General features: G+C 48.7%; 54 protein-coding genes (1 of these 54 running past the window's edge). 25 read left to right on the top strand and 29 right to left on the bottom strand.

Going from position 1 to position 57671, the window contains the following annotated elements:
* Positions 1–310: the final stretch of an orotate phosphoribosyltransferase gene (pyrE, locus tag ACP7H9_RS07680; protein WP_110013477.1), read on the top strand. 335 nt of this gene lie to the left of the window's left edge; 310 of the gene's 645 nt are visible here — the last part of the coding sequence; its start codon lies off the left edge, out of view; it ends in the stop codon at positions 308–310.
* A gap of 274 nt (positions 311–584) precedes the next feature.
* On the opposite strand, the gene ACP7H9_RS07675 is transcribed toward pyrE, so the two are convergent.
* Complete coding sequence (locus ACP7H9_RS07675; RefSeq protein ID WP_439222508.1) at positions 585–2261, bottom strand: cyanophycinase; 1677 nt, start codon at positions 2259–2261, stop codon at positions 585–587.
* A gap of 298 nt (positions 2262–2559) precedes the next feature.
* Between ACP7H9_RS07675 and ACP7H9_RS07670 the strand changes: the two genes are divergently transcribed.
* The gene (locus ACP7H9_RS07670) at positions 2560–3900 is read left to right on the top strand and encodes a hypothetical protein (RefSeq protein ID WP_016341407.1); all 1341 of its coding nucleotides are present in this window, start codon (positions 2560–2562) and stop codon (positions 3898–3900) included.
* On the opposite strand, the gene trmL is transcribed toward ACP7H9_RS07670, so the two are convergent.
* Positions 3884–4348: a tRNA (uridine(34)/cytosine(34)/5-carboxymethylaminomethyluridine(34)-2'-O)-methyltransferase TrmL gene (gene trmL / locus ACP7H9_RS07665; RefSeq protein WP_011235655.1), complete on the bottom strand. Its 465-nt coding sequence runs from the start codon at positions 4346–4348 to the stop codon at positions 3884–3886. The two genes, ACP7H9_RS07670 and trmL, sit on opposite strands and share 17 nt — an antisense overlap.
* Positions 4349–4402: 54 nt before the next feature.
* On the opposite strand from trmL, the gene fieF reads away from it, so the two are divergent.
* The gene (gene fieF, locus ACP7H9_RS07660; protein WP_439222507.1) at positions 4403–5332 is read left to right on the top strand and encodes a cation efflux pump FieF; all 930 of its coding nucleotides are present in this window, start codon (positions 4403–4405) and stop codon (positions 5330–5332) included.
* Here the strand turns inward: fieF and ACP7H9_RS07655 are convergent.
* The 6 genes from ACP7H9_RS07655 to glnA form a co-directional block, all read right to left on the bottom strand.
* Positions 5322–6326, bottom strand: a complete 1005-nt coding sequence (locus tag ACP7H9_RS07655) for an alpha/beta hydrolase (RefSeq protein WP_439222506.1) — start codon at positions 6324–6326, stop codon at positions 5322–5324. The two genes, fieF and ACP7H9_RS07655, sit on opposite strands and share 11 nt — an antisense overlap.
* On the bottom strand, positions 6323–7585 hold the full coding sequence (locus ACP7H9_RS07650) for a sensor histidine kinase (RefSeq protein WP_228758014.1): 1263 nt from the start codon (positions 7583–7585) through the stop codon (positions 6323–6325). The genes ACP7H9_RS07655 and ACP7H9_RS07650 overlap by 4 nt, the downstream gene beginning before the upstream one ends.
* Positions 7586–7680: 95 nt before the next feature.
* Positions 7681–8361 carry a response regulator transcription factor gene (locus ACP7H9_RS07645; RefSeq protein WP_011235659.1) on the bottom strand — a complete coding sequence of 227 codons (681 nt, stop codon included), beginning with the start codon at positions 8359–8361 and terminating at the stop codon, positions 7681–7683.
* 75 nt (positions 8362–8436) lie between these two features.
* Positions 8437–9843, bottom strand: a complete 1407-nt coding sequence (gene ntrC / locus ACP7H9_RS07640) for a nitrogen regulation protein NR(I) (RefSeq protein ID WP_011235660.1) — start codon at positions 9841–9843, stop codon at positions 8437–8439.
* Complete coding sequence (gene glnL, locus ACP7H9_RS07635; RefSeq protein WP_011235661.1) at positions 9833–10954, bottom strand: nitrogen regulation protein NR(II); 1122 nt, start codon at positions 10952–10954, stop codon at positions 9833–9835. Before glnL ends, ntrC begins: the two co-directional genes overlap by 11 nt.
* A gap of 24 nt (positions 10955–10978) precedes the next feature.
* Positions 10979–12388 (bottom strand): glutamate--ammonia ligase, encoded by a 1410-nt coding sequence (gene glnA, locus ACP7H9_RS07630; RefSeq protein WP_011235662.1) that lies wholly within the window; start codon positions 12386–12388, stop codon positions 10979–10981.
* Positions 12389–12698: 310 nt separating this feature from the next.
* Between glnA and typA the strand changes: the two genes are divergently transcribed.
* Complete coding sequence (typA, locus tag ACP7H9_RS07625) at positions 12699–14540, top strand: translational GTPase TypA (protein ID WP_011235663.1); 1842 nt, start codon at positions 12699–12701, stop codon at positions 14538–14540.
* 75 nt (positions 14541–14615) lie between these two features.
* Here the strand turns inward: typA and trhA are convergent, their stop codons facing one another.
* The gene (gene trhA / locus ACP7H9_RS07620; RefSeq protein WP_011235664.1) at positions 14616–15284 is read right to left on the bottom strand and encodes a PAQR family membrane homeostasis protein TrhA; all 669 of its coding nucleotides are present in this window, start codon (positions 15282–15284) and stop codon (positions 14616–14618) included.
* Positions 15281–15562, bottom strand: coding sequence for a DUF3081 domain-containing protein (locus tag ACP7H9_RS07615; protein ID WP_011235665.1), 282 nt, complete (start codon positions 15560–15562; stop codon positions 15281–15283). Before ACP7H9_RS07615 ends, trhA begins: the two co-directional genes overlap by 4 nt.
* A gap of 180 nt (positions 15563–15742) precedes the next feature.
* Between ACP7H9_RS07615 and ACP7H9_RS07610 the strand changes: the two genes are divergently transcribed.
* Positions 15743–16357: a TetR family transcriptional regulator gene (locus tag ACP7H9_RS07610; protein WP_011235666.1), complete on the top strand. Its 615-nt coding sequence runs from the start codon at positions 15743–15745 to the stop codon at positions 16355–16357.
* Here ACP7H9_RS07610 and ACP7H9_RS07605 read toward each other — a convergent pair.
* From ACP7H9_RS07605 to ACP7H9_RS07585, 5 genes are all read right to left on the bottom strand, one after another.
* The gene (locus ACP7H9_RS07605; protein WP_011235667.1) at positions 16354–16854 is read right to left on the bottom strand and encodes an MgtC/SapB family protein; all 501 of its coding nucleotides are present in this window, start codon (positions 16852–16854) and stop codon (positions 16354–16356) included. The genes ACP7H9_RS07610 and ACP7H9_RS07605 overlap by 4 nt on opposite strands.
* Complete coding sequence (locus ACP7H9_RS07600) at positions 16854–17372, bottom strand: NADPH-dependent FMN reductase (RefSeq protein ID WP_011235668.1); 519 nt, start codon at positions 17370–17372, stop codon at positions 16854–16856. The genes ACP7H9_RS07605 and ACP7H9_RS07600 overlap by 1 nt, the downstream gene beginning before the upstream one ends.
* 18 nt (positions 17373–17390) lie before the next feature.
* Complete coding sequence (locus tag ACP7H9_RS07595) at positions 17391–18041, bottom strand: DUF2959 domain-containing protein (protein WP_011235669.1); 651 nt, start codon at positions 18039–18041, stop codon at positions 17391–17393.
* Complete coding sequence (locus ACP7H9_RS07590; RefSeq protein WP_011235670.1) at positions 18038–18277, bottom strand: hypothetical protein; 240 nt, start codon at positions 18275–18277, stop codon at positions 18038–18040. Before ACP7H9_RS07590 ends, ACP7H9_RS07595 begins: the two co-directional genes overlap by 4 nt.
* 69 nt (positions 18278–18346) lie before the next feature.
* The gene (locus ACP7H9_RS07585) at positions 18347–19069 is read right to left on the bottom strand and encodes an SDR family NAD(P)-dependent oxidoreductase (protein ID WP_011235671.1); all 723 of its coding nucleotides are present in this window, start codon (positions 19067–19069) and stop codon (positions 18347–18349) included.
* A gap of 69 nt (positions 19070–19138) precedes the next feature.
* Here ACP7H9_RS07585 and ACP7H9_RS07580 point away from each other — a divergent pair, with 69 nt between their 5' ends.
* From ACP7H9_RS07580 to ACP7H9_RS07570, 3 genes are read left to right on the top strand one after another with little or no spacing between them, the layout of a single operon-like run.
* Positions 19139–19993 (top strand): virulence factor BrkB family protein, encoded by an 855-nt coding sequence (locus ACP7H9_RS07580; protein ID WP_011235672.1) that lies wholly within the window; start codon positions 19139–19141, stop codon positions 19991–19993.
* Between the two features lie 55 nt (positions 19994–20048).
* Positions 20049–20486 carry a D-aminoacyl-tRNA deacylase gene (gene dtd / locus ACP7H9_RS07575; RefSeq protein WP_011235673.1) on the top strand — a complete coding sequence of 146 codons (438 nt, stop codon included), beginning with the start codon at positions 20049–20051 and terminating at the stop codon, positions 20484–20486.
* A 5-nt stretch (positions 20487–20491) separates the two neighbouring features.
* Positions 20492–21394 (top strand): bifunctional GNAT family N-acetyltransferase/hotdog fold thioesterase, encoded by a 903-nt coding sequence (locus tag ACP7H9_RS07570; protein ID WP_011235674.1) that lies wholly within the window; start codon positions 20492–20494, stop codon positions 21392–21394.
* A gap of 9 nt (positions 21395–21403) precedes the next feature.
* Here ACP7H9_RS07570 and hutH read toward each other — a convergent pair whose 3' ends face one another.
* The 3 genes from hutH to hutC are packed head-to-tail and all read right to left on the bottom strand — an operon-like array spanning position 21404 to position 25330.
* On the bottom strand, positions 21404–22939 hold the full coding sequence (gene hutH, locus ACP7H9_RS07565; RefSeq protein WP_011235675.1) for a histidine ammonia-lyase: 1536 nt from the start codon (positions 22937–22939) through the stop codon (positions 21404–21406).
* Between the two features lie 9 nt (positions 22940–22948).
* Positions 22949–24625 (bottom strand): urocanate hydratase, encoded by a 1677-nt coding sequence (gene hutU, locus ACP7H9_RS07560; RefSeq protein WP_034822753.1) that lies wholly within the window; start codon positions 24623–24625, stop codon positions 22949–22951.
* A 3-nt stretch (positions 24626–24628) separates the two neighbouring features.
* A complete protein-coding gene (hutC, locus tag ACP7H9_RS07555; protein WP_011235677.1) occupies positions 24629–25330 on the bottom strand; it encodes a histidine utilization repressor in 702 nt (233 codons plus the stop codon).
* Between the two features lie 123 nt (positions 25331–25453).
* On the opposite strand from hutC, the gene hutI reads away from it, so the two are divergent.
* The gene (gene hutI, locus ACP7H9_RS07550) at positions 25454–26680 is read left to right on the top strand and encodes an imidazolonepropionase (RefSeq protein WP_011235678.1); all 1227 of its coding nucleotides are present in this window, start codon (positions 25454–25456) and stop codon (positions 26678–26680) included.
* Here hutI and ACP7H9_RS07545 read toward each other — a convergent pair.
* Positions 26631–27680, bottom strand: coding sequence for a formimidoylglutamase (locus ACP7H9_RS07545; RefSeq protein WP_034822755.1), 1050 nt, complete (start codon positions 27678–27680; stop codon positions 26631–26633). The genes hutI and ACP7H9_RS07545 overlap by 50 nt on opposite strands.
* Positions 27677–28162, bottom strand: coding sequence for a ribonuclease E activity regulator RraA (gene rraA, locus ACP7H9_RS07540; protein ID WP_034822757.1), 486 nt, complete (start codon positions 28160–28162; stop codon positions 27677–27679). Before rraA ends, ACP7H9_RS07545 begins: the two co-directional genes overlap by 4 nt.
* A gap of 160 nt (positions 28163–28322) precedes the next feature.
* Here rraA and ACP7H9_RS07535 point away from each other — a divergent pair, with 160 nt between their 5' ends.
* Positions 28323–30395, top strand: a complete 2073-nt coding sequence (locus ACP7H9_RS07535; protein WP_034822759.1) for a putative bifunctional diguanylate cyclase/phosphodiesterase — start codon at positions 28323–28325, stop codon at positions 30393–30395.
* A 24-nt stretch (positions 30396–30419) separates the two neighbouring features.
* On the opposite strand, the gene hslU is transcribed toward ACP7H9_RS07535, so the two are convergent.
* The 5 genes from hslU to priA all read right to left on the bottom strand — a co-directional run bounded on the left by hslU (position 30420) and on the right by priA (position 37033).
* A complete protein-coding gene (gene hslU / locus ACP7H9_RS07530) occupies positions 30420–31772 on the bottom strand; it encodes an ATP-dependent protease ATPase subunit HslU (protein WP_034822761.1) in 1353 nt (450 codons plus the stop codon).
* A gap of 1 nt (position 31773) precedes the next feature.
* A complete protein-coding gene (hslV, locus tag ACP7H9_RS07525; RefSeq protein WP_011235683.1) occupies positions 31774–32331 on the bottom strand; it encodes an ATP-dependent protease subunit HslV in 558 nt (185 codons plus the stop codon).
* A gap of 83 nt (positions 32332–32414) precedes the next feature.
* Entirely contained in the window at positions 32415–32981 is a 567-nt protein-coding gene (locus ACP7H9_RS07520) for an SPOR domain-containing protein (protein WP_034822763.1), read from the bottom strand.
* A gap of 6 nt (positions 32982–32987) precedes the next feature.
* Positions 32988–34730, bottom strand: coding sequence for an arginine--tRNA ligase (argS, locus tag ACP7H9_RS07515; protein ID WP_034822765.1), 1743 nt, complete (start codon positions 34728–34730; stop codon positions 32988–32990).
* 92 nt (positions 34731–34822) lie between these two features.
* Entirely contained in the window at positions 34823–37033 is a 2211-nt protein-coding gene (gene priA, locus ACP7H9_RS07510; protein WP_034822767.1) for a primosomal protein N', read from the bottom strand.
* A gap of 167 nt (positions 37034–37200) precedes the next feature.
* On the opposite strand from priA, the gene rpmE reads away from it, so the two are divergent.
* Complete coding sequence (gene rpmE / locus ACP7H9_RS07505) at positions 37201–37419, top strand: 50S ribosomal protein L31 (protein ID WP_011235687.1); 219 nt, start codon at positions 37201–37203, stop codon at positions 37417–37419.
* 242 nt (positions 37420–37661) lie between these two features.
* Positions 37662–38906, top strand: coding sequence for a malic enzyme-like NAD(P)-binding protein (locus ACP7H9_RS07500; protein WP_034822770.1), 1245 nt, complete (start codon positions 37662–37664; stop codon positions 38904–38906).
* Here ACP7H9_RS07500 and metJ read toward each other — a convergent pair.
* Entirely contained in the window at positions 38903–39226 is a 324-nt protein-coding gene (metJ, locus tag ACP7H9_RS07495; protein WP_011235689.1) for a met regulon transcriptional regulator MetJ, read from the bottom strand. The genes ACP7H9_RS07500 and metJ overlap by 4 nt on opposite strands.
* Before the next feature lie 174 nt (positions 39227–39400).
* Between metJ and ACP7H9_RS07490 the strand changes: the two genes are divergently transcribed.
* Positions 39401–41842 carry a bifunctional aspartate kinase/homoserine dehydrogenase II gene (locus ACP7H9_RS07490; RefSeq protein WP_034822772.1) on the top strand — a complete coding sequence of 814 codons (2442 nt, stop codon included), beginning with the start codon at positions 39401–39403 and terminating at the stop codon, positions 41840–41842.
* A gap of 35 nt (positions 41843–41877) precedes the next feature.
* On the opposite strand, the gene ACP7H9_RS07485 is transcribed toward ACP7H9_RS07490, so the two are convergent.
* A complete protein-coding gene (locus tag ACP7H9_RS07485; RefSeq protein WP_439222505.1) occupies positions 41878–44340 on the bottom strand; it encodes a penicillin-binding protein 1A in 2463 nt (820 codons plus the stop codon).
* 178 nt (positions 44341–44518) lie between these two features.
* On the opposite strand from ACP7H9_RS07485, the gene ACP7H9_RS07480 reads away from it, so the two are divergent.
* From ACP7H9_RS07480 to ACP7H9_RS07425, 12 genes are all read left to right on the top strand, one after another.
* Positions 44519–45343 (top strand): hypothetical protein, encoded by an 825-nt coding sequence (locus ACP7H9_RS07480; RefSeq protein ID WP_439222504.1) that lies wholly within the window; start codon positions 44519–44521, stop codon positions 45341–45343.
* The gene (locus tag ACP7H9_RS07475; protein WP_439222503.1) at positions 45331–45867 is read left to right on the top strand and encodes a hypothetical protein; all 537 of its coding nucleotides are present in this window, start codon (positions 45331–45333) and stop codon (positions 45865–45867) included. The genes ACP7H9_RS07480 and ACP7H9_RS07475 overlap by 13 nt, the downstream gene beginning before the upstream one ends.
* Positions 45860–46687 carry a hypothetical protein gene (locus ACP7H9_RS07470; protein ID WP_439222502.1) on the top strand — a complete coding sequence of 276 codons (828 nt, stop codon included), beginning with the start codon at positions 45860–45862 and terminating at the stop codon, positions 46685–46687. The genes ACP7H9_RS07475 and ACP7H9_RS07470 overlap by 8 nt, the downstream gene beginning before the upstream one ends.
* Positions 46684–47967 carry a type IV pilus secretin PilQ gene (locus tag ACP7H9_RS07465; RefSeq protein WP_439222501.1) on the top strand — a complete coding sequence of 428 codons (1284 nt, stop codon included), beginning with the start codon at positions 46684–46686 and terminating at the stop codon, positions 47965–47967. The genes ACP7H9_RS07470 and ACP7H9_RS07465 overlap by 4 nt, the downstream gene beginning before the upstream one ends.
* Positions 47968–48104: 137 nt before the next feature.
* Positions 48105–48638 carry a shikimate kinase AroK gene (gene aroK, locus ACP7H9_RS07460; protein WP_011235696.1) on the top strand — a complete coding sequence of 178 codons (534 nt, stop codon included), beginning with the start codon at positions 48105–48107 and terminating at the stop codon, positions 48636–48638.
* Between the two features lie 18 nt (positions 48639–48656).
* A complete protein-coding gene (gene aroB / locus ACP7H9_RS07455) occupies positions 48657–49730 on the top strand; it encodes a 3-dehydroquinate synthase (protein WP_439222500.1) in 1074 nt (357 codons plus the stop codon).
* Between the two features lie 45 nt (positions 49731–49775).
* On the top strand, positions 49776–51350 hold the full coding sequence (locus ACP7H9_RS07450; RefSeq protein ID WP_439222499.1) for an AAA family ATPase: 1575 nt from the start codon (positions 49776–49778) through the stop codon (positions 51348–51350).
* Positions 51351–51431: 81 nt separating this feature from the next.
* On the top strand, positions 51432–52304 hold the full coding sequence (locus tag ACP7H9_RS07445; protein ID WP_439222498.1) for a Dam family site-specific DNA-(adenine-N6)-methyltransferase: 873 nt from the start codon (positions 51432–51434) through the stop codon (positions 52302–52304).
* Entirely contained in the window at positions 52301–52753 is a 453-nt protein-coding gene (locus ACP7H9_RS07440; protein ID WP_439222497.1) for a GNAT family N-acetyltransferase, read from the top strand. The genes ACP7H9_RS07445 and ACP7H9_RS07440 overlap by 4 nt, the downstream gene beginning before the upstream one ends.
* Positions 52750–53541: a class I SAM-dependent methyltransferase gene (locus tag ACP7H9_RS07435; RefSeq protein ID WP_439222496.1), complete on the top strand. Its 792-nt coding sequence runs from the start codon at positions 52750–52752 to the stop codon at positions 53539–53541. The genes ACP7H9_RS07440 and ACP7H9_RS07435 overlap by 4 nt, the downstream gene beginning before the upstream one ends.
* Positions 53525–54016 carry a peroxiredoxin gene (locus ACP7H9_RS07430; protein WP_439222495.1) on the top strand — a complete coding sequence of 164 codons (492 nt, stop codon included), beginning with the start codon at positions 53525–53527 and terminating at the stop codon, positions 54014–54016. Before ACP7H9_RS07435 ends, ACP7H9_RS07430 begins: the two co-directional genes overlap by 17 nt.
* Positions 54016–55197, top strand: a complete 1182-nt coding sequence (locus tag ACP7H9_RS07425) for an NAD(P)/FAD-dependent oxidoreductase (RefSeq protein WP_439222494.1) — start codon at positions 54016–54018, stop codon at positions 55195–55197. The genes ACP7H9_RS07430 and ACP7H9_RS07425 overlap by 1 nt, the downstream gene beginning before the upstream one ends.
* A gap of 248 nt (positions 55198–55445) precedes the next feature.
* Here the strand turns inward: ACP7H9_RS07425 and ACP7H9_RS07420 are convergent, their stop codons facing one another.
* Positions 55446–56654 (bottom strand): hypothetical protein, encoded by a 1209-nt coding sequence (locus ACP7H9_RS07420; RefSeq protein WP_439222493.1) that lies wholly within the window; start codon positions 56652–56654, stop codon positions 55446–55448.
* A 146-nt stretch (positions 56655–56800) separates the two neighbouring features.
* Complete coding sequence (locus ACP7H9_RS07415) at positions 56801–57085, bottom strand: hypothetical protein (protein WP_439222492.1); 285 nt, start codon at positions 57083–57085, stop codon at positions 56801–56803.
* Between the last annotated feature and the right edge of the window lie 586 nt (positions 57086–57671).

The raw sequence follows: 57671 nt of genomic DNA, 5'->3' as shown, positions 1-57671 counted from the left end.
GGGCTCAGCGCTGGAAGGCAAAGTGATGCTGGTGGATGACGTGATCACCGCCGGCACAGCGATTCGCGAAGCCATGGAGATTGTCGAAGCCAACGGCGCCGAATTATCCGGTGTTCTGATTGCTCTAGACCGTCAGGAAAAAGGCAAAGGCGAGTTATCGGCGATTCAGGAAGTTGAGCGTGATTTTAATGCCCAGGTGGTTAGCATTGTAAGCTTGAATGATGTCATCAACTTTTTGAAAGATGACGACACTTTTAACGAATATCTTCCCAAAGTTGAAGCGTATCGCGCCGAGTTCGGCGTCGCCTGATACGAATGTGCGTAGCCTGACGTTTACGTCAGGTCCAATATCTCACCTGACATGAATGTCAGGCTACCAGGAAAACGGCAATAAGTGATTGCCGTTTTCATTCACGCCAGGTGGAATATCGGGGAATAAGAGTGCGCCTGACGGTTGCGAGGGGTCTTGTGGAGGTGTGCAGCGCCATGGATGGCGCTGCTCAAGCCCTACAAGGATGTATTCACGGGCGTCCTCCAAAAGACCCCTCGTAACCTCAGCACTCGTTTTCCCGGTTTCCCAGCCGCTACAGCTTTTCCTGTGGCTGCCAGGCAATACCAATGCTGCCGTTTACAATCTGGCATTCGCCACCTGAAGACTGCACGCGACTGGATTCCCCGCGCTGCGCAATTAGGCGGAAGTCTTTATTTAGCAAGCTAACCTGCTTACGCTCGCCACACAAAATACGCAAGGAATCGATTAAACCACGATCACTGAGAAAGTTTGTTGTTGGCTCTTCCTGAACAACATCATCGCCTTCCGCAAACTCGGCGGTTTGTAATCCATACGGAGAGATAACCCCCGATGCTCCGGCGACCAGATAATGAAACGTAGCAGCTACGGCATTATCGGTTCCTTGTGCATCTTCCACCATAAACGCACCACGCTCACCAATAATGTTGAAAGCACCACTCTCTAAATTCACTTCCATTGCGGTATTTTCGTCAATACCAATAGATAATGGTGTGGAACTCGCAGCTGCCAGACGCATTAAGCGCCCCTGCCGCCCGCGCTCAGAAAACTCAGTATCCAATGTGGCATAGTGAAACAAACTTAAGCCGCCCAGCGGATGGTAAGTCAGGCTATCAGGTCCAACATTCGGCGGACAGGTGGTGTCTAAATTGCAACCAAATGGAGGAGGATCGGAAGCAATCGCTCCCTCTTTTATGGCCTCAGCGGTTGTGCCATTAGAAATCATAGGCTTAGAAGTCATAACCGCAGTGCCGGCACCCGTTCCGCCAATAACCACTTCCTTTTGTTGCACAGCTGCAATAATCGTCTTCAGCACATCGCCGGGTTCATTATTCGCCTTAATAAAGGTTGAACGAGTCAGGTTCTGATCACCATCATTAAAAAACAGTCCATCGGCATCGGCCAGCATCTCTGCGGCCGCATCAGAATCTTTGCAAAAAGCGACTTGCTCCTGATACCAGTCTTTATGCACCCGGTCACGTTCATAAGCACCTAATTGCTTTTGCTGAATTTTTGCCAGTTCATCGCAACGACCTTCCCGCTGAGCTTTTACTACAGCAGAATCCAGTGGCAGCCAATGCACTTCTGCTCCCAGCTGTTCAAATACACTATTGTAAAAATCTATCTTATCGTACGGATTACGTGATGCAGAGGTCAGGAAATACACCTTTGGCTTCCGTTCATCTCCGGCAACTGACTGCGCCATTTCAACAAAGCGCTGAAAAATTGCTTTTGACTCACCTTTGAGGTTTTCATCCAGATTAACCACTTCACGTGCGGAATCCGGAACCGGTAGCTCAATTAAGTCAATAATCCGGTTCCACTCAGCATCTGACAACGAGTTATAAAGCTGTTGTGTCGCCCGCCGGGTAAACTCACGCAGAAAAACGCGCTCAGGAACAATGTCTTCTTTTAAACGCTCGTGAATTAATTCCAGCGCATCAGCAACTTTTTTGCGAGTTTCTTCACGGTAACTAGGCCAAACCGACTCTGCCGTTGCTCTCGAACGAAATTTTTTCGACAGGTTTAAATACCTGTCGGTGCGCATCGTTTCCTTATCAATCCAGTCAACGTCATCACAGTTATCCGACGCGAAACTGGAACAGGCCGTCAGACCGCCACCAGCCAACAATAAATGTCGGTATGTATCGTCATCGGCAGCATTTGACGGCGCCGCAAAAGCTGATGACAATGCCGCCAAAGAGAGCAAGGAAAACAACGACTTAACCATAAATAAAACCCCTAGTTACCGACGGCTTTCACCGCTAGAATATTTCAACTAACAAAATCAACAGGCTGCAACGCTAGAGCGTTAACAACCCAACTGTCAAATATAGGACAATAGATTAACGCATTTATTATAGACAGACCTAAAATTCTCGCAGAATTAACTTATGTGATACGGCATAGTAAACTCACTGTTAATAAGCGTAAACCTATGAAAATAAATAATTTTCAGGGCTCGTGACGAGCATCCGAACACTGCTATACTAATCTCTCTTTTATGAAATAAGATCACACGTGTTGTTATGAAGTCACCGTTACGTTTTTGCGTTCTGTTACTGCTCGCGGGCCTGCTCCCGATGACCAGTTTTGCCTTCTCAGAGCAGAAACTGACTTTCCGTGCTCCCGAGGAAGGTCCCTTTACGCAATATGTAACAGCGGTGCTTGAAGAGGCATACGAAAAACTCGGTATTGAACTCGAGTACATCGAACTTCCCCGCTTACGAGGTGAGCAGTTGGCTGCTGAAGGTACCATCGCCGGGGAGCTGGGAAGAACAGCGCTACTTGAAGACAAGCGCCGGCACCTGCGCCGGGTGCCTTTTCCACTATTCACTTTCGATATTATCGCGGTAGCCGATCGTCGTAACTGTGGTTACTGCCCATTGTCAGAAATGAAAAGTCTGGCCTATGTTAACGGTATGGACTCAATTACCAAATTGGTCGAAAACCTGCCTTACGAACCGTCTATTGTCACCCCTATTGATATTGAGCAAGTGGTAAAATTACTCGATTCGGGGCGCATTCAAATGGCATTTATGGGGGATTTTCAATTTGAAAATTCAGATCTGAAAGATAACCCTCATTTAATTACTCATAAGTTATCGACAGAGGTTGGTTTTCATTATCTGAATGAAGAGCATGCGAGACTGATACCTCAACTGACTTATCACCTGCAAACTATGCGCGACAACGGCCGGATGAAGGCACTGCGCGAGCAGTATGGTGTCACCCTGGAAACACCAATACAGCCCATAAAGCGTCCTGAGCAACTGACGGTTGTAGGAGCCATACACCAGGGCTTACTGAATGCCGACGGCACGGGCAAATTATGGAATTTGGCTAAATCCGTATTTCCGACTTTTACCTCCCGGCTCAATACGGTTGTCAGCAGTTGGCAGCGAAGTATTCAATTACTACAGGAAGGCCGTGCAGATGCGTTAATCGGTGTTCGTCCTGATCAGAAAATAAAAAATATCATTCTGTCTAAATATCATATTGGCTACGACGACAGCATTTTTCTTTTCACCCTTGAACAACCGAATGATGGTCCTATTTGTGTATCCGGCCCTCGCTTCATGCAAACCTTAGTGGATACCGACCGACCCTTTTACCGGGCCTCGAATTCACTGGACTGCTTTGCACTGCTGGATATGGAAAGGGTCAGTGCGGTAATAGACTACAAGGACAACCTGCCTGACTGGACCGAAAAGCCCTACAAGAAACAGAAGCTGTCGGGACCACAACCTTTATTCATGGCCTTTCTCGACAACAACAGAGGCCGTGCACTTCGTCAACTATTTGATAACACGCTGTTCGAACAGACAATTGAAAAAAGGGCTAAACAGCAAATTAACGAGCGCCTGTAAAATCGTTCTGGCGCCAGGCTTCATAAGCAAAAATAGCCACTGAATTGGATAAATTCAGGCTTCGGCTGGTGTCCGCCATTGGCAACCGCAACCAGTTCTCTTGTGGAAAAGTTTCCAGGACCTCCATTGGCAGCCCGCGAGTTTCAGGGCCAAACAACAAAACATCGCCGGCCTCATAAGCCACTGCAGAGTAATTTGTCTTACCTTTGGTTGTGCACGCAAAAATGCGGTTAAACGAGGTACTATTCAGAAAGCTCTGCCAGTCTTTATGGATATTTACAGAAGCTAAATCGTGATAATCAAGACCCGCCCGACGTACTTTTTTTTCATCCAGCTCAAACCCTAAGGGCTCAATTAAATGCAAGGACATGCCCGTGTTCGCCGCCAAACGAATAACGTTGCCGGTATTAGGGGGAATTTCAGGCTCAAACAGTACAAGGTGCAACATGGTCGTTTTCATCACTTGGGTAAAAGCGGTAGAATAGCAGAATATCTTTTATAAATGTGTACCGGTACTGTGGCAAATCAGAAAAACTACCAACAGAATTATGCTTTTTGGGTACGACTGGCTAGTACAGCGTCGGTTATCGTTGCCATAATCCTAATTACCATTAAGCTTTTTGCCTGGTTCCAGACAGAATCCGCCAGTATGCTGGCATCTCTCACCGATTCAATTTTAGACAGCGGCGCTTCCATATTCAGCTTTTTTGCGATTCGCTACGCTTTGCAACCAGCAGATGAAGAGCATCGATTCGGTCACGGTAAAGCCGAGTCCCTGGCGGCGTTAGCGCAAAGCGCTTTTATTTCAGGTTCCAGCATGCTGCTTATTTTTCACAGCGTTCAACAGTTTATGCAGGGCGGCAGTGTTCCAAAAGTGGGTTACGGTATCGCGGTTTCTGCCATTGCTATTGTCATTACCTTTGTTTTAATTGTTATACAGCGTATGGCTATTCGTCATACCAACTCTCAGGCCGTGCAGGCCGATAATCTTCACTATCAGTCGGACATACTGCTGAACTTAGCCGTTATTGTGGCGTTAATTTTAAGTAGCTATGGCTGGCTCTGGGCTGACAGTATTTTTGCCATGGGCATTGCGGTTTATCTAATTATTGGCGCAATTCGTATTGGCTGGAACGCATTTCAGGCGCTGATGGATCGTGAGTTGTCAGAAGAACTACAAGAGCAGATTGGTAATATCACAATGGCGGTAAACGGCGTTAGAGGCTTTCACGGTCTACGCACACGGGAGGCAGGGCCGGTGCGCTTTATTCAGTTACACATTGAACTGGCCAACGAGTTGTCTTTATTACGGGCTCACGCTATTGCCGATGATGTTGAAGCACAGCTGATGAAAGCTTTTCCGGGAGCCGATATTATTGTCCACATGGATCCTGAAATTGTCGCCGTGGTTGAAGGCTCACTTAAACGTTAACGAGTTCCCGGGTTTCTTCAATAAGAGCGTCCAGCACAGGTTGACGAAACTTGTCAGCTTCCATCATAAGCTCGTGCGATGCACCTTTAATGGTCTCAAACCTAAAGTGGTTTCGGGTAACCGCAGCAGCTACTTTCTTTTGTCCTGACGCGGAAACCACTTTATCATTCCCTGCCTGAAACAGAATGACCGGAATGGTAATGTCATTTGCCAGTTTCTGCGCCTTGATAGCGGCACTGATGGCCTCATACAACCAATTAAATGTGGGTCCGCCTAGCTGAACATCCGAAACATTATCGTAAACGTCCCGAAACGCCTTATATCGCTGTCGGCTATGTGTCAGAACGTTATCTTCAAAAGGCACAGGCTTATAATTTCCCATACCAAGAAAGTACCAGGGTTTTGCTACCCAGTGGTTTAGCCAGGCTCCCGCAAAAACTATCCAACGCGCGAACCAATAAGGCACTATTCCTGTTTTTATAGAAAACATAGGAGCAGAGAGTATGAGTTTTTTATAAGGATGCTGGTAAGTGGCACAGTAAATGGTCGCTATTGTTCCGCCCATCGAGTGAGAAAACAGTGTTTTGGGTACATCGCCAAATTGTGCCATCAACTGGTCAGTAAAGTCTGAAAAGTCACGTACAAAGTCATTAAAGTTTTCGACATGTCCCTGATGAGGGTTCGCCGTCAGGCGCCCCGACAACCCCTGCCCACGGTGATCCAGTGCTGCAACGGAAAAGCCTTGCTGCGCCAGCTCCCAAAACAGTTCCTGATACTTAAGCGCCGATTCTATTCGCCCCGGAGCAATAACCACTAAGGGTGCGGAGTCACTATGTCGGTAATAGGCAAAATGTAATTTGATACCATCAAACGCAGTAAAATACTCAGAGGTAACTTGCTGCTCCCAAAAGGCTTCGACTTGAGCCTTAAAAAACTCCAGCCATTCGGGCGTGTCGTCTGCAGGGCGTTGTTGTGTAGTAGGCGGTTGCTTCATTCTTTCTGTTCGGGCTGACTTTTGGGTAAGTCTAACACGACTTCAAGTCCTCCTTCAGAGTGATTATGAGCTTTTAATTCACCACCCAGAACAGCCGCCGCGCGATGACTCAAGGCTAAACCAAGACCAACGCCGGCTTTATGGTGTCGCGCCGGATCGCCGCGATAAAAAGGCACAAACAGTTTACTTATGGTGCTCTCATCAACCCCCGGGCCGTGATCCCGAATGCGAATATGACAGCCTTTGCCGTAATCGTCACAAGAAAGCTCTACGTTATCTTCGGTGTAGTGCAGCGCGTTACGAACAATATTCTCAAGAACCAGCCGCAGCAATTCAGGGTCGGTATCAATAACCGGCCAGTTGCTACCATGCCGCAGCAAGCGTTCGCGTACTTCTGGATGCTGATAACACATATCATTAATAAGCTGCTGCACCAGTTCACCGCTATCCAGGCTTTCATGGTTCAGATCAACCAGCCCATTCTCCAGTCTCGACAGTGAAAGAATTCGCTCAATAATCACACTGAGACGTTCCGTATCGCGGCGCAATTGTTGCCAATTAGGGTCGTCCTCATTGCAATCGGCTAAATCCAGAGCCACCTGCATACGTGCCATAGGTGAACGTAATTCGTGCGATACATCGCTGAGTAATCGCCGTTGCGCATCACGCGAAGTTGCTAAGTCTACCGCCCCTTGAGATAAAGCCCGTGCCAGTTCGCCAATTTCATCACCACGTTTAGGTAAACGTTTAAGTTCAGGCGTTGCACTACCATCAGCCACTTCGCGCATTGCCAGAATCATTCGCCGTATAGGTCGAATAAGCCAAATACCCAGTAATACTGCGAGTAAACCGCTACCAACCATTAAGGTCAGTATGCGCGCGCGGGTCGATTCTGCTTCCAACCGCTCACGGTCAACCTGCTCTTCAATGCCTAAGGGCTTAGTCACCAGAATTTTATTGCCGTCGAGCTCGAACGGACCCATTAACAAACGCTCGTCCAGAGGAATCTGCTGCGGAGAGTCTTGACCCAGCATACGCAATAGCGTGGAGCCGTGACTTACGCGCAGCATCTCGTCCATTAATAGCTTTTCGCTTCCCTGCACCGACAACTGTGCGGCAACGCGGTAGTCGCCAGCAATAAGTCGGCCGGGTTGTAGCGAGTGAAAGGTTAACGCATCGCTCAATAAAGGCTGTAACGTCTGATAAATCTCCGGCTCCAGTGGTTTAAGTTCAGCTTTAGGTTTGTTCCAAACCGCCAACAAATAACCACTGGCCGCTGTGACCGAAAGCAGCGCCCAAAAAATGAAAAGTAATCTCAGAGCAAGCGATCGGTACCACCGCGTACGCCGGTTCTTCATAAGCTTGCAATCAGTCGGTAGCCGCGACCTCGTATAGTTTGAATACGATCAGGTTTTGCCGGGAATTTCTTCCGGATGTTACTAATATGCACGTCAAGACTGCGGTCAAAAGGCTCCATTTTTCGTCCCAGTGCCGCAACAGAAAGCTGATCTTTACTGACCATTTGACCGGCTTGCTGCATCAGACAACGCAAAATATCAAACTCAGTTGGTGTCAGAATCAGTTCAGCATCATCGCATTTTACTTCCGTAGTAGCCGGATCCAGCACTATGCCACAAACGTTCAGGCTTTCATTCTGCATGGTTGTGTTTGGCGTGCGACGCAGCAAAGCTCTTACACGGGCAATCAGCTCACGTGGATTAAAAGGCTTTGGCAGATAATCATCTGCGCCAAGCTCCAGCCCCATGACTCTGTCATCATCGTCACCACGAGCCGTCAGCATCAGCACCGCGGTATCACGATGTTGTTGGCGTAACCGCTGCAAAAGCTGCATACCATCAATGCCGGGTAGCATAACGTCCAGCAAAATAAGTTCGTAGTCACCGTTAAGTGCTTTATCAAGACCAGTGACACCATCTTCGGCGACACTTAAATCCACAGATTCACGTTTAAACAATTCTGTCAGCATGACAGACATTTCAGTATCATCGTCAATGAGTAGTACGGAATGTCTCATAACTTGTTGTTCTCTCCAGAAATAAATCCATGATCCAAAATGCCGGGGATGGATACGACCCTCTTTACATAACTTTTACTTTAGCAGAGTTTTCAACTTTCGGGTTAAGGTATTCCTTCCCCAGCCCAGCCATGCGGCTGCTTTTTGTTTATGTCCGGAAAAACGTTTTAAAGCAGTCTGTAACGCAACCTGCTCCAGCTGCTGCTGATAACTTTGCAGAACATCCTGCGAGTTTAACGGCTGCTGTTCCAGCTCAGTTTGCAAAAAGTGTAACCAGGTAAGCTCACCGCCTGGCTCTGTCGAACCTGGCTCTGAAGTCACCAGAATGTCTTCAGGCAAGTCCCGGGGACTTATTTGCTGCCCGGGCGCCATAACGGTTAGCCAGCGACAGGTATTTTCCAGTTGTCGGACGTTACCTGGCCAATTGTAACTCTTTAATGTGCTAAGCGTTTCATTTAACAATGTTTTTGGTGTGACATTCAACTCTTCGGCCGACTTTTTAAGAAAGTGTCTTGCCAGAGTATCGATATCTTCCGCCCGCTCACGCAGAGGCGGCAGCCGCAAACGGATAACGTTAAGACGATGATAAAGGTCATCCCTGAATGTGCCCTGGTTAACCAAGTGTTCTAGTTCCCGGTGGGTGGCGGCAATAACGCGCACATCCACTTTTACCGGTTGCAACGCTCCCACCGGGTAAAACTGTCCTTCGGCCAGAACTCTCAACAGCCGTGTCTGAACTGGTAAAGGCATATCGCCAATTTCATCCAGAAACAAAGTACCACCGTCAGCTTGCTGAAAACGCCCGACGCGTTTACGGTCGGCTCCGGTAAAGGCCCCGCGTTCGTGCCCGAACAGCTCCGACTCAATTAAATCGGCGGGTATTGCTGCCATGTTAAGCGCAATAAAAGGTTTATCCGCCCGTGGGCTGTGTTTATGCAGAGCTCGCGCGACAACTTCTTTGCCAGTACCGGTTTCTCCGGTAAGCAGCACACTAACGCTTGAGCCCGACAAGCGACCGATAGCACGAAACACATCCTGCATAGGCGTGGCTTCACCAATAAGCTCGGGAACTGAATTTGCGTCTATTTGCGCGGGCGCATTTTCACTTTGTCTGGCATGCTGCAGAGCACGGTCAACGGCGGTAATAGCTTCATCAATGTCAAAGGGCTTTGCCAGATACTCAAATGCGCCGCCCTGAAACGCTTTTACCGTTGTCTCGAGATCGGAATGCGCGGTCATAACCACAACAGGCAAATGCGCCTCGGTCTGATGCAGCCGCTCCAGTACAGCCAGGCCGTTTTCTCCCGGCATACGGATATCGGTGAGCACAACGGTTGGTTTATCGCTCTTTAGAGCCATGAAAAAGTCTTCGCCATTGGCAAAACTGCGCACGTGATAACGGCTATCAGCAAAGGCTTTTTCCAGTACCCAGCGAATAGAGTCGTCATCATCAATTATCCATAACTGAGCATTAGTGGTCATCCGTCACCTCATTACCATTTTCTGCTGAAAGATAAGGCAAATACACTGAAAATCGGGTTTTTCCGGGACTGGAATCAAAATCAATTTTCCCTTTATGCTGATGCACTAAATTTTGTGCCAGCGACAAGCCGAGTCCGGTTCCTTCAGCACGGCCGCTTATCAACGGATAAAACAGGGTTTCGCGCAACTCGGCCGGAATACCGGGCCCATTATCGGTCAAAGTAACCACCGCACATTGTCGATAGCGCTGTCCAAACAGAGTCAATTGGTGTTCTACCCGCGTTTTAATTGTAATAGTGCCTTCGCCTGACATAGCTTGTGCTGCATTTTGGGCAATATTCAAAAACACCTGTTCACAAGCTTCCGCAACCACCTGAATATCCGGCAGCGACGGGTCGTAATCCCGAACTAAATTCAGCGAGTCTCCATATTCGTACACCAAAGTTCTGGCAACTCTTTCCAACACTTCATGAATATTGGTTTCCTTCGACTCGCCCCTTTTTACCGGCCCTAATAACCTGTCGACCAAATACCTTAACCGGTCCGACTGGGTGATGATCAAGTCCGTATACTCTGTCAGGCTCTCGTCCGGAAGTTGCCGTGCCAGTAACTGCGCAGCGCCGCGTAAACCTCCCAGAGGGTTCTTTATTTCATGCGCCATACCGCGCAATAAGTGCTGGGTAGCGAATAGCTGATTACGCTGTTGATCTTCCTGATTTATTCGCCGCAACTGGTCTACTTGTTTTAATTCCAGTAGCAAAGCACGTCCAAAAGGTTGCTCTACTGTTTGAATACTGGTTTCCACCCGAATATTGTGCCCGGAATGCAGCGCGAACTGAGCTTCCGCATTCAGCACCGTTTGCTCGCTATTCAGGCACTCCATCAGCGTTTCTGACGCCAGCGAACACTGATAAAAAGCCGCAGTGAAAGGTTCGCCCAACAGGCGTTTTGCACTGTGATCGAGTAAGGATTCAGCAGACGAATTGACGTAACGGATGGTCAGGCGATCATCGAGGATGAGTATGCCTGTGAGTAGTTGGTTAAGTAGCGCGCTATCGTTCACGAAGGCAGGATAAATTACGCACCAAGTTGGTGCAACCGGGTAAGGCAAGACACCTTACCCGGCCAGTAACCATTAAACGCTGTAGTACATATCGAATTCTACCGGGTGGGTAGTCTTCTTCAATGTCTCTACTTCGTTGTACTTAAGATCGATGTAGGCATCAATCATGTCGTCGTCCATAACGCCGCCTTGCTTAAGGAAGTCGCGGTCTTTATCCAGCGCGTCCAGAGCCATTTCCAGTGAGTGACAAACGGTCGGAATGTCTTTCGCTTCTTCAGGAGGCAGATTGTATAAATCTTTGTCCATGGCATCGCCAGGGTGGATCTTGTTACGGATACCGTCAAGGCCAGCCATTAACAGCGCAGTAAAGGCCAGGTACGGGTTCGCACTTGGGTCAGGGAAGCGCACTTCAATACGGCGACCTTTCGCGCTGGAAACCAATGGAATACGGATAGAAGCCGAACGGTTACGGGCGGAATAAGCCAGCATCACCGGTGCTTCAAAACCAGGAACCAGACGCTTGTACGAGTTAGTAGAGGCGTTCGCAAAAGCGTTAATGGCACGTGCGTGCTTAATAATACCGCCAATATAGAACAGCGCGGTTTCGCTCAAGCCTGCGTACTGGTCGCCGGCAAATAAGTTTTCGCCGCCTTTGTTCAGTGACATATGCACGTGCATGCCAGAGCCGTTATCGCCAACCAGTGGCTTCGGCATAAAGGTTGCGGTCATGCCGTAAGAGTGCGCGACGTTATGCACCACATACTTATAAACCTGCAGTTCATCAGCTTTCTTAGTCAGAGTATTGAAGCGTGTAGCCACTTCGTTCTGACCTGCTGTTGCTACTTCGTGGTGATGGGCTTCAACAACCATACCCATGTCTTCCATTACTAAGCTCATGGTGCCACGAATGTCGTGCGCTGAGTCTACCGGAGGTACCGGGAAGTAGCCGCCTTTTACTCCAGGACGGTGAGCCAGGTTACCTTCTGAATATTCACGGCCTGAGTTCCACTTCGCTTCTTCCGCGTCAATCTTGTAGAACGAACCACTCATGTCTGTGTGGAAACGTACGTCGTTGAACAGGAAGAACTCAGGTTCCGGACCGAAGTAAGCGTCGTCTGCAATGCCTGATGAGCGCAGGAAATCTTCCGCACGCTTTGCAATTGAACGAGGGTCACGGCTATAGCCCTGCATAGTTTCCGGCTCAAGAATGTCACAACGTACATTCAATGTGACTTCATCAGTAAAGGGATCAATCACCGCAGACTCGTTGTCTGGCATCAGTACCATGTCTGATTCGTTAATGCCTTTCCAGCCGGAAATAGATGAACCATCAAACATTTTACCTTCTTCAAAGAAGTCTTCATCGATTTGCGACACCGGAATAGTGACGTGTTGCTCTTTACCTTTAGTATCGGTAAAGCGTAAATCGACGAATTTTACGTCGTGTTCTTTGATGGTATCGAAAATCTTATTAGCTGACATGTTGTCCTCCGTAGACAGCGTCTAAAAATACAGCTTGAGTATAGCAAAGCCTGTGCCAACTGACTTTTTTGTTTATATTCATAAAGTTAGTTCATTTAGCACTATAATGCGTAAATTAATACGCACCAGTATAGCGCATAACGCACAAAATTGGTGCAAAAGTAACATTCTAAGATAACGTCATAAAAATATAACGAACAAAAAACAATCAGGTCTTTCTTAATCCAACTCAAAAAGGTAGAATACGCCGCTATTTTTCACAAAACCCCTTGGACGGGTTTCATTCCCGGACAACTACAGGCAGTTCTTAATGACAATTCAGGTATTTGATATAGAAAAATTACGCAACATCGCGATTATCGCGCACGTTGACCATGGTAAAACCACCCTAGTCGACAAGTTGTTGCAACAATCTGGCACTTTAGAAAGCCGTGGCGAAATAGAAGACCGTATTATGGATTCCAACGATCTTGAAAAAGAACGTGGTATTACTATCCTCGCCAAAAACACCGCGGTTAACTGGCAAGATTACCGCATCAACATTCTGGATACTCCGGGACACGCCGATTTCGGTGGCGAAGTTGAACGCGTACTTTCTATGGCAGACTCCGTATTGTTAGTGGTTGATGCCGTTGACGGTCCTATGCCTCAAACTCGATTTGTCACGCAGAAAGCTTTCTCTCATGGTTTGAACCCTATTCTTGTTATTAACAAAGTTGACCGTCCTGGTGCACGCCCTGACTGGGTGATGGATCAGGTATTCGACTTATTTGATAACCTGGGCGCTACTGACGAACAGCTGGACTTTCCGGTAGTTTACGCATCAGCGCTTAACGGCTGGGCATCATTAGACATAGAAGATCAAGACGGCGACATGACGCCATTGTTCGAAACTATCGTTAGTAAGGTAAGCCATCCCGATGCTGACCCTGAAAGCGACCTGCAAATGCAGGTGTCACAGCTTGATTACTCGAGCTACTTAGGCGTTATTGGTATTGGTCGCGTTACCCGCGGTAGCGTTAAAGTGAACCAGCAAGTGACTATTGTTGGTGCCGACGGCAAAGAACGTAACGGAAAAATTGGTAAAGTCTTTAGCTACCTGGGTCTTGACCGCATTGAAGCGGACAAAGCTGCAGCAGGCGACATCTGCGCCATTACCGGTCTGGGCGAGCTAAAAATCTCCGACACCGTGTGTGCAGTTGGTAAAGCTGAAGCTATGAAGCCACTGACCGTTGACGAGCCAACAGTAACTATGACCTTCCAGGTAAACACCTCACCTTTCGCAGGTAAAGAAGGAAAGTTTGTTACTTCTCGTCAAATTCTTGAACGTTTGCAACAAGAGTTGGTTCATAACGTAGCTTTACGTGTTGAAGAAACTGACAACCCGGATCGTTTCCGCGTATCTGGCCGTGGTGAGCTTCACTTAGGTGTTCTTATTGAAAACATGCGTCGTGAAGGTTTTGAATTAGCCGTTTCTCGTCCAGAAGTTATCATCAAGTACGAAGATGGTAAGAAAATGGAACCTTATGAAACCATGACGGTTGATATTGAAGAGCAGCATCAAGGTGCGGTTATGGAAAAATTAGGCTTGCGTAAAGCCGAAATGACCAACATGACACCAGACGGTAAAGGTCGCGTTCGCGTTGATTTTGAAGTACCAAGCCGTGGTTTGATTGGCTTCCAGACAGAATTCATGACACTGACTTCAGGTACTGGCCTTATGTACCATACGTTTGACCACTACGGTCCGCACAAAGGCGGAACCATCGGTCAGCGTAGTAACGGTGTACTGATTTCAAATGCTCAGGGTAAAGCTCTGACTTACTCACTGTTTAACCTGCAGGAGCGCGGTAAGTTATTTGCATCACACGGTGATGAAGTTTATGAAGGCCAGATCATCGGTATTCATAACCGTTCAAACGACCTGACAGTAAACTGCCTGAAAGGTAAACAGCTGACTAACGTACGCGCTTCTGGTACTGACGAAGCACAGACCTTAAGTACACCAATTCGTTTAACGTTGGAGCAAGCACTGGAATTCATCAATGACGATGAACTGGTCGAAGTGACACCTGAGTCTATTCGTATTCGTAAACGCGCACTGACAGAAAACGATCGTAAACGTTTAGGTCGTGAGCCGAAGAACGGTTAAGATTTGCAGAGCTGTTATAAAAAGACGCCCGCTACTTTAGCGGGCGTTTTTTATAACCAAAATTCAGCTTATCAGCTAGTTCGCACTCAGCAACTCCGGTTGCGGCAATACAAAGTAGAAAATCGAGAAGAAATGGAAGACGCTGCCCGCCAATACAAACAAATGCCAGATGGCATGATGATAAGGCAGAGATTTCCAGACATAAAAGATAACACCCAGCGTATAAGCTAAACCGCCGGCGACAAGCAACATCAAGCCACCTGCATCCACATTATCAATCATCGGGTTAATCGCAATAATCGCCATCCAGCCCATTCCAAGGTAGAGAGTAAGCGACAGCCAGGCAATTCGCTTTTTCAGCGTCAGCTCAAGCACGACACCCACCAAAGCAATTCCCCAAGCCACGCCCAATAAGGTCCAGCCCCAGGCATCTCTTAAATTGATTAAAGCAAATGGCGTATAAGTACCAGCAATTAAAATGTAAATAGCGGCATGATCAAGCTGTTGAAACACCGCTTTCATTTTTGGCCAGGGAAACGCATGATAAAGCGTTGAAGCGGTATAAAGCAGAATAAGACTAGCACCGTAGATACTCGCAGCAACAACATGCCAACCATCACCGTAAGCCGCCGCCCAAATCAACATGAAAACTAAAGCAACAATACTTAAAACGGCACCAATGCCATGAGTTAATGCATGAGCCACCTCTTCCTTTACGGTATAGACTTTATGCTGATTGCTCATCCTCGTTCCATTCCCGGCGTCTCATAACCTTTACTGATATTCTTGAGTGCCCTTATAAACTGGTCATACTGTCTTTCATTGTCGTATTTTAAGTTATATGAGTTATGAAACTGCAGGGTTAGCGTGACACCATGCCCTTCCAAAAAAACGGTATAACCGTCATGGTCGGTATAAGCTTCTATTCCGTCCAAGTAGTGACGTCCCTGACGAGCTTCGCCATGAGTGTGGATCTTTTCGTACGCATCCAACATCAGTTTGTTATCAAGTTCGTTTTTCATCACACACCTCAGCGTTTTCTAACTAAATGTATACCCTTATTATTAGGGTCGAATGTCCATTCCACAACCGCTTTTACCTATTTGTTTCAAAAACCTTGTATCAGAATATACATACATAGGTGCATGATTAGGCAAAAGCCGCTATAATAATGAACGGATGTTAAGAAATAGGAGCCGAACATGGTTCGACGCACAAAAGAAGACGCAATGGAGACCCGCGCCAAGTTATTAGACGCTGCTGAGGCTTTATTCAGCGAGAATGGTGTGACTCAAACGTCGATGATGCAAGTGGCTGAAAAAGCGGGTGTCACTCGCGGTGCTATCTATCACCATTTTGAAAATAAAATGGATCTCATTGAATCGTTAATGGGAAGAATTTCTCTTCCGATCGATGAAATGCGGGAACAAATAGCCGAGAGTTTAGAATTCGATGCCTTAGAAGAAGTAAAAGCCCGCTCTAAAGAATTTTTAGCTCGCGTTCAAAATGAGCCCCAGGTACGTTCTATTGCCAGCATCCTTCTTCACAAGTGCGAGTACATTGACGAAGTAAATCCTATAAAATTACGGCATGTTAGCGGTCGTAACGAATGCATTTGTGAAGTCGAAAAGTTGTTTGAATCAGCTATCCAAAAAGGTCAGTTGTCCTCAAAAGCTAGCCCCAGGGTTGCGGTTATTGGCTTGTTTTCATTAGTGGACGGCCTTATTTATAACTGGCTGCTTGCTCCGGATTACTTTCCTTTAGTGGAGTACGGCAACCAGGCTATCGATAGCTATATTAACGGGTTAGCACGCTAAGGCTCGTTGCTGTCTGCACGTCCGCGGCGCCAGCCATTGTATTTTCGGTGCACGCCGCGGGTCAAAGATTGAAAAGTATCTTCCAGTAAGTCGACACCAAGCAATACACCAACAATTACCATCGACAACACAATACTAACCCCGTACATACCAAGACCGACTGCAATGCCAATTGCCGCCAGGGCCCAGATTGTCGCCGCCGATGTGACACCAACTACAACACCGTCCCGAGCCAACATAACGCCTGCACCAAGAAAGCCAATGCCGGTAATAATTTGTCCAATGACGCGGGATGGATCGCCGCCCTGACTGACAACCGAGGAGCCACCAGTTAAAAATAGATAGGTACCTAAGATGATAAGTGCAGCGGTCCTTATACCAACCGGTTTGCCTCTAACCTGTCGCTCGAGCCCGACAATGGCACCACAGAGCAGGGCAGTGCCGATGCCATTCCATGAGTAAGGACCCAGTTCCTGAACAACTTGCCAGTCAATCACTAGCTGGCCTCTCCTTGCTCTAAAAATTGCTTAAGAAAACTTTCATCCATTGCCGCAATGCTTTCGTCATTGGCATTCGGACAGCAGGCAAACAACGGCGCAGTCCATGCCTTCACATTGCCAAGAATGTCCCGCAAGTGGCTTAGCCCCCGAATGCCCCCTAACCCCCCGGGTGAAGCAGCAGCCAATAATACCGTTTTACCGGCCCAGGCCTGCGTCTCAACCCGCGACACCCAGTCAATCGCATTTTTTATCAGTGGAGAGACCGACGAATTATATTCAGGGCTGACTAAAACCACTTTTGAGGCTGACTGAATCTTTTCAGCCAACTTTTTCATCGACTCGGGAACACCATCTGCGGCCTCTAAGTCGCCATGGTAGATCGGCGCGTCCAGCGCATCGGCATCAACGATGTCATGTCGAATGCCATGCTTATCTGCAACTTCAGCCAAACGATGTTTGAGTTTGGCATTAAGCGAGTCTTTACGACGGCTACCACCAATGAATACAACGGTCATACGATTACTATCTCCTGATTATTCGGATTGAGAACTCTTCATTGCTTCAATAAAGCGGTTTGACTCACTTACCGCCGCTTCCATGTCTTTAATTAATGCGGAAATATCATTCTGCAGATTACCAAACTCACCGCGAATAGCATCAATGGCCTTAGCATTCAGGTTATGTTTCAGATAAAGCACGTTATCCTGCATTTTATCCAGCACCGGCTGCATCTTATCTGCCGCGCGCTCCATCACCCTCAGCAACTCGGCATAACGGCGTTCCGTCTGGCGTAACTGTCGCTCACTTTCGCGACGCATAGTGTCGTTACTGTATTCACCCAGCTCTTCGCTCCATTCGTCGAATAAGTCATTAGCTACTTCGTCAACTTCGTCGATACGGCTACGAACGCTCTCTGCTGCAGATTTACTGTCTTCGTAATCATCAAGCAGCGCGTTATATTGCTTTTCCAGATTACCACCATCAATGTTTAGCATAGCGTCCAGACGCTCTAATGCAGAACGGAACTCTTCCTGAGCATCGGTTTGTGAGTCACGTGCATCATCCACTCTATCGACTAAAATATCGCGCTTTTCTACGCCAAATTTTTCCATAGTGCCATAGTAAGCACTTTGACATGCTGACAGCATGAAGACCGTTACCAACGGCAATGTCCATTTTCTCATTTGTCACCTCGTGCAGCTTTAATAATACGTTCGTCGCGTTTGTCACGGTGATAACCATGCACCGCAATAATGGCGTGAAGAATAGCGATAATATAAAGAGCTCCCAGCGCACCAAGCGAGACAATAAAAAGTACTACGCCGACAATAGCGATAACCGCATTAAATATCGCCTGAAAAATTTTACCCGTCAGTAAAATAGCGACGGGGGGAAGTAAAATAGCTAAAATATACAACATTGTGTTCTCCTTGCACTTAACATGCAGCTTACCAATTAAGAGCCATTACTTTAGAAAAAGCAAACTAAATCAGTAAGGTAAACGACTACCATCCCAATGCCATAACGCTCCGGTATTTTCCGGTTTTAAGTTTTTCACTACAGCCACAATCCGCTCTGCAGAGAGTTCAGGCGAATACAGTTTGTCGGTGGATATTCGCTCCTGAAAAGGTTCAGACAAACGAGTGTCCGTTGTCCCCGGATGTATTGCCGCCACGATCAGGTTTTTATGAGTACGCTTTAACTCTATTGACGCCGTTTTCAACAGCATATTTAACCCGGCCTTGCTTGAGCGGTAGGCGTACCAGCCGCCTAAATAGTTATCCTCAATACTGCCGACTTTCGCTGACAACTGTACCCAAAAGCGGGTCTTCTTTCTGTCAAGAATTGGCAAAAACGCCTTAAGCGCCAGCATGGGTTTCACTGCGTTAACGGAAAATAACTTATTCAAGTTGTCTGCCGTAATATCGGTCAACTTTTTCTCCGGAAAGGTTTCTTCGTCATGCAACATACCTATGGTTGAGACGACGCCACTTAACTGTTCACCGTTATTTTTAAACTCACTAACCCAGGCGCCCAGTGCTTTCTCATCGTAGTCTTCTATTCGGCAATAAGTTACATCTGACGAGTCTGTTTCCGGCACCTCAGGCTGCCGCGACAACGCGAATATCCTCTCATCGGGATATTGCTTGCTTAATTCCAGAGTGATGGCCCGACCTAATCCGCCGCCAGCACCTAATACCACCATTGCCATTTGCACGACTCTCTATCATGATAGTTATTACTTCCCTACGTGAATAAAACTGGATTAGCTCAATACACCATGAAGCAAATTGAATGGAAATCGTATTTCAACCACACCTTAGGCTTTCTAAAGTACTTTGGGCAAAGGTTTAATAGCGACAATACCAATATCACCGCCGGTCACCTGACCTACGTCAGCATGCTGTCGCTGGTACCCCTTCTAGTCGTTATGTTTACGGTTTTCTCAGCATTTCCAATGTTTGATGAGCTGAAAGAGAATCTTGAGCAGGCACTTTTTGCGAATCTCTTACCCACTTCCGGTGAACAACTGGAAGAATATCTTAACGAGTTTGTGACTAATGCCTCCAAAATGACTGCAATTGGCGTCGGTTTCCTGTTTATTGTCGCCATTATGCTCATGTCAGCCATCGATAAAGCATTGAACAGCATATGGCGGGATTCCAGCAGCAGACATTGGTTGGTTTCTTTTGCTGTTTACTGGATGCTACTTACCCTAGGTCCGGTGCTTATTGGATCGGGCTTGGCTGCAACCTCTTACTTGATGTCGCTCAGCCAGTTTGCTGATGAATATGTTTCCGGCATACAAAGCTTTGTCTTGTGGTTCGTACCCATTGTGACCTCCTTTGTATTCTTTGTGCTCATGTATCAGTTAGTGCCTAACCGTCAGGTTAAATTCCGCTACGCGGCCTTTGGGGCGGTTATTGCCGCGCTTCTGTTCGAGCTGAGTAAACAACTGTTTTCACTGTACATTACTTTTTTCCCGACTTATCAGGCCATTTACGGCGCACTGGCAACCATCCCAATTCTTATCGTATGGATATATCTGTCATGGTTAATTGTACTCATTGGTGCGGTTTTAACCGTCAGTTTAGAGGAGTACCAGTTACAGCAGCCTGAGCCGAAGTCTGATTGACCTGCTTTGCATTTTCGCCGACCATAGCCGTTCTGTTTTTGAAAGGTATGTACTCATGATCGGACTCATTCAGCGCGTTAGCCGTGCCAAAGTCACTGTTGCCGATGAACTGGTCGGTTCTATCGGGCCCGGGCTGTTAATCTTATTAGGTGTTGAACACAAAGACGACGAAGCCAGTGCTGCCAAATTAGCTCAGCGCATAGCCAATTATCGCGTGTTTAGTGACGTTGAAGACAAAATGAATAATAGTGTTATCGATGCGCAGGGCGAAGTTTTGGTGGTTTCTCAATTCACCTTAGCGGCCGATACTCGTAAAGGACGGCGTCCCAGCTTTTCTTCAGCGGCAACGCCCGACCAGGCACAGCATTTGTATCAGGTTTTTTGTGAGCAAATGGCTGCGCAAGGCTTGCCGGTAAAAACCGGGCGCTTTGCAGCAGATATGCAGGTTGAGTTGGTCAATGACGGCCCGGTCACATTTGAATTGAAGGTATAACACCTATGTATCGCGTTATTACTCCGGAAACAGACGAACAACTCGAGCGTTATTACTACCTTCGCTGGCGGGTTCTGCGCGAGCCTTTTCAACGCCCTTTAGGCTCTGAACAAGACGAATACGATCAAGTTGGTCATCACCGAATGGTAGTCAATGAAGCAGAGGAACCCGTTGCGGTTGGCCGGCTTCACTTTAACAGCCCGGAAGAAGCTCAAATACGCTTTATGGCGGTTGCTCCTGAATACCGGGGGGAAGGGCATGGGGTCGCTATTATCTACGCTCTTGAGCTTGCTGCGCGCAAAGAAGGCGCAACGCATGTGGTGATCAACTCACGCGACAACACCATTGGCTTTTATAAAAAGTGTGGTTACGACGTAGCGGAAGAAGCCGATACCGTAAATAACCCCATGGCAGAACACCATTTACGCAAGTCCTTCACTGAGTACAACCGCATTATTTATCGGCCTGAGTGGTGTACCGAGCTACAGAAAACCTGGCAGGAAGACATACCTATTTCCGACGCCATGGGCATTAAAATCCATCAGTATACCGGTCGCGTATTCGAAACCCGCGCGGTACTCTCGCGAAACATTAATGTGCACGGCACCATGTTTGCCGGCAGCATTTACTCACTGGGTACCTTAACCTGCTGGGGATTGCTGCATTTACAGCTGTTAGAGCGGGAACTGGAAGGAGCCGTGGTATTAGGCGATGGTAACATTCACTATCACAAGCCAGTTACCCAGGAACCCCGGGCAATAGCGCGTTTGAGCGACGTTACCGGTGACTTTTCCGCGTTAAAACAAGGAAAAAATGCGCGTTTAACGATTAAGGCTCAGATACTGGATGAAGAGCAGCCGGTAGCAGAATTTACCGGCCGCTTTGTGGTTCTGGCAAAACGGGACTAGCCCGCAGAATTAAACTTCAGACAAAATATGCGGTAGTTTCACCACTGCCGCCAGCTCACCATTTTGAATCAGGTCACTAGCCGCTTTAATATCCGGCGCGAAGAAGCGGTCTTCAGCATAGTACGCCACTTGCTCACGCAAACAGTTAAACGCCGTTTCAACCGCAGCAGCACCTTTCAACGGGCGACGGAAATCCAGTCCTTGTGCGGCTTCTAACCACTCAATCGCAATAATGTCACTGACGTTTTTAGCGATATCCGTTAACCGACGCGCCGCAAAGGTTGCCATAGACACATGGTCTTCCTGGTTGGCAGACGTTGGCAGACTGTCCACAGACGCCGGATGCGCCAGGGTTTTATTCTCTGACGCCAATGCCGCAGCGGTAACTTGTGCCAGCATAAAGCCCGAGTTAACTCCGCCGTCATTGACCAAAAACGCCGGTAACTTGCTTAAATGGCTGTCTATGAGCAGGGCACTACGACGCTCTGACAAGGCACCAATTTCGCTGGCAGCAATGGCCAGAATATCGGCTGCCATAGCGACAGGCTCTGCGTGGAAGTTACCACCGGAAATAATGTCCTGCTCTTCGCTGAACACCAGTGGGTTGTCAGTAACTCCGTTGGCTTCGCGCACTAAAATACCCGAGGCATGCTCAATTTGGTCTAACACCGCACCCATTACCTGAGGCTGACAACGCAGAGAATACGGGTCCTGCACTTTTTCGCAATTCTCGTGGTCTTTAGCAATTTCAGAACTGTCGGTCAGCACGTGACGAAGCATTTCGGCGGCTTTAATCTGCCCCGGTTGGCCGCGTACTGCGTGAACACGTTCATCAAACGGCGCACGCGAGCCCATAGCGGCTTCCACAGAAGTCGCACCCACCACAATGGCGGCATGGAAATTACGCTCAATGCGGAACAGTCCGGCTAGAGCTAACGCAGTCGATGCTTGAGTGCCGTTCAGTAAAGCCAGACCTTCTTTCGGTGCCAACTCAAACGGCTCAATACCCGCTATTTTCAGACCTTCCTCAGCGTTTAGCACCTTTCCGTTGTGACGAACCGTACCTTCACCCACTAATGGCAATACCATGTGCGCTAACGGCGCTAAATCACCGGATGCGCCCACAGACCCTTTTTCCGGAATGCAGGGGTACACTTCGGCGTTCAATAGCTTGATCAGCGCATCAACCAACACTTGCCGTACGCCAGAAAACCCGCGCGACAGAGAGTTAATTTTCAGTAGCAGCATTAGACGCACAACGGAGTCTTCCATTAAATCGCCGGTTCCCGCAGCGTGCGATAACACAATACGACGCTGGAGATCAGTCAAGCGCTCAGGTGGAATACGGGTATTCGCCAGCAGCCCAAAACCGGTATTAATACCGTAAACTACTCGCCCTTGCTCAAGTACATCTGCAACGGTTTTCGCCGAAGTCGCAATGTTGTCCTTAGCTTCATCAGATAGCTTTAGTGTCTGATGCTGATAAAACCAGTCGCGCAGTTCACTTAACTGCAATTGTCCTGGCTGTAATTCAAAATGACTCATGCAACCTCCTTACTTCGTATCCAGCATAGGTAAATCAAGCCCTTGTTCACGGGCGCAGTTTTTCGCAATATCGTATCCGGCATCAGCGTGGCGCATAACGCCCGTACCCGGGTCGTTCCACAGCACCCGGCCTAACCGCTTGTCAGCTTCTTCGGTACCGTCGGCTACAATCACCACACCGGCGTGCTGTGAGTAACCCATGCCAACGCCACCACCGTGGTGCAGGCTGACCCAGGTCGCGCCGCCTGCTGTATTCAGCAAAGCATTCAGCAGAGGCCAGTCCGATACCGCGTCAGATCCGTCCTGCATCGCTTCGGTTTCACGGTTAGGGCTGGCAACTGAGCCAGAATCCAAGTGGTCACGGCCGATAACAACCGGCGCTTTCAGCTCGCCGCTTTTAACCATGTCGTTAAACGCGCGGGCAATGCGGGCCCGGTCTTTAAGGCCAATCCAGCAAATACGTGACGGCAGGCCCTGGAAGCTAATGCGTTCTTTAGCCATGTCCAGCCAGTTGTGTAAGTGCTCGTTATCCGGAATCAGCTCTTTCACTTTCTCGTCGGTTTTGTAGATGTCTTCCGGGTCACCCGAAAGCGCAACCCAACGGAATGGGCCAATACCTTCACAGAACAGCGGACGAATATAAGCCGGCACAAAGCCCGGGAAGTCAAAGGCGTTATCAACACCTACGTCTTTGGCCATCTGGCGAATGTTGTTACCGTAATCCAGTACTGCCGCGCCTTCTTTCTGGAAGTGCAACATAGCGCGCACCTGCACCGCCATAGATTCTTTCGCAGCATTTACCGTACCAGTGGCATCGCTTTCCTGCTTCGCTTTGTATTCTTCCAGTGTCCAACCCTGTGGCAAATAACCATGCAGAGGGTCGTGGGCTGAGGTCTGGTCAGTCACTACGTCCGGCGTCACGCCTTGCTGCTGCAATTCCGAATAAACGTCAGCGGCATTACCCAGTAAGCCCACTGAAATGGCTTCGCCTTTTGCCATCGCATCATTAATCAGTTTTAACGCATCGTCTAAGTTAGTAGCTTTATGGTCCACATAGCCGGTACGCAGGCGAAAATCGATACGTGACTCGTCACATTCAACAGCCAACATACAAAAACCGGCCATGGTTGCCGCTAATGGCTGAGCTCCACCCATGCCACCAAGGCCACCAGTAAGTACCCACTTACCTTTTGCGTCACCGTTAAAGTGTTGACGCGAAACCGAACCAAAGGTTTCGTAAGTGCCCTGCACAATGCCTTGTGAACCAATGTAAATCCAGGAGCCTGCGGTCATCTGGCCGTACATCATCAGGCCTTTTTTATCGAGCTCGTTAAAGTGTTCCCAGTTAGCCCATTCCGGTACCAGGTTAGAGTTCGCAATCAATACTCGCGGCGCATCTTCATGGGTAGGAAACACACCCACTGGTTTACCTGACTGAATCAACAGGGATTCGTTTGGTTTCAGGCGCTCTAAAGTTTCAATAATTTTGTCATAGCATTCCCAGCTGCGCGCTGCACGACCAATGCCACCGTATACAACCAGCGCCTGTGGGTGTTCCGCCACTTCATCATCCAGATTGTTCATCAGCATCCGCTTTGCAGCTTCCACCTGCCAGTTGCAGGTGGTTAGCTCGGTTCCATGAGGGGCGCTAATTTTGCGGCTTTTATCCAAACGGGTGAATGACATGACTTACTCCTTAAAGGTTAAATGGCCGCCTAACTTAAAGCGGGAGCCCGGATGGGTCAGCGTGGCGAAAGTCACCACGCCACCTGAGCTCCAGGTGCGGCGCAAAATTCTGAGACAAGGTTCGTGACGGTCGATACTTAAGTATTGGCAGAGAGTATTGACCGGCAGAATAGCTTCAATTTGATGACTGGCTTCGGTGAGCGGACTAACCACACACAAATATTCGTGCGGGGTTACCTTGCTGTAGTCCTGCTTAAGATAATCGGGAACCAGTTTGGGGTTAACAAAACGTTCTTCCAGCTGCACCGGCAAGTCATTTTCATAGTGAGTGATTAGCGAATGAAATACCGGGCTCCCTTCTTCCAGCTCCAGCGCTTCAGCTACCTGAGTCGAGGCGGGTTGTTCTTTCAGCATATGCACTTTGGCGCGGTAATCGTGGCCACGTGAACGCACTTCATCGGCAATATTGCGAATGGCCATGAACGAGGTTTGCGATTTAATTGGCGCAACGTAGGTACCAGAGCCCTGAGTCCGAATGACCAGCCCCTCATCGGCCAGTTCCTGTAGCGCGCGTCTTGCCGTCATTCGACTGACAGAAAACTGCGCCGACAAGGCATTTTCTGAACTGACAGGGTGGTTTTCAGGCCACTCACCGGATTCTATCTTCAGATAAATATGCTGTTTTATCTTTGAGAACTTGTTCATCCCGACCCCAACATGTAAATGACATGATTCGATGTTTTTGAGGCTAAAAGTCTAGTTCAGAATAATTGTATATACAAGCAGCTTTTGCTACTCTTTTATCAGAACCAACCTTAAAGGACTGTTATGCAACGCATAGAAAATATCAACGCAGCGACAATGACTGATGATAAGGGTTATGGCCTTATCCAGGACGCTACAGTCATTATTAATAAGGGCAAAATTGAATTTGTGGGTGCCGCTTTTGACGCCCCCGCCACCCCGACTGCAGAAGTCATTGACGGTAACGGTGGTCTGCTGACTCCCGGGTTAATTGATTGCCACACTCACCTGGTATGGGCCGGATCCCGCGCTAACGAATTCGCGCAACGCCTGCATGGCGCCAGCTATCAGGAAATTGCTGAGCAGGGCGGCGGTATCAAAAGTACGGTTAAAGCCACCCGCGAGGCCTCCGCAGAAGAGTTACTGACACTGGCGTTAGAGCGCGCAGAAACGCTCATGTCACAAGGAGTTACCACCATAGAAGTGAAGTCCGGTTACGGCTTGGATCTGGAAAATGAGCGCAAACAATTAACCGTAGCGCGTCAGTTAGCCGAACAGTTACCGGTGAACATTAAAACCACTTTGCTGGCGGCACACGCAGTGCCACCTGAGTTCAAGGATAACGCCGACGGCTATATTGAAGAAATTATCCAAAACATTTTACCAACGCTGGCTAATGAAGGCCTGGTCGACGCGGTTGATGCTTTTTGTGAAAGTATTGGATTTAGCCCGGCACAAACCGAAAAAGTATTTAAAACGGCAAAAGACTTAGAACTGCCAATTAAGCTTCACGCCGAGCAAATCACCAACCAGAAAGGTGCCAAGCTGGCCGCGGATTATCAGGCATTATCGGCTGATCATCTTGAGCAACTGGATGAAGAAGGTGTTAAGGCCATGGCCGAAAATGGCACGGTGGCGGTGTTATTGCCCGGCGCATTTTACTTCCTGCGCGACACGCAAAAACCGCCAGTTGAGTTACTGCGCAAACACGGGGTGCCTATGGCTATTGCCACCGATGCAAACCCGGGTTCATCACCGATTCATAACTTACCGTTAATGCTGCAAATGGCTGCGACTTTTTTCCACATGACACCGGAAGAGTGTCTGCGGGGCGTTACCGTCAATGCAGCAAAAGCATTAGGCGAAAACCAGCGCGGCGTTATTGCAGAAGGCTGTTACGCAGATTTAGCACTATGGAGTTGCAAAGACGCCGCTGAGCTCACGTACCAGTTTGGTGTGAACCCGTTAAAAACCTTATGGTTTAACGGCGTCGCTCACGACCGTGTAAGTAAGCCGTGGTCAGCTCGCTAAGCAACTGTCCGCATATTTTCATGCCTTCGTCGAAGCCGGTACTGCACAAAGAAGGAGCGGCTTCGGCAAGGTGTAAATAACGCGCTTCGTTCACCTCTGCTAAGCGCTTAACGTACTGAAAACCCTGCCCCAGACTCAAACCAACATAGTTTACAGCGCTGGCTGGTACGGCATTTAATGCATCAACATCAACTTCAATACCTAGCGGCCTCTGCCAGGACACGGCTTTTGCTACCACTTCGTCCATCACCTCAACAAATGGACGCTCATATAAGCGATGCAGTGTATGGTAACGCATGCCAGCGTCTTGCAGCTGACGCAGGCTACTGGCAGAGTTTTTGCCCTGATGCAAACCAACAATATGGTAAAACTCCAGCGCACCTTCCATATAAGCGTAACTAAAGCCATTGCCGGAGTGGCGGCCTTCGCGCGGACGAAAGTCTGCATGAGGGTCTAAATTGACCGCACCACAAGCTTCCTCTGTCACTTTATGCAAACTCTTCAGCAGCGGATACGCATTATTGTGACCCCCGCCAATAACAATCACCTCAAAACCCTGCTCGAATAACGGCGTCAGAATTTTCTCGACGCGGGCATCAACCTGCGCGCAAAGTTCACGTAAAGTGGCCAGATCATGGGCGTCTGTAGCATCGAGTTCAGCGGCCTTTTCGTTTAAGTCGTCGCAATTAACCGCTCCAACCAACAACATCTCGTGCGTGGAAAGTAACCCCGTTTTTTGCAGGTTTAAGAAGCTTTTCAAAAAAGCCTGCCAGCCGTCATCGGCACCGGCGCGACCAAGGTTGGCTCGCACACCGATACTCTCGGGAATACCGACTAATGCTACACGCTGGCCGTCTTCCCAGGCTGCCGCCAGGCTTTCTTCGTAAGTGCCCTGTTCAGAGAGCACCCGAATGGCCTGGCCAATTTTAGTTTCCTGTTCACGTACCGTGACCCATTTTGCCGGGTCGGTCAGTTCTAAGTAAGAGATGTCACTCATCATTCAATATCTAATGGTTCCGGAGACAAGATAACGCCAGTAGTATCGATATAAAGGTGGTCTTCCGGCAAAAAGGTTACGCCGCCAAAGTTTACCGGCACATTCAGTTCACCTACGCCTTCGCTAATAGCGCCAACCGGAATAGAAGCAACACCCAGAATCCCAATATCCAGCTCTTCCAGCGCGTCAACTTCGCGCACGGCGCCGTAACAGACAATGCCTTCCCAGTCGTTATCCATGGCTTGCTCAGCAATAGCTGCATCAACCAGAGCACGGCGTGATGAGCCACCACCATCAATCAATAAAATCTTCCCACCACCGTCGGCAGCAATGGTTTCCTCAATAAGCCCTTTATCTTCATGGCACTTGATAATAACCAAACTACCACCAAAAGAGTTGCGGCCTCCGTAAGACTCAAACATGGGTTCAACCACATCGACCATATCGGGGTATAAATCGCAAAGTTCTGAAGTGTTGTATTCCATGATTGTATTCCTGACGTTGCTATAGCAGTAGCTGGCAGTATACCTGCTATCCGGTGCGGACAAAAGCAACCTGATAGCGGTAACGAAACCCTTGAATTATAGAATAAAAACCCGTTTAATCTAACTAACCATAATAATAATAAAGTGAATTGCTATTTTCATGCCCCAGCTCGACCTCATGACCAGTCTGGCTATAGAGACCTTTGCGCATTCAATACAGGCAGTTTTTCTGCTCGGATTTGCCGCTTTACTGATGTATTACCATAGATACTATCAACGCGATTATCTAGGTTACTGGGCTTTCGCCTGCTGTGCATTTGGTCCTGGAGAAATCATCAGAGCCTTTTTGGCCGGAAGCGCAATGGTCGCGCCCGAGTCTGCGCTTAGCTGGTCCAGTGGTTTACAAGGGGTCGCTTTAACCTGCCAGTACCTAGCCATTTCGTTTATTGCCCTCGGTGCCTCTTGTGCCGCGTTTAATAAAAAACCGCAACACTACTGGCAATATATAGCTTATGGGGTGTCGTTGGTTGGCGGTATTATTTCCTATTTTTGGCTAGATCCCACCATAAGCGATGCGGGTAACACGCCCAATGCCGGATTTATGCGGTTTCTGGTCACTGGCGTAGCGTTAATCGCTATCAGCTTGCTTATGTGGCGGAAATTAGGAAGCGGTATCGGCCCCAAATTGGTGTCCGGTGGCTTTTTCAGTATCGGTTTTAAGAATTTAGTCGTACTTAGCGTTATTTTTTCTTTACCCGGAAACGCTGTGGACTGGGCTCTCAGCTTTCAGGCGCTTTTAAATATCATTATCATTGCGGCGATTATCGTCGGTATTATCATTTGGTTGCTGGAATCTGAGCGCAATACCGCAGTGCGCGCCATCCAAAGAGCCGAGTATCTGCACACCCATGACGCGCTGACCGGAGTCTCTAACCGTGACCAGCTGGTCAGTAAAATTCCTTTATTCATCGAGTACTGCCGCAGTAACAACCGTCAATTAACCATTATGCTTGTTGGCGTCAGTCGCTTTAAAGTGGTTAACGAAAACATTGGTATTCGCGGTGGTGACCAGGTGCTAAAAGAAATTGCGCGACGCCTGCAAAACTTTCGCAAACAGCCTCTGGCGGTATCCCGTATCAGTGGCGATGTCTTTGCTCTTGCCTTTGATCATTTAAAAAGCCGCAGTCTTATAAAAGATTTAGCTACAGAGCTTCAGGACACACTGAGTAACCCCATTGAAGTGGGCGAAAAAACGCTGAATATTGCCGCGGGTATTGGTATTGCACGCTACCCTCAGCACGGCAGTCGATCGGAAGTTCTACTCAATAAAGCAACCATTGCGCTGACTCAGGCAAAGCAGTCACACCAGCCCAGTGTTACCGTTTATGAGCGGGGTATGGATGAGATGTACTCCTATCTGGTTGATATGGAGCCAATTTTACGCCGCGCTATGCAAGAGAATGAGTTCACTCTGTATCTTCAGCCGCAGTTTGACTTTGACCATCAACAGCTTTGTGGTTTTGAAGCCCTGATCCGTTGGCAGCACCCGGAACGCGGTCTGCTGAGTCCGGCGGAATTTCTGCCTTATATCGAGCAATTGGGGCTTTCCACCGAACTGGATGACTGGGTACTGAACCACGCGGCTGCTATCCTTGCTTCCTGGAAACAAAAGTTTGGTCTCTGCTGGCCCATAGCGGTGAATTTATCAGCGCCACAATTTCAGCATTTTCAGTTAATAGAAAAAATGCAGCGGTTACTGGAAGACTACAATATATCGCCCGAATGGCTAGAGCTTGAGATCACCGAAAACGTGGCCATGTCAGATTTACACAACGGCATGAGTGTTATCCAGCGGCTGCGGGAAATGGGTTTTGGCATTTCTATTGATGATTTTGGTACCGGTCACTCTTCCCTGGCTTACCTTCGCTCATTACCTATTAACAAAATTAAAATAGACCGCAGCTTTGTCAGCGAACTGCAGCAAAATAATAACGATGTCACCATTTTAAAAGCCATGATCCGGCTGTCTCACGGTCTGGGTAAACGCGTTATTGCCGAGGGCATTGAAACCCAAGAACAGCAGGACATGTTGCAAAAACTGGGTTGCGACATGATGCAGGGCTATTTTTACTCCCCCCCAATGCGCCTGCAATTTGCTGAACAGTTGATTGAACGCCAAATTCAAGGCGACAAAAAGCCGTTGCCACCCGGAGAGTTTGCAACGGCTTTCTAGCTCTACAATTTCTGCAGAGTATTTTTACAGGATAAAGCGGCTTAGGTCTTCGTCTTGCGATAGCTCACCGACATGTTCATTCACGTAATCGGCATCAACAACCAGTTTCTCACCGCTGTGGTCAGTAGCATGGAAGGAAATTTCTTCCATTAAACGCTCCAGCACCGTATGTAAGCGACGCGCACCAATGTTTTCTGTCGTTTCGTTTACATGGAATGCCACTTCAGCAATACGCTGAATGCCTTCTTCAGTAAAGCTCACTTCAACGCCTTCAGTGTTCAGCAGAGCATGGTACTGAGTCGTCAGCGACGCACTTGGCTCTGTCAGAATACGCACGAAGTCGCCACTGGTCAGTGCTTCCAGCTCAACCCGAATAGGCAAACGCCCCTGTAATTCAGGAATAAGATCTGACGGCTTACTCATCTGGAATGCACCAGAGGCAATAAACAGAATATGATCAGTTTTTATCATACCGTGCTTGGTATTCACCGTGGTCCCTTCAACCAAAGGCAGCAAGTCGCGCTGCACGCCTTCGCGGGAAACATCTGGCCCGCTGGTATCGCCACGCTTACAAATCTTGTCAATTTCATCTAAAAAGACAATGCCGTTTTGCTCAACCGACTCAATAGCAGCTTCTTTTACTTCGTCGGGGTTCAGCAATTTCGCCGCTTCTTCCTCGACTAGCTGCTTGTAAGCATCTTTAATGCGCATTTTGCGTGCTTTTGTCTTATCGCTGCCCATGTTCTGGAACATGTTCTGCAACTGCGACGTCATTTCTTCCATACCCGGAGGCGCCATAATTTCAACACCCATTTGCGGCATGGCTAAATCAATTTCAATTTCTTTGTCATCCAGCTGGCCTTCACGTAACTTCTTACGGAATACCTGACGCGTACCACGCTGGTCATCATTTTCCGGCGTCTCTTCCTGTTGCTGAGCCCAACCAGAAGAAGACTGCTTCGCCGGTGGTAACAGCACATCCAAAATACGCTCTTCCGCCGCTTCTTCAGCGCGGTAACGTACCTTTTGCATCATTTCTTCGCGCGTTTGCTTCACCGCAACGTCGGTTAAATCCTTAATAATGGATTCAATTTCTTTGCCCACGTAACCCACTTCTGTGAACTTAGTCGCTTCAACTTTAATGAAAGGTGCTCTCGCTAATTTCGCCAGGCGGCGGGCAATTTCCGTTTTACCCACACCGGTAGGGCCTATCATTAAGATATTCTTAGGCGTTACTTCCTGACGCAGCTCGTCATCCAGCTGCATCCGGCGCCAGCGATTACGCAAAGCAACGGCGACAGCGCGTTTTGCTTTATCCTGGCCAATAATATGTCGGTTTAATTCGTCTACAATTTCTCTTGGGGTCATCTCAGACATCTTATTTTTTCCCCTGCTTCGTTTTGTCTTCAGCAATAGACTCTTCTTCTTCAATGGTCTGGTTGCCGTTGGTGTACACGCAGATATCGCCTGCAATGGTCAGTGCTTTTTGCACAATGTCGCGGGCATTCAAGTCGGTATTTTCCAGCAAAGCTCTTGCTGCCGACTGCGCAAACGGCCCACCGGAGCCAATCGCAATAAGGTCATTTTCCGGCTGCACAACGTCACCATTACCAGTAATAATTAATGACGTTTCTTTATCCGCAACCGCGAGCAATGCCTCCAGTCGGCGCAAAGCACGGTCGGTACGCCAATCTTTTGCCAATTCCACAGCCGCACGCATCAGGTTCCCCTGATGTTGTTCAAGTTTGGATTCAAAACGTTCGAACAGTGTGAAAGCGTCTGCGGTTCCGCCGGCAAAACCTGCCAGCACTTTATCGTGGTATAGGCGACGCACTTTACGCGCATTACCTTTCATTACGGTATTACCTAAGGAAACCTGGCCGTCTCCGCCAATTACAACTTTATCGCCGCGGCGAACAGATACGATAGTAGTCAAAGCAAGACCCTCTTTTTTGTCTTAGTGACGTCGATGACAAGTATTTGAGGGTCTATATCGTATTTTTCAATGGTGTCAGCCGATTAATCCAGATTCCAGTTCCAGATAGCACAACCAAACACTTGATTGCGTTGAAGTTTATGACGGTCACTTTCAGCATCTCGTTTGGTTTCATAAGGGCCCAGAATAACCCGGTACCAAAGCCCATTGCTCCCTTCAGTCGAGCGTACCTGAGATTCAAGCCCCGCCATCGCAATTTGTGCACGTAACCTTTCAGCGTCTTCCTGCTGACGGAAAGAGCCACATTGCATCAGTTTCGGTGGACCCAGTTCGCGTTCAGGCACATCCACTTCCACCTCTTTACTTTTTAGCTCTTCTATATAGCGCCAGCGTTCAGCCGATTTCTCTGGCAATAAGTCAGCCGGTGGCGGTTGTACCTTTGGTTGTTCAACCTGTTCAGATTTACCGTTAATTTGCAGCAGAATATAGGTAAAAAATGCTATCAGGACAATGGCAACAGCGACCACGAACCAGGGCACCGGCTTACGCTCAGCAACGGGTTTTGCACCGCGTTGCTGCTTTTTATTGGTTCCCTTTTTCTTAGCCGGCTTACGTTTTGGCGGTTTTGGCTTACGATTCGCGTAATCCATAGTGCGTTACATCTTCTCCAGGGTTGGAATACCCAGTAATTCCAGGCCTTGCTTCAGCACGTTGGCGGTTAACATCGACAACTTCAGACGACTGTTACGAAGGGCTTCGTCTTCCTGATTCAAAATTGGGCAGGCTTCATAAAAACTGGAGAAGCGACCGGCCAAATCAAACAGGAAACCACATAAGAAATGCGGCATGGCTTTATCCTGAACCTGATGCAGCACTTCGTTAAAACGCACCAGCTGATTCGCCAACGCCAGCTCGCGTTCGTCATCCAGAATAATGTCGGCGTTGCGATCAAACGCTGTGTCGCCTAAACGGTCAAAAATACTGTTCACACGGGTGTAAGCATAAAGCAGGTAAGGTGCCGTGTTGCCTTCAAAAGTCAGCATGTGGTTCCAGTCGAAAATGTAATCGCTGGTACGGTTTTTTGATAAGTCCGCGTACTTAACCGAGCTAATACCCACCACTTCAGCAACGCGTTTTTGCTGCTCATCTGTTAAATCAGTCGTTTTCTGCTGCAGTAGCTCTAGTGCACGACGTTCAGCTTCATCTAATAAATCAGCCAGCTTAGTCACACCACCGTCACGGCTCTTGTAAGGTTTGCCATCTTTGCCCATCACGGTACCAAAACCGTAATGGTCTAGCTGTATCTCGCCTTCCACAAAACCGGCTTTGCGTGCCAGCGTAAAAATTTGGTCGAAATGCAGCGACTGACGCGCATCCACAAAGTACATCAGGTGGTCACCACCTAACTGTTTCTGACGGTATTCAATAGCGGCTAAATCGGTGGTGGCATAGAGGTAGCCCCCGCCTTTTTTCTGCACAATAATAGGCAGCGGTTCGCCTTCTTTACCTTTGTATTCTTCAAGGAACACGCATTGTGCACCCTGATCTTCAGTCAACAGGCCTTTTTCTCGCAGGTGCTCAATAACACCCGGTAACTTGTCGTTATAAGCACTCTCTGCCATCACATCGTCACGAGTCAGTTTAACGCCTAAACGGTCGTAAACGTCCTGACAATGGCTCAGTGACACATCAATAAACTGGTTCCACAGCTTCAGGCAGTATTCGTCGCCCGACTGCAGTTTTACGACTAGCTGACGTGCACGGTCAGCAAACTCTTCGCTTTCGTCAAAACGTTGCTTGGCGGCTTTATAAAAAGTCTCCAGGTTGCTCAGCTCATATTCAGCAGACTGGTTATCCAGCGCTTCCATGTACGCTAAAAGCATGCCGAACTGCGTGCCCCAGTCGCCCACGTGGTTCTGGCGAATGACTTTATGCCCTAAAAACTCACACACGCGCGACACGGCGTCGCCAATAATGGCAGAACGCAAATGGCCTACGTGCATTTCTTTCGCCAGGTTAGGCGACGAGTAGTCAATAACAATGGTTTTGCTTTCTTCTGCCACATCCACGTTCAGGCTGTCGCTGCTGAGCATCGCGGTTAGCTGGTCTTTCAACTGGTCCTGCGAAATGGTGAAGTTAATAAAGCCCGGCCCGGCAATATCCATTTTCGACAACAGGGAGTTCTCCGGAACCGCGGCAACAATGGCTTCTGCCAACTGACGCGGATTCGATTTCGCAGGCTTTGCCAGCATTAATGCCAAGTTTGTCGCAAAGTCACCGTGAGACTTATCGCGGGGTCGGTCCAACTGAATGTTTACTGAATGATCCGCCGGAATTGTGCCCTGTGCTTTAAGTTGACCAATGGCTTCGGCCAGTAACTGTTCAAGTTGTTCTTTCATTAATGCGACTACCTGTATGAAAAATCGAAGAGGAAATTCAAAGCGCTTAGTTTAATCGCTACGCTCGATAAAAAAAACCGCTTAGTTGTTAATCAGCTGAAGTCTTGTGGATCAATATCCAGTGACCAGCGCACTTTTTTCAATAACGGCAAGGCGTTAATCTGCGGCAACAAGTGTTCGATAAGCTGAAAACGCAATTTACGCGACTGACAATGTAACAGTAATTGATAGCGGTAACGACCAGCTTTACGCTCCATTAAAGCTGGCATCGGCCCCAGTAAAAACGCACCTTCCACCTGCGGCATTAGCTGCTGAATTTGGGTCATAGCCTGTACCACCGAGTCTCTGTCGGTTGCTTCGCCACGAAACAACGCCAAATAAGAGAACGGCGGCAGCTCGCTTTGCTGGCGTTCGGCTAAAGCCGTCAGCGCGAAATGTGAATAGCCGTTGTTGAGTAAGTCCTGAATTAAGTCGTGCTCCGGATGGTGAGTTTGCAGTACCACCTTCCCGGCTTTGTGCTCCCGCCCGGCGCGACCAGCCACCTGAGTGTAAAGCTGTCCTAAACGCTCTGCTGCCCGGAAATCCGCACTGTAAAGCGCACCATCAACATCCAGCAGCGCCACCAAGGTCACATGCGGAAAGTGATGGCCTTTAGCCAACATCTGCGTGCCGACCAGCAAAGGGTACTCGTTATTTGTAGCTTTTTGCAGGTAGTCGTCTAACTGGCCTTTACGGCGGGTGGAGTCCCGGTCAATGCGCAGCACTCCGCGGCCCGGAAACATCTCCTTCAGGCTGTGCTCTAACTGTTCGGTACCCACGCCATGCGAAATTAAGTGCGTGGAGCCGCAGGAACCGCACTGCTTAGGTATTCGCTGCTGACTACCGCAATGATGACACTGCAACTGGTGATGAGCTTTATGTACGGTGTAATAAGCATCACAACGATGACACTGCGCCAGCCAGCCACATTCATGACACATTAACGCCGGTGCAAAACCACGACGGTTAAGGAACAGCAGTACCTGATTACCGCGTTCAATTTCTACCTGAATTTGTTCCTGCAACGCTTTGGAAACACCGGCTTTAATGGGCTGCTGCTTCAGGTCAATAAGCTCGTGTTTAACCATTTGCGCACCACCAGCTCGCTGCCCCAACTTAAGCCAGTGAAAACGCTTGCTGACCGCGTTATTCAAAGTTTCCAGCGAGGCCGTTGCACTACCCAGTACCAGCGGAATATTCAGCAACGATGCCCGTTTAATGGCAATGTCCCGAGCGTGGTAGCGAAAGCCGTCCTGTTGTTTGTAGGACAAGTCATGTTCTTCATCGACTACAATAAGCCCGAGTTTCTGACAGGGTGTAAACACCGCCGAGCGGGTGCCGATAATAATTGCCGCATGTCCGTGCTTTGCGTCCAGCCAGGTATTCAGTCGCTCTCTGTCGCTCATCCCGGAATGTAGCATCACCACCGGCGCGTCAAAGCGCTCTTTAAAGCGCTGCAAAGTCTGTGGAGTCAGGCCTATTTCCGGTACCAGCACCAATACCTGCTCTCCACGAGCCAGCACCGGCTCCATGGCTTGCAAATACACTTCGGTTTTGCCACTACCAGTAACCCCTTCCAGCAACAACGTACTGTGCTTCTGCTGTTGGTTAATGGTCGAAACCGCCACTGCCTGCTCGGTATTTAGTGCATGTCCCTGCTCTTTTAGCACCGATGACTGCTTTTGCCAGCCCTGATTCTTAGTCGGTGCCTGCTCGCGCACTTCAATCCAGCCTTTATCCTGTAAGGTACGAAGCACGGCTGAGGTGACGCCTATATCGGTCAAGTCGCTGCGTCTGAGCGGCTGATGTTTAAGCGCCGCCAGCACCTGCTGCTGTCTTGCAGCCCCTTTTAAATCATTAATGGACTGCGCCCGGCCTAAGTCGGTCAACGCATAAAAAGTTTCGGTCAGATATTCCGGCGCATCGCCTTTGCGCAACAGAACCGGCAGGCTGTTCGCAGCAACGTCACCCAGCGAGTGGTGGTAATAATCCGACGACCAGCGCACCAGCTGCCAGATATCATCCGGCCACAGTCGCTGCTCATCCAGAACCGAAGCAACCGACTTCAGTTCAAATGTTGGCGGTTCGTCACTGGCTTCGGCAACCACGTAACCCACTAGCTGACGCTGGCCAAAAGGCACGCGCACGCGGACTCCCTGCGGCAGTGGCTCGGCACTTTTGCACAGATAATCATAGGTTTGTCGAAGAGGTAGCGGCAGTGCGACTTTATAACGTCGTTCGCTGCCGGTGCTGGCTTGCTTCATGGCTCTATTCTGGAACGCTACCGCGCAGAATACAAGGCAGCAGATTCTGCTTGATCACAGGCGCAGGATCACATAAAATGCGCGGCTCTTAATTCATTGATGTTTTTTTGCGCATGGTGTTCGGCTTTGGATCGAATGGCGATGCGGCCCATAACTGAGGTAACCCCATGAAACAAGGTATTCATCCTAAGTACGAGACTTTAAAAGTCAGCTGTTCTTGCGGTCACACGTTCGAAACGCGTTCAACCCGCTCAGAAGATCTTCACCTGGACGTCTGTTCAGAGTGCCACCCGTTCTACACTGGTAAGCAACGTGTAATGGACACTGGTGGTCGTGTTGACAAATTTAAGAAGCGTTTTGGTGCTCTGGGCAAGAAAGATTCCTAAGAAAACCTATAGAAAACGCTGCTTAACAGCAGATTTTAAGAGAAAGGCGCTAAACAGCGCCTTTTTTTATGCCCGCTCGCCTAAACCTCCTATTGTTAAAGAAAAGTTAACTGGTGTACTTTTGAACACTCGTTAAATTTACTTCGCCTCAGTGGCCTTTAAAGGTGGAGGTAAGATTTGTTTCTTCGCTTAAAAGCGATAGACTGATTGGCATTCTGATAACCAGACTCAGGTATCACCGCATGACAGATTTTCGCCAACAGGCACTGGATTACCACGAATACCCGACCCCGGGTAAAATTTCGGTTGAACTCACCACTCCCGCAGAAACCAGCAAAGATTTAGCTTTGGCCTACAGCCCGGGCGTCGCAGAGCCGGTTCGGGAAATTGCTCAGGACCCGGACGCGGCTTACCGTTATACGGCCAAAGGCAATATGGTTGCGGTTATTACCAACGGAACCGCCATTCTTGGTCTGGGCAATTTAGGGCCACTGGCATCAAAACCGGTAATGGAAGGCAAAGCTCTTCTATTTAAGCGCTTCGCCGGACTAGATTCTATTGATATTGAAGTAAATCATCGTACTACTCAGGACTTTATCAATACCGTTGCTAACATTGCCGATACCTTTGGTGGCATCAACTTAGAAGACATTAAAGCGCCTGAATGTTTCGAAATAGAACAGGCGTTAATAGAGCGCTGCAATGTACCGGTATTCCACGATGATCAGCACGGTACTGCCATTGTGACGGCCGCAGGTATGCTTAATGCGTTGGAAATTCAGGGTAAAGACCTGGCGGAGTCTCGCATTGTTTGTCTTGGTGCCGGTGCTGCCGCCATTGCCTGTATGGAGCTTTTAATTAAATGTGGCGCACAACGCGAGCACATTTATATGCTCGACTCAAAGGGCGTTATCCATACTCGTCGCGATGACTTAAACGAATACAAGCAGCTGTTTGCCAACAACACCGACAAACGGACACTAAAAGACGTTATTGAAGGTGCCGATATCTTCGTGGGGGTTTCAGGGCCAAACTTACTCAGCGCAGAAGAGTTGAAACTTATGGCGCCTAACCCGGTTCTGTTTGCCTGCTCTAACCCAGACCCGGAGATTAAACCAGAAACCGCTATGGCGGCGCGTGATGACCTGATAATGGGAACCGGACGCTCGGACTACCCGAACCAGGTGAACAACGTTTTATGCTTCCCGTTTATGTTCCGCGGTGCATTAGATGTGCGCGCTACTGCTATTAATGACGAAATGAAGGTTGCAGCGGTGGAGGCCATTCGCCAGCTGGCGAAAGAGCCTGTTCCGGAATCAGTATTAAAAGCGGCCGGTGTCAAAGAGTTAACCTTCGGTCGTGATTATATTATTCCCAAGCCAATTGACCCGCGCTTGTGCCCACGGGTATCGCGCGCCGTTGCCGAAGCTGCGGTGAAGTCCGGCGCAGCTAAAATCGATTTACCGAAAAATTATATGCAGGATTAATCGTCGAGCTCTTCGTCGGTCGGAATAGGTAATCCCCGGGCTTCTAGCTCTTCGCGCACCGCTTTGGGGATTTTATTCGGATTAGATTTTTGCAAATCTTCATCTTCCGGCAGCGGCTGACCGGTAAAAGCGTGTAAAAACGCCTCACACAGCAGTTCGCTGTTGGTAGCATGGCGCAGATTATTAATTTGGCGACGGGTTCGTTCATCGGTCAGTACTTTTAACACGCGCGTGGGTATTGAGACCGTAACTTTTTTCACCTGCTGACTCTTACGACCGTGTTCAGCATAAGGGTAAATATATTCGCCGTTCCATTTCATTGTTATTGTCCCGCTATATAACAAAACCACATAAGTTATAATGAATTGTACCCGAATGAACGACCCCGTCAAATTTTATCCGTCTAGATGGCTAAAAGTTGCTGACATTTGCCTGACAATATTTTAGCCTTAGTAGCAGTTACCTAATTCAAGCGAGTAGTTAAGGAAGGCGGAATGACAACAACTCAGCTCACAGAAGAGCAAAAGCAAGCCGTTGCCGACAGCGTTCAGGTGCATAAGTTTGGCGGCAGCAGTCTTGCTGATGCGTTCTGCTATCGCCGCGTTGCCCGAATTGTAACCGAGTATGCTGGTGCCAGCGACTTAGTCGTCGTTTCCGCAGCCGGAGATACAACCAACCGCATTCTTGCCATTATTAATTCTAAGGCGCAGCCAGGCGACACCGCCAGCATTCTGCTAGATCAATTAGAGAGTTTTCAGCAAGGGCTGATCACCGAATTATTAAGCGGTAATTTGCAGCAGCAACTTCTGCAACAGTCACAACAAGACTTCACCCGCTGGCGTCGTTGGTTAGCCAGCGACGAAGCCATTAGCCATAACGCCGAATTACTGTCGTACGGCGAACTTTGGTCTGCCCGCTTGTTATCAGCTTTACTGCAAAAACAGGGCACCCGCGCCGACCACATTGATGCCCGCGACTTTTTACTCGCTGCAGATGCCCCTGAACCCGTTATTCAGGTAGAACATTCTCGTGAAAAACTATTACAAAGAGTAGCTCCTCACTCGGGCACCCGCTTTATTGTTACCGGCTTTATTGCCCGCGGTTTAAATGGCGAAAGTTTAACGTTGGGCCGTAACGGCAGTGACTATTCAGCAACCTTAGTAGGCAGTCTGCTGGATACACGTCAGGTTACTATCTGGAAAGACGTAGCCGGCGTTTATTCGGCAGACCCGCGCAAAGTTGAGCGCGTAGTCAGTTTACCAACATTAGACTGGACCGAGGCTGAAGAACTGGCGCGCCTTGGCAGCCCAGTTCTGCACCCAAGAACCTTTCAGCCGGTCGACCGTCAGCGTATGGTCATTTCCGTTCGCTCCAGCCTGAAAGTAGAAAATCAGCAAACGCGTATTGGTCAGTTCCAGAATACCCAACCTCGTGGAAAAGTCTTCACTTCACTGTCTGAAGTGGTGCTGTTTAAGGTTGAGCTGCACGATAAAGCCTTAGTGAAACGTCTGGATGAACTGGAACTAGAGCCACTGGTCAGCTGGACCGAGCCGGAAAATCATCAGCAGTATCTGGTGTTTCATCAAAACCACTTAGACTACCTGACCGGCTGGTTGGACAGTCTGGGCGCCGGTGACGCCATTACTCAAATTCGCGGGTATTCCATGCTGGCCATTGTCGGCAACCGCATTCAGGAAACCGACCAGTTCTCGACCTTTAAACTGCAGCTTTCTGAGCAAAAAGTGCGGCGCTTTGCCCTGACACAAAATGGTGACTCTGCTGTCGCTATTCTGGAGCAAAAGCTTGATAACCGTTTACTCAACCGCCTGCATAGCCAATTGTTTAACTACCGTCGCAGCCTGGGCGTGCTGGTCATTGGTCGTGGCAACATTGGTACGGCCTGGCTGGAACTGTTCCGGCAGCAGCGTGACCGTATTAATCAGGTGATGGACGTGCGGGTTATGGGCATAGCCAACTCAAGGCGTTTATGGCTGGATTACAATGGCGTCGAACTCACCCAGTGGGCAGATGACTTCGACCGCCTGGCACGACCTTATGTACTCACGGAACTGTTACGTGAGCTACCCAATGCGCCATACGATGAGCTGGTGGTGATTGATTTAACCGACGCCAAACAAGTCGCGCAGCTGTACCCCAGCTTGTTCGCAAACGGCCTGCACATTATTAGTGCCAACAAACGCGCGGGCTCCGCCGACGAAGCGCTGTACCGTGAAATTCGTACCATTCAGCACGAGTACAAGCGTGAATGGCTGTACAACACCACAGTTGGTGCCGGACTGCCACTGAACTACGCCATTAACGACTTGCGTAATTCCGGCGACGAAATTCGCAGCATTTCCGGTATTTTCTCAGGCACCATGTCCTGGCTGTTCGAGAACTTTACCAAAGGTGTGACTTTCAGTTCACTGGTGAAAGAAGCCAAAGAGCGAGGTTACAGCGAACCTGATCCTCGTGAAGATTTATCCTGTCAGGACTTAGTCCGTAAATTATTGATTCTGGCACGCGAAATTGGGTTAAAACTGGACTGGCAGGACATTGAAGTAAAAAGTTTGGTGCCGGAGCACTTACGTGACTTACCACTTAGCGAATTTATGCAGCGCTTGTCGGAACTTGATGAGCCCATGACAGCCATGCTGGACGAAGCTGCTAAAGACGGCAAAGTGCCGAGACTGCTGGCTAGTTTTACCGTCAGCGACGAACAAAGAGTTACTGCTCAGGTTGGTATTGAGTACATTCCGGAAGGCGACATGCTGGCCAACTTAATACCCGGCGAAAACATTTTCGTTATCTACACCGACTGGTATTCCGAAATGCCATTAGTTATTAGCGGACCTGGTGCGGGTAAACACGTTACTGCTGGCGGCGTGCAATCGGATCTCAATCAGTTACTGAGTAAACTGGCAGTGGGAGCTTAACGCTCCCCTGCTTTTATTACGCCGATCTTAGCTGTTTAGAATAAGTCGTCGTCATCGTCTTCAAAGATGTCGCCGTTCGACTGACCGTTGTCGCGACTGTATTCAGTAGGCTCAGTGCCACGTATAAAATATTCAAACCGCGTTGTGTGATCGCTTTTGTGCGACAACTTCCCGCTTTCTAAGTCGATACGAACATTCACCACTCCCGGCGGAATGCCGAAGTCGCGAGACGGAAACAGAGGCAGTGCTTTTTCCATAAACAGGATCCAGCCCGGCAGCGCCGTTTTCGCACCCGCTTCACCGCCAGTTATTGCCTGCTGACTGGAGTCGACTTCAGGATGCTTCGACGTGCGTCCCAGCTTACGCGAAACATCATCAAAACCCACCCAGACAGTCGTCGCAAGATCCGATGTAAAACCTGAGAACCAAGTATCACGAACATCGTTAGTGGTACCGGTTTTACCGGCAATATTGCGGCCTACGGCTTCAGTAATAGGTTTAGAGCGCTGAATGCGCCACGAGGTACCGTTCCAGCCAGTGCCATTTGGCCAGCTGCCGCCGCCCCACACTGCCGAGTTCATTGCCTGTTCAACCAGAAACGCATTTTGCTCGCTAATAACCTGCGGAGCCTGATTGTCACAGTCAAAACAGGCGCGCACCGGGTCGGTTTCCTCAATCACATTGCCGTCGGCGTCTTCAATGCGTTTGATAAAGTATGGCTCTACCAGAAAACCGCCGTTCGAGAACGCCGCATAAGCACGAGCCACTTGCATGGGGGTCATTGACAACGAACCCAGAGAAAGCGATTCGTTTTCAGGAATTTTTGAGCGATCCAGACCAAACTTCGCCAAATGGTCCGCTACTTTTTTAACCCCCAGTTCGCGAATTAAGCGCACCGAAACCACGTTCTTGGACTTCGCCAGCGCCTTACGCAAGCGAATAGGGCCTTCATAGACTTCGGGTGAGTTTTTTGGCCGCCAGGCTATGCCAGAGCCCGAGTTCCACTGGTTAATGGGCGCATCATTCACCAGCGTAGCCAGAGTTAAACCTTCTTCAAAGGCAGCTGAGTAAATCAAAGGTTTAATATTAGAACCTACCTGACGCTCTGCCTGCAACGCACGGTTGTACTGGCTTAACTGGAAACTGTAACCGCCCACAACAGCGGCAACAGCGCCATCGTCCGGGCGCAAGGATACCACCGCAGAACTCGGTTCAGGAATTTGCGCCAGGCGCCATTCACTGTTGTCATTTACCCGACGCAGCCAAATAACATGACCCGGTTGCATAATTTCATCTGCGGTTTCCGGTGGCGGGCCCTGACGTTCCTCGTTCAGATACTCCCGGGCCCAGTGCATCGCTTTCCATGGCAGGGTTAATTTGCCCTCGCCCTTAACTAATACCTCAGCCGATTGCTCTTTAACTGCGGTTACAACCGCCGGCGTTACCGCCCCAATAACACGAAGTTGCTCCAGATACTGTCGTATAGCCGGTTCTTTAACAGGCTCTTCGTTTTTCTCTGCAGACCACAATATGCTGACAGGACCGCGATAACCGTGTCGTTCATCATAACTGTGCAGGTTATCCCAGATAGCCTGACGTGCGGCTAGCTGTACGTCACTTCTTATGGTTGTGTAAACCCGGTAACCTTCGTTATAGGCTTTGTCCTCACCATAACGATCCACCATTTCCTGACGCACCATTTCCGCCAGATACGGCGCATTAACTGTCACTTCGGCACCGTGTCGACGGGCTGTAACGGGCGCATTAGCGGCTTCTTCAAACTCTGCGCGAGTAATCTTCTTTTCATCCAGCATGCGTAATAACACAACGCGGCGACGCGCTTTGGAGGCAATGGGGTTTGAAATAGGATTCAGGTTGGATGGCGCCTTAGGCAAACCGGCAATAGTTGCCATTTGCGCCAGCGTCAGTTCGCTTAGCGGCTTACCGTAATACACTTGTGCAGCAGCACCGACACCATGGGCACGGTGACCAAAGGTAATTTTATTTAAGTAAAGCTCAAGAATTTCATCTTTGCTCAGCAGCTGTTCAATGTGAACCGCAATAAAGGATTCCTTCACCTTGCGCATCCAGGCACGGTCAAAGCTTAAGAAGAAGTTTCGCGCCAGCTGCATGGTAATGGTACTGGCTCCTTCCTGAATTTCACCGGTGGTGAGCAACACGCTAAAGGCACGGGCAACACCGATAGGATCAACCCCAAAGTGCTGATAAAAGCGACTGTCTTCGGTAGCGAGAAAGGCGTCAATAAGTGGTTGAGGTACGTCTTCCAATTTTACCGGAATTCGGCGCTTTTCACCAAATTGCGAAATCAACTCACCATCGGCAGTAAACACCTGCATAGGAGTCTGCAGACGCACCTCCCGCAAGGTTTCCACACTGGGTAGCTCCGGTTTTACATAAAAGTAAAGGCTGCCAACCGTTACCCCGCCAAGAATAATACACACCAGCAAGGTGTAGATTAGCCGCTTAAACCACTTCAATTATCTGCTCCATGACTTCATTTTTATTACGTCAGAACTTACTTCAGAAACACGCCAAAGTGTTGAAACCGAAATCACCGACATAAATTAGCTCATAACTCTTACTGACTATTATGGAGGATTTTTGTTCACAACACTACGCTTGCATCTGGCTTTTCTACAATAAGGATATTGTCTAATGTCATTACTTCGGCAACAACCACTTGCTGTGCAAATTAATCGTGAAAATTGTCTGGTTTTACAATTGTCCCGCCGGGGTCGGCATTTTGTTGTCGAACATTTTTCTCAGCAGCACCAGAGCAGCTTAACCGACAAGGGCTTAAAACCAGACAGTATTGTCTCGGCACTGGACTACAGCGCAACCCACTATCAGAAAATTCCGTTAGACAATAACCAGCAGGTTGAAGAGCAATTACTGGACAAGTTACCGCCCCAGTTAAAACGCAATACCGGCATAAGTTACGACTATTTCACCCACAGCCATGGGAAGGAAGCCGAAGCAGTTATTGGCCAGCGCTCAGCGCTGGAGCATTTATTAGTATTACTGGCACCACTGAAAATGCCGGTGCAGGTGGTTGAACCCGTTTATCAGTCAGTAGTACGGGCAGCTAATGCGGTTTTGCCTTACCTTTGGCCTGACAATACCGAGTTCGAAACCAACATGGCGTGGGTAGTCGTTGAGCTTCGTCAACAACAATCCATTTTGCTTTATTGTAAAAACGGCGTCTTTCAGCGGCTGGACTCTGTCGACACCAAAAATTTAGTGAGCTTTTTGCTTAAGACCCAGCCTTCTCATCAATTCAGTTGGGTAATGAGTTTTGGCGATAAAGCCATTCAGTCGCAACTTGAACGGGAACTTTCTCATCAGCAACAACTGAAGCATCTGGTGCTTTCTACGGCACCCTTTTTCCAGAACAACGTTGCCCCCATTGTTTCAGCTCTGGACAACGAGTTAGTACTGCTGGGTTTAGCTTTGCGGGGGTTCAGTCAATGGCATCGCTAAACCTGTTGCAGTGGCGGGAGCAAAGCCTATGGTTGCGCTACCGCGGGCTGCATTGTCTGGGTATTCTCCTGCTGCTTATTGTCAGTATTTTATCTGTGCAATGGGTCATTTCTTATGAGGGTTACCTGAGCAACTTAAAGCATCAGCTGGCGGAGCAAAAGCTGGCTCTGAGAGAGCATAGCGTTCAGCAACAACGGTGGGAGCAATACCAAGAACAGCAACAGTTGCAAAAAGCCTTTACCCAACAAAAGCATACTAGCCACGAGATGCTCAACGCATTTTACGCTCTGCTTGAGCGAACACAGCACCAACTGCAGCAGCGCGAGCTTTCCCTTAGCCAGTCACAAATGAAAATCACCGCCATCTACCGGCAGATACAGCAGGTTAATGAACAGTATTTATGGCTGGAAAAGCAGTTAATAAAACCCGGACTAAAGCAGCAGCTATTGCCTCAGCAAGGTGTGGTGTTCTCCTACACAAGTCCTCAGAAAAACGCGGACAGCGGAGCTGAACCTAATGGCTGAATCACTTAAAAAACCACTCTGGCTATGGGTCGGCGTTGTTGTGCTTTTCACGGTGACAGCTATTGGCGCCAGTTACTTTCTTACAAGCTACCAGGCGAGCCAGCTAAACGAGCAGCTTCGGACACAACAGAAACAACTGCAGCAGACCGTTCCTGAGGTTCCGGAGCAAGCCGGGCCAGTTTTGAAGGAGCAGCCAGAAACGGAAGTCTCCACTTTATTAACGCAGGCGGCAAGGCAGCATAATGTTGACCTTTATTATCAACAAAGCCCGGAAAACGCAGAGCAGTGGCTGGTTGGTGTGAACGGAACTTACCACAACGCGTTGCGGTTGGTCGCTTCTGTCATGCAAGCGCAGCAGGAAATGCGACAACCGTTTCCACTTACGCAAACGCTAAAGTGGCGGGACGCCAGGGAAAACAACGGCAAATTAAACTGGCAATTTCTCTGGTTATCAGCTGACAGCCCCGCATCCTCAGAAGTTAGCGCTCATTCGTTGTTTGAATCAGACTTTCCGGACGTTATCGCAGAGCCTATCGAGTGTTTGGGCAAACCTGAAATACAAAGCGACATTCGCATTAGTGACTGGTCGCTGGTGCAGTTAATTGCCACTCAAACCTCTCCGGTTAGAAAAGCCCTGCTGAAAATACCGAATCAACCACTGCTGACACTCGCCGAAAGTCGCTGGATAGCTGACCCGCTCATGCAACTGCAAGGTGTTAACGGCGAATACGCCGAATTTCAGCTTTGGCAAAAGCAAGCGGGATGCTGGTCAGCAAAGCCGTTGAAACTCCATTTAACTAAGGACAATTCCTCACAATGATACCAACACGACTCTCTTTTTATGTCTTTTTGCTGCTGGTTACTCTGAGTTTCCAGCCCGTGTCGCCAGTCTATGCAGCCGACAAGAACTGGCAAAGCCTGCTTACCGAACAGCAGCGCTTACAACCGGTGTCGCTCAACACCCGTAAAATGCCGCTGCGCGACCTCATACAATTATTGGCAGATCAGCATCAGCTGAATATATTGATGACTGAAAACGTGAAGGGTGAGTCCAGTCTGAAGTTGAACGGTGTGGCATGGCAGGACGCATTTGCTACGTTAATTGAGAGCCATAATCTCGCTATTCGCCCGCAGGGCTCTATGCTGCGCATCGATGTTGCCAGCCGACAAACCAAAGATAGCAGCGAGTATCGCTCTATTTTACTCAGCGTTAACTTTGCAAAAGCCAGCGACTTAGCCAAGCTGTTAAAAAACGAGCAGCAGAGCTTTCTGTCACCAAACGGAGCGGTTAGTGTCGATGAACGTACCAATACACTTATAGTAAGGGACACATCTGAGCAACTGGACTCCATACGTCAGTTAGTTAATGACTTAGACGTTCCGGTTAAACAGGTGCTTATTGAAGCCCGCATGGTCACCGTAAAAGCGAATGTCAGTAAAGAGCTGGGCATTCGTTGGGGCGTTTCGGAATACGGTCTGGCAATACCCGAAGACGCAGGCAGTTTTGTTAAAGGCATGCAGGTAGACTTGCCTACCGCCGCACCCGCCGGCACATTTTCTGCCAATTTAGCGCGGCTGAGTGACGATATTCTGCTGGATCTTGAACTGACCGCGCTGGAGCAGGAGAACAAAGCAGAAATTATTACCAGCCCGAAAATTTTCACGTCGAACCAACAGCCCGCCTACATAGAGCAGGGCACCGAAATACCTTATGTAGAAACCGCCGCACATGGTGCTACCGCCGTGCAGTTTAAAAAAGCGGTTATGGGCTTAAGCGTTACACCGCAAATTACCCCCAATAACCATGTTTTAATGGAACTGACCATTACTCAGAACACCCGCGGCGATACCGTTGCCACCCCAACCGGCCCCGCTGTTGCTATCGACACTCAGGAAATGTCGACCCGGGTGCTGGCAAAAAATGGCGAAACTATCGTTCTGGGCGGGATCTTTCAGGAACATAACTTGAATGATGACAGTCGCGTCCCCATCTTAGGGTCGCTGCCGTTAATCGGAAAATTGTTCTCTCATCAGCAGCAACGCGATGAAAAGCGGGAACTTATGATTTTTGTAACACCAACGATATTGCCACAAAGTTAGTCCAAAAGCCGATTACTATTGCTAAAGTGGGCTCAAGTTGCGATAATCGCGCTTCTTTTCGTTGGGTTGGGGGACGTCTCCAGACACTCCGGATTCGTGAGTTACAGCTAATTTTAACCAATGATGTAAGCAGGAATATGGCTGAGAAACGTAATATTTTTCTTGTTGGGCCCATGGGGGCTGGCAAAAGTACGATTGGCCGTCAAATCGCCAGACAATTACATTTAGAGTTCTACGACTCAGATTCTGAAATTGAGCGCCGGACAGGTGCTGAAATCAGTTGGGTGTTCGAGCTTGAAGGTGAAGAAGGCTTTCGTGCACGCGAAGAAAAAGTGATCGAAGAGCTTACCGAAAACATGGGCATCGTCTTAGCGACAGGTGGCGGCTCGGTCATGAGCAAAGAAAGCCGTAACAGGTTATCGGCTCGGGGTGTAGTGGTGTATTTAAAGACCCCTATCGAGAAGCAGTTGGCTCGTACCCAGCGTGATAAGCGCCGGCCTCTAATTGCCGAAGCTGAAGACCCACGCAAAGTGCTTGAAGAACTGGCACAAGAGCGCGATCCTTTGTACGAAGAAATTGCCGACATTACGGTGCAAACCGATGAGCAAAGTGCAAAGTTTGTGGTCAACGACATTATCGAACAGCTTGAGTCCATTAACGGTCTTGGGTAAGTAACAGGAGCTGCGTTCATGGCTGAGGTTAACGTCTCTTTAGGTGAACGCAGCTACACCATCTACATTGGTAACGCCCTGTTACCCAATTATGTAGAGCGCCTTCCGCACAAACTTAATCAACAACTGCTGGTCATCACCAACCCGACCATTAGTCAGTATTACCTTAAGCCGCTATTAAAAAGCCTTGCCGGTCATCAGGTAAAAGTGTTTGAAATGCGCGACGGTGAGCAGTTCAAAAGTCTGGACAGTTACGCCGAGGCCATGGATATTCTGATAGACGCAGGCTTTAACCGCGACTGTGGCATCATTGCCTTAGGCGGCGGTGTGGTAGGTGATTTAGCCGGCTTTGTGGCGTCAACTTTTCAACGCGGTGTCGATTTTTACCAAATTCCGACCACTTTATTGTCACAAGTTGACTCTTCCGTGGGCGGTAAAACAGCGGTTAATCACCCTCAGGGCAAAAACCTGATTGGCGCTTTTTACCAGCCTAAGTCCGTGGTTATCGACATTGACTGCCTGCAAACCCTTACTGAACGGGACTACCGAAGCGGTTTAGCCGAAATAGTAAAATACGGCGTTATCTACGACGCCGATTTTTTCCAATGGCTGGAACAGCATACCGAAGAATTAAATCAGCAAGACCCGGCTGCACTAACCTACGCTATTCAACGCAGTTGCGAAATTAAAGCCGAAATTGTGGCGTTAGACGAGCGCGAAAAAGGCCTGCGGGCATTGCTGAATTTAGGCCACACCTTTGGCCACGCCATTGAAGCCGCCACCGAATACGGCGCATGGACACACGGCGAGGCTGTGGCTGCTGGCATTATAATTGCATCTAAGCTGTCAGAAGTGACACAGCGGCTCAATTCGTCAGATTTTCGACGCATTAAAGATTTACTGCTGGCACTTAGCTTGCCAACAAAGGGCCCGCAAATGCCCTGGCAGAACTGGTTAGATTATATGCAGCGCGATAAGAAAGTAAAAGATGGTCAGCTGCATTTTGTTCTTCCGGTTGCTATTGGTCAGGCTGAAGTCGTCAGTACTGTAGAACACAATACCGTTGCTGCTGTGATCACTGAATGTTGCTAACGCCAACGCGTTATCTCTATTCGGCTGACAGACAGGAACAGACAGATGCAAGCACTTGCAAGCCCACAACATATTGTTGCCGCGCCGGTAAAAACCAAACCGAGCCAACAGCAGGTTATTGACCAGCTCCACGAGCAGTGCCAGCAGAGCGTGTCGCTTATTATGCTGCACGGTAAAGAAGGCAGCGGCAAAACCACCATTGCTGAAGTCTTTCTTGAACAAGCGTCAGAATACGCTGAAGTCGCTTTTATCAGCGCCAACGAGCGCTCTACCAATGACCGCCTCCGCGCGCAAATTCTGAACCAACTGTTCGGTACTATCAGCATTAACGACGAGTCGTTAAGTCGCCAAATTCAACGCCAGCGCCCGCTAAAGCACGCCATTGTTGTTATTGATAACGGCGAACAGCTATCCGAAAGCTTTATGGCCGAGTGCATTTCTACCGTTACCCAACTGAGTGCCATTGGTCAGCGCACCAGCATTATTGTGACCGGCGACAGCCGTTGGGCTCAACAGCAGCGTCCGGCACCACACCTGCGTGTGCAAGGGCCAACTATGATAGAAGTTCAGCCACTGAACCACGACGAACAAATACGTTTTGTGCAGGCGTTATTGCCAGAAAAACAGCGCAGCTTCTGGAACCTGGAACGCATTCAGCAATTTTTAAATTCCATTCATGGGTTTCCCGGAGAAATTCAGCAACGTCTGCAATTTACTCTGACCACTCAGGCTGCACGTTATCGCGATACCACGACAGACGAGAATGCTGACGGTAAAGAAGCCAGCGAGCAGAGCACAGCAAAACATAGCCCGGAACAAAACAACCGTCGGAAAATGCGCCTTTGGCCCATTATTTTAGTTACAGTGGTTATTAGTCTGGCTTTTGCCGGCTTTTTGAATAAAGAACAGTTAACCGCCTACTGGCAGCAAGTAAATCCTGAATCAGCGGCAACGGCAGAAACAACTGCCGAAGAAACCACTAATACCGCCACCGAAGCCGCGCCGGAAGCAACAGAGCAAGCCGCCAGCCTGCCAAGTTTTGAGCCTTTAACCGAGCGTTCTTTAGAACTGGTTCCTGCAGAATTAGCGGCGTCTTACCGCAATGCGTTAGGTACATTAAACACCGTCGCTGCCTCTGAAATATCAGAGGGCGAAATCTCACTTGGTTTCATAAAGAAACAACAGCCACAGGAAGCAGAGCCTGTCGGACAGTCTAACGAGCCGTCGGCAGCCGAGGCAGGCATTGATACTGTTGTAGCCCAACCAGAACCAGAAGTTAAGGCAGAACAACCTGAGCCAAAACCGCAGCAAGCTCAACCGGAGCGTGCATTGCCGTTCCAGACCCAATGGGCGCTGGATCAGAGCTCAGGCAACTATACGCTGCAAATCAGCATTATTAGCGACCCGCAGCTACTGCGCAATTTCCGTAACGACTACGGCATAGCCGGTAATACCCAGGTTTACCAGCGTGCCGACCAACGTTATGTGGTTATTTTTGGCAGCTACCCTAGCATTGAGCAAGCTCGTTCAGCCGCCACGCAGTTGCCAGCTGAAGTGCAGCAAATGGAACCCTGGGCTAAGTCGTTTTCCAGTGTACAAAGCGACATTAATAGCCAGTAGCGGGACGAATCACGCAGTCAGCAATTTTCATCCCCCAGCCTTTGGGTTACAATCCGCAAAGGATAAACCAACGGCCGGCGCATGAAGAAGAATCGGGCATTTTTAAAATGGGCAGGCGGTAAGTACTCACTTATCGAGCCGATAACAGCACGCTTGCCGCAAGGTAAAAAGCTCATCGAGCCTTTTGTGGGCGCCGGTTCAGTCTTTCTGAATACCGACTACGACAGCTACCTGCTGAACGACATTAATCAGGATCTCATTACCCTGTATCAGTTTGTGAAGCGCCGTCCGAAAACTTTTATTCAGGACGCCCGCAAACTGTTCGTTGATCGTAACAACCAAGCCGACGCTTATTACGCCCTGCGCGCCGCCTTTAATGCCAGCAGCGACCCTTACTTTCGCTCTTTGCTTTTTTTATATATGAACCGCCACGGCTACAACGGCCTGTGTCGCTATAACAGCAAAGGCATTTTTAACGTGCCCTTTGGTGATTACCGCAAACCTTACTTCCCGGAAAAGGAGCTCGAGCATTTTGCCGAGAAAGCGCGCAAAGCTAAGTTTATTTGCCGCCCGTTTGAGCAAGTTTTCCGGCGTGCGCGACAAGGCGATGTAATTTACTGCGATCCGCCCTACGCACCGCTGGATCAGACCTCTAACTTTACCAGCTACGCCACCGGTGGCTTTGGCCTGACCGATCAGGACGAGTTAGCTCGCCGTGCGGTACAGGTTGCGAAGAAACGCCATATTCCGGTACTAATAAGCAACCACGACACCGACCTCACCCGCGCCTTGTACAAGCACGCCGATATCAGTAGCTTGTCGGTCTCGCGCAGCATCAGTCAAAAAGGCGACGGTCGCAAACCCGTCGCCGAACTGCTCGCCTTGTATGATAGCGAAGTCAGTAAAAGCAACGTAGTTTCTCTTAGCAACTCATTGAAGAAAGTAGGCACATGAACTGGCATTTAAAAGCATTTAACGACCTTTCGCTACACGATCTCTACGACTTGCTGAAACTTAGACAAGAAGTGTTCGTGGTGGAGCAAACCTGTCCATACCTGGACGCTGACGGCGCCGATGAGCAGGCCTTACATTTGTACGCCCGCAACAATGCCGATGAGATGATCGCCTACGCCCGGCTATACCTGGCAACCGCCGATACCGGTTATTCGCGTATCGGCCGGGTAATAACGCACGAAAAAGTGCGCCGCCAAAAACTGGGTGTTGACGTTATGCAGCGCAGCATCGACTATCTTGAAGAGTATGCCCCCAAAGCCCCAATTCGGGTAGGCGCTCAGGTTTATCTGCTGAAGTTCTATCAGAGCTTCGGCTTTGAAGCCATTAGCGAAGAGTATCTGGAAGACGATATTCCGCACATTGATATGCAACGTAAGGCTGCGCAGTGACAACTTTGGCTCGGGTTCCCGTTCTTGCAGGCAGCGATGCTGAAACTGTTGCGACAAAGGCCATTGCCGAGCGCTGGGGACTCCCGTCTGAAACCACGGGTAATGACGTTTTCCAGCTTTGGCTGACCGACGGGGTACTGGCACTGCACTGGCTGCAAAGCCCGCAAAAAATGTCGCCTTTAGTGGTGGACTTTCATCAGGGTAAAGCCGCCTACCGTGCTCAGAACACGCAGTTAAAGAACGAAGCCATCGCCAAAGCCGTTGGTGTTAGTGGGCAGTTTAAGCCATCGGTTGTCGATGGCACCGCTGGCCTGGGGCGCGACGCTTTTGTACTAGCCGGGCTAGGTTGCGAGCTGCAGCTTATTGAACGACACCCGGTTGTCGCCGCGCTGCTCGATAATGGCCTACGCAGAGCCCAGAAGGAACACGACTTTATTGGTGACACCTGCCAGCGCATGCAGTTAATTGGCACCGACAACCTTTTTACCGGTAATGGTTATACTCAAGAGCCCGACGTGGTTTATTTAGACCCCATGTATCCAAAAACCGGCAAGCAAAAGGCGCAAGTAAAAAAGGACATGCAAATGTTCCAGCAGTTAGTTGGCAGTGACGAAGACGCCGACACATTGCTGGAACCCGCCCTCGCCCTGGCCAAATACCGAGTTGTAGTTAAGCGCCCCAACAGCGCACCTTTTCTGGCCGGGCGTGAACCAAACAGTCAAATTAAGAGTAAAAAACATCGCTTTGATGTTTATATAAAACGAGGTTTTCATGAGTCAGCAAATTAAAGAAGGCGATAAAATTCCATCAGGTTCACTGACCAGCAAAGGTGATCTTGGCATTCAGAACTATGACCCGGCAGAGATTTTTGCCAAAGGCACACACGTACTGTTCTCAGTGCCTGGCGCATTTACTCCGACCTGTTCGGAGAAACACCTGCCCGGCTACGTAGAACACGCCGAAGCATTAAAAGAAGCGGGTGTTCTGAGCATTAATTGTGTGGCCGTAAACGACGCCTTTGTTATGAAGGCCTGGGGCGAATCTATAGGGATCGGAGAAAAGGTTCGGTTATTGTCCGACGGAAACGGCGCGTACAACCAGATAATGGGCCTGAGCATGGACACCGGCAACTTCGGTGGCATACGTTCTAAGCGCTACGCTATGATCATTACCGACGGCCAGATAAAAGGCGTGTTTGTCGAAGAGGATAAGTCCTTCGAAGTGAGCAAAGCCGAATACATACTGGAGCAATTGCAGAAATAATGTCGAACTGGGATGTGATTATTATTGGTGCCGGCGCTGCGGGGCTGCATTGCGCCGCCCATGCCGCACAGCGCGGTAAGTCGGTGCTGGTATTGGATCACGCCAAGCAGGCGGGCAAGAAAATTCTGATTTCCGGCGGCGGCCGCTGCAATTTCACCAATATGTACTCCGGCCCCGAGAACTTTTTGTCTTCCAACCCGCATTTTTGCAAGTCAGCACTCAGCCGCTATACCCAATGGGACTTTATTGGCCTGGTGGCGGAATACGGCATTGCCTACCACGAGAAAACTTTAGGCCAGTTGTTTTGCGACGACTCCGCCAAAGATATTGTCCGCATGCTGATGAGCGAATGCGACCGACACGGCGCCAAGGTTCAGCTACGCACCGAGATTGTGTCGGTAGACTACGACGACAACTACCGCATTGAAACCAGCCGTGGCGACTATAGCTGCGACAAACTGGTTATTGCCTGTGGTGGGTTGTCTATGCCCAAATTGGGCGCCACCCCGCTGGGGTATCAAATTGCCGAACAGTTTGGGCATTCTATTGTGCCGGTACGCGCTGGCTTAGTGCCTTTTACTCTGCAGGACGACGAAAAAGCCCGCTTTGCCGAGCTTTCCGGCGTGGCTGTACCCGTAAGTGCAGAAGCACACGACGGTTATTTCCGTGAAGCCATGCTGTTTACCCACCGTGGCGTCAGCGGACCGGCCATTTTACAAGTGTCTTCCTACTGGCAACCCGGTGAAGCCGTAACCATTAACCTGTTGCCCGATTTAGACGCCTTTGAGTGGCTGAAAACGCAACAGCAGCAACAACCCAAAACTCAGCTCAATACTGTATTGCAGCAACACTTCCCCAAGCGCGTAGTGACCGCATTAGCAGAGCACCACCAATGGCCGCTGAACAATAAGCTGGCCGACACCTCTAACGCGCAGTTTCAGGCCATAGCCGACAACCTTAACCGCTGGCAGCTAAAACCCAACGGCACCGAAGGCTACCGCACCGCCGAAGTCACCTTGGGTGGCGTTAACGTCGACGAAGTCAGCTCCAAAACCATGGAAAGCCAGAAACAACCCGGCCTGTACTTTATTGGCGAAGTGCTGGACGTAACCGGCTGGTTGGGAGGCTTTAACTTTCAGTGGGCGTGGAGCAGTGGGTTTGCTTGTGGGTCGGAGTTGTAGGTGTGTGAACAGACAATATAATTTGCCCGTAAGAAAAAGTAGTGCGAAAACCTATTCAGATAAACCACTTGAAACGACTAAGCTAACGACACCTATTGTCGATATTACTTGACCCCAGCACCAAAGATTTGCGCTTCAACTACGAGAGTCGGCGGCGCATTTTCCCTTAAAGAAGCTGAATTAATGAACCTAGTCAATACAGTTATCGAACAAGCTTTTGACTAGCTCTGCTTTTAGGTTTTCTAATTTTATCTTGGCCGAAAAAGCATGCGGGGGAAATAGTGCTTCTCAAATGCATAACGATGTAGGTTGTCCAGAGTTTTAAAGAATGCTTCTTCTCCAGCTATTTTAATACAAAAATTATAGAATTCAGGGTAGTCAAAGGGGACGCATTTTACCGAAAGGTCATTGCTTAACTCTAAGACGTTTTCAGCATATTCATTTGATTGGTCATCAAATAGCTCTTTAACAATTACCACTGTATACACACTTAGATTTTCGGTATCGATAAGGTGACTTTTCTCTCCGCAAATAAACTGGAACTTTGCTCTTTCACGATTGAAGTATCTTATTGAGCCTCTAGTTTGTCGTAGTGCACTATCTAACGATTTTTCTGTCTTTTTACGCTTTCTAGGCATCTCAGCACGAAGTATACGCTCGATATTTGGGCTGTCTTTTGCCTGGATCAGTAATACCCGACTTTCAGTGACGACAAGAACATCACAAACTTCTTCATTATCATATGTCCGCCTAGGGCTTTTATAAATTTGATTTGGGCTAAACACACTCTGTAGACACCTGATAATATCATTCTCCTGAAAATCACCAGGCTCTTCTCTTTCCAAGCGCGAAAACTCAAAGCCTTGTGCCCCTTCATAAGACAAGTTATCTTTCCGTAAATCAATTACACCAGTATCCTCCGGATAGAGATTCTCATCTAAACTCAATGTGATCGCATCTTGGTAATTCTTGTCACCTATTTCTCCAAACCAGTTTCTCCCCAGATTTTGTATAGCAAATAAATCCTCTATGATAGGTTCCATTAAGTCACTTTCTTCAAAAAGTTGAAGCGATTCTTGGGTCACTGAGATTGAAGAGCTATAGGATAAATATTCCCTAGAATGTTCATCTAAAAAGAATATTTTTACCCTTTCTGATCTAAATAGTTTAGAAAAAAGAGAAGTAACTTCATCATTCAAAAGGGGAGTTGAAACTACTAATGGCTCATCCTGATCATCAAAGAAAGCACTAATTAAACAAACAGTATCCATTTGTTTGTAACTAATCGGCGCCAGGTAAATCTTAAACTGACCATTGACCTTCGCTGCAAGTATATATTCTTTGGGAACTTTTACGACAAGAATCGGAGTTCTTTCACTACCAACTCCAATAGGAATCAAGCCTCCTGGTATACTTTTTATCAACCGGTAAACTTCAGGGTATAGTACAGAAAGCATACAATTCGATCCTCCTACACTCTAAGGACATTATAAGTTGAGAGAACGACTTGCTAGCTTCCACTATACAATCTATCGATTATCAAAAGACGCCATTTTGGCGGCCTTCTCTATAGCCGTCCTCGGATCAAGTGAATGGTTAAAAATCATATCCATTGGAGGGTAAAACCAGCAACGATAAGCAGCACGCCCACGTATGAAAGGTACTTTGCCCAAGTTGGTTCATCAATATTAGCAGGCTGTTGCTTGAGACTATAAACGCTTGGACATAGATAGGCCGAAGGTACAGCGAGTAAGAACCCAAGTCCCTTCAACAAATCGTGGGTATGGAATGAATATTCGTATAAGTAGTCTGCAATACTTAGGGTACCCAATAGGGCGATAAATATCGTAAGAAAATAGCCACGCTTTCTTGGAGTTTCTTTTGTCATTAGACCTTCCATGTAAATTTTAATGTTCGTGCATTGTTTCTATATGTCTAACTTGCGTAATTACATTTTAGTGGACGCAAAATTTCTAGTTTTAACTGCACTTTATGTAATTGACATTAAATGACTTAATTTCATAACTCAATAGCTGAGCAAGGGAGAGTTACTGTCATTGAGTCGAATAAATTGGACTAACTGATTCTGAGGGGCAAAAATCCGCTTTGTGCCGTAGGCAGACATTGCGCACCAGGCAAGACCAGATCCCGCGCCCCCGCAACGGATGATGATGACCATATCATCATGTGTAGGCGCTTTGATGCGTACAGACTTAGTGTTACCGGGCTTATCCACACCTGCCAATTTAGTGGTTCCAAGCCCATTTATTTGGGCTTACTCTACACCACGTGAGCTTTCGATATCAGTTTACAATACTCAGTTTACCACCTATTGTTTTAGTAATTTTTTCAACAGGATAAGTCCGTGAGACAACTTCTTTTAAGAACAATAAAAATGTAAGCGTCACATAAACCACGCCTAGTCACCACTTTGCAGATAGCCTAATTTATCGCCACGTTCTAACCAACGAGGT

This window comes from Idiomarina sp. ST20R2A10 (genome assembly GCF_051842345.1).
GTDB classification, from domain to species: Bacteria; Pseudomonadota; Gammaproteobacteria; order Enterobacterales; family Alteromonadaceae; genus Idiomarina; species Idiomarina loihiensis.
The sequence above is the reverse complement of the archived record's forward strand: the minus strand, read 5'-3'. Positions and strand labels throughout refer to the sequence as shown.

What these genes read in the sequence shown, in the direction of transcription:
- ACP7H9_RS07675 (WP_439222508.1), bottom strand. Translation starts at nt 2,261, where the DNA reads ATGGTTAAGTCGTTGTTTTCCTTGCTCTCTTTGGCGGCATTGTCATCA.
- ACP7H9_RS07670 (WP_016341407.1), top strand. Translation starts at nt 2,560, where the DNA reads ATGAAGTCACCGTTACGTTTTTGCGTTCTGTTACTGCTCGCGGGCCTG.
- trmL (WP_011235655.1), bottom strand. Translation starts at nt 4,348, where the DNA reads ATGTTGCACCTTGTACTGTTTGAGCCTGAAATTCCCCCTAATACCGGC.
- fieF (WP_439222507.1), top strand. Translation starts at nt 4,403, where the DNA reads ATGTGTACCGGTACTGTGGCAAATCAGAAAAACTACCAACAGAATTAT.
- ACP7H9_RS07655 (WP_439222506.1), bottom strand. Translation starts at nt 6,326, where the DNA reads ATGAAGCAACCGCCTACTACACAACAACGCCCTGCAGACGACACGCCC.
- ACP7H9_RS07645 (WP_011235659.1), bottom strand. Translation starts at nt 8,361, where the DNA reads ATGAGACATTCCGTACTACTCATTGACGATGATACTGAAATGTCTGTC.
- ntrC (WP_011235660.1), bottom strand. Translation starts at nt 9,843, where the DNA reads ATGACCACTAATGCTCAGTTATGGATAATTGATGATGACGACTCTATT.
- glnA (WP_011235662.1), bottom strand. Translation starts at nt 12,388, where the DNA reads ATGTCAGCTAATAAGATTTTCGATACCATCAAAGAACACGACGTAAAA.
- typA (WP_011235663.1), top strand. Translation starts at nt 12,699, where the DNA reads ATGACAATTCAGGTATTTGATATAGAAAAATTACGCAACATCGCGATT.
- trhA (WP_011235664.1), bottom strand. Translation starts at nt 15,284, where the DNA reads ATGAGCAATCAGCATAAAGTCTATACCGTAAAGGAAGAGGTGGCTCAT.
- ACP7H9_RS07615 (WP_011235665.1), bottom strand. Translation starts at nt 15,562, where the DNA reads ATGAAAAACGAACTTGATAACAAACTGATGTTGGATGCGTACGAAAAG.
- ACP7H9_RS07610 (WP_011235666.1), top strand. Translation starts at nt 15,743, where the DNA reads ATGGTTCGACGCACAAAAGAAGACGCAATGGAGACCCGCGCCAAGTTA.
- ACP7H9_RS07600 (WP_011235668.1), bottom strand. Translation starts at nt 17,372, where the DNA reads ATGACCGTTGTATTCATTGGTGGTAGCCGTCGTAAAGACTCGCTTAAT.
- ACP7H9_RS07595 (WP_011235669.1), bottom strand. Translation starts at nt 18,041, where the DNA reads ATGAGAAAATGGACATTGCCGTTGGTAACGGTCTTCATGCTGTCAGCA.
- ACP7H9_RS07590 (WP_011235670.1), bottom strand. Translation starts at nt 18,277, where the DNA reads ATGTTGTATATTTTAGCTATTTTACTTCCCCCCGTCGCTATTTTACTG.
- ACP7H9_RS07585 (WP_011235671.1), bottom strand. Translation starts at nt 19,069, where the DNA reads ATGGCAATGGTGGTATTAGGTGCTGGCGGCGGATTAGGTCGGGCCATC.
- ACP7H9_RS07580 (WP_011235672.1), top strand. Translation starts at nt 19,139, where the DNA reads ATGAAGCAAATTGAATGGAAATCGTATTTCAACCACACCTTAGGCTTT.
- dtd (WP_011235673.1), top strand. Translation starts at nt 20,049, where the DNA reads ATGATCGGACTCATTCAGCGCGTTAGCCGTGCCAAAGTCACTGTTGCC.
- ACP7H9_RS07570 (WP_011235674.1), top strand. Translation starts at nt 20,492, where the DNA reads ATGTATCGCGTTATTACTCCGGAAACAGACGAACAACTCGAGCGTTAT.
- hutH (WP_011235675.1), bottom strand. Translation starts at nt 22,939, where the DNA reads ATGAGTCATTTTGAATTACAGCCAGGACAATTGCAGTTAAGTGAACTG.
- hutU (WP_034822753.1), bottom strand. Translation starts at nt 24,625, where the DNA reads ATGTCATTCACCCGTTTGGATAAAAGCCGCAAAATTAGCGCCCCTCAT.
- hutC (WP_011235677.1), bottom strand. Translation starts at nt 25,330, where the DNA reads ATGAACAAGTTCTCAAAGATAAAACAGCATATTTATCTGAAGATAGAA.
- hutI (WP_011235678.1), top strand. Translation starts at nt 25,454, where the DNA reads ATGCAACGCATAGAAAATATCAACGCAGCGACAATGACTGATGATAAG.
- ACP7H9_RS07545 (WP_034822755.1), bottom strand. Translation starts at nt 27,680, where the DNA reads ATGATGAGTGACATCTCTTACTTAGAACTGACCGACCCGGCAAAATGG.
- rraA (WP_034822757.1), bottom strand. Translation starts at nt 28,162, where the DNA reads ATGGAATACAACACTTCAGAACTTTGCGATTTATACCCCGATATGGTC.
- ACP7H9_RS07535 (WP_034822759.1), top strand. Translation starts at nt 28,323, where the DNA reads ATGCCCCAGCTCGACCTCATGACCAGTCTGGCTATAGAGACCTTTGCG.
- hslU (WP_034822761.1), bottom strand. Translation starts at nt 31,772, where the DNA reads ATGTCTGAGATGACCCCAAGAGAAATTGTAGACGAATTAAACCGACAT.
- ACP7H9_RS07520 (WP_034822763.1), bottom strand. Translation starts at nt 32,981, where the DNA reads ATGGATTACGCGAATCGTAAGCCAAAACCGCCAAAACGTAAGCCGGCT.
- argS (WP_034822765.1), bottom strand. Translation starts at nt 34,730, where the DNA reads ATGAAAGAACAACTTGAACAGTTACTGGCCGAAGCCATTGGTCAACTT.
- priA (WP_034822767.1), bottom strand. Translation starts at nt 37,033, where the DNA reads ATGAAGCAAGCCAGCACCGGCAGCGAACGACGTTATAAAGTCGCACTG.
- rpmE (WP_011235687.1), top strand. Translation starts at nt 37,201, where the DNA reads ATGAAACAAGGTATTCATCCTAAGTACGAGACTTTAAAAGTCAGCTGT.
- ACP7H9_RS07500 (WP_034822770.1), top strand. Translation starts at nt 37,662, where the DNA reads ATGACAGATTTTCGCCAACAGGCACTGGATTACCACGAATACCCGACC.
- metJ (WP_011235689.1), bottom strand. Translation starts at nt 39,226, where the DNA reads ATGAAATGGAACGGCGAATATATTTACCCTTATGCTGAACACGGTCGT.
- ACP7H9_RS07490 (WP_034822772.1), top strand. Translation starts at nt 39,401, where the DNA reads ATGACAACAACTCAGCTCACAGAAGAGCAAAAGCAAGCCGTTGCCGAC.
- ACP7H9_RS07480 (WP_439222504.1), top strand. Translation starts at nt 44,519, where the DNA reads ATGTCATTACTTCGGCAACAACCACTTGCTGTGCAAATTAATCGTGAA.
- ACP7H9_RS07475 (WP_439222503.1), top strand. Translation starts at nt 45,331, where the DNA reads ATGGCATCGCTAAACCTGTTGCAGTGGCGGGAGCAAAGCCTATGGTTG.
- ACP7H9_RS07470 (WP_439222502.1), top strand. Translation starts at nt 45,860, where the DNA reads ATGGCTGAATCACTTAAAAAACCACTCTGGCTATGGGTCGGCGTTGTT.
- ACP7H9_RS07465 (WP_439222501.1), top strand. Translation starts at nt 46,684, where the DNA reads ATGATACCAACACGACTCTCTTTTTATGTCTTTTTGCTGCTGGTTACT.
- aroK (WP_011235696.1), top strand. Translation starts at nt 48,105, where the DNA reads ATGGCTGAGAAACGTAATATTTTTCTTGTTGGGCCCATGGGGGCTGGC.
- aroB (WP_439222500.1), top strand. Translation starts at nt 48,657, where the DNA reads ATGGCTGAGGTTAACGTCTCTTTAGGTGAACGCAGCTACACCATCTAC.
- ACP7H9_RS07450 (WP_439222499.1), top strand. Translation starts at nt 49,776, where the DNA reads ATGCAAGCACTTGCAAGCCCACAACATATTGTTGCCGCGCCGGTAAAA.
- ACP7H9_RS07445 (WP_439222498.1), top strand. Translation starts at nt 51,432, where the DNA reads ATGAAGAAGAATCGGGCATTTTTAAAATGGGCAGGCGGTAAGTACTCA.
- ACP7H9_RS07440 (WP_439222497.1), top strand. Translation starts at nt 52,301, where the DNA reads ATGAACTGGCATTTAAAAGCATTTAACGACCTTTCGCTACACGATCTC.
- ACP7H9_RS07430 (WP_439222495.1), top strand. Translation starts at nt 53,525, where the DNA reads ATGAGTCAGCAAATTAAAGAAGGCGATAAAATTCCATCAGGTTCACTG.
- ACP7H9_RS07425 (WP_439222494.1), top strand. Translation starts at nt 54,016, where the DNA reads ATGTCGAACTGGGATGTGATTATTATTGGTGCCGGCGCTGCGGGGCTG.
- ACP7H9_RS07420 (WP_439222493.1), bottom strand. Translation starts at nt 56,654, where the DNA reads ATGCTTTCTGTACTATACCCTGAAGTTTACCGGTTGATAAAAAGTATA.
- ACP7H9_RS07415 (WP_439222492.1), bottom strand. Translation starts at nt 57,085, where the DNA reads ATGACAAAAGAAACTCCAAGAAAGCGTGGCTATTTTCTTACGATATTT.